The sequence below is a fragment of the Arenibacter algicola genome (genome assembly GCF_018860365.1).
In the GTDB taxonomy this organism is placed as follows: domain Bacteria; phylum Bacteroidota; class Bacteroidia; order Flavobacteriales; family Flavobacteriaceae; genus Arenibacter; species Arenibacter algicola_B.
In genome coordinates, this window is record NZ_JAHKPO010000023.1 from 115,343 (window position 1) to 173,013 (window position 57,671).

General features: G+C 40.8%; 45 protein-coding genes (2 of these 45 running past the window's edge). 38 read left to right on the forward strand and 7 right to left on the reverse strand.

The features are described 5' to 3' along the window. From KO529_RS18365 to KO529_RS18495, 27 genes are all read left to right on the forward strand, one after another. Positions 1–2,005: the 3' portion of a glycosyl hydrolase 2 galactose-binding domain-containing protein gene (locus KO529_RS18365; protein ID WP_215949325.1), read on the forward strand. The gene continues 566 nt to the left of window position 1, outside the view; 2,005 of the gene's 2,571 nt are visible here — the last part of the coding sequence; its start codon lies off the left edge, out of view; its stop codon occupies positions 2,003–2,005. 60 nt (positions 2,006–2,065) lie between these two features. Further along, positions 2,066–3,157: a sialidase family protein gene (locus KO529_RS18370; RefSeq protein WP_215949326.1), complete on the forward strand. Its 1,092-nt coding sequence runs from the start codon at positions 2,066–2,068 to the stop codon at positions 3,155–3,157. Positions 3,158–3,186: 29 nt separating this feature from the next. Continuing rightward, positions 3,187–4,470, forward strand: a complete 1,284-nt coding sequence (locus tag KO529_RS18375; RefSeq protein ID WP_215949327.1) for a DegT/DnrJ/EryC1/StrS family aminotransferase — start codon at positions 3,187–3,189, stop codon at positions 4,468–4,470. A gap of 57 nt (positions 4,471–4,527) precedes the next feature. Next, positions 4,528–5,346 carry a glycerophosphodiester phosphodiesterase gene (locus KO529_RS18380; protein WP_215949328.1) on the forward strand — a complete coding sequence of 273 codons (819 nt, stop codon included), beginning with the start codon at positions 4,528–4,530 and terminating at the stop codon, positions 5,344–5,346. A 71-nt stretch (positions 5,347–5,417) separates the two neighbouring features. Continuing rightward, on the forward strand, positions 5,418–7,193 hold the full coding sequence (locus tag KO529_RS18385) for a purple acid phosphatase family protein (protein ID WP_215949329.1): 1,776 nt from the start codon (positions 5,418–5,420) through the stop codon (positions 7,191–7,193). A 182-nt stretch (positions 7,194–7,375) separates the two neighbouring features. Next, on the forward strand, positions 7,376–8,380 hold the full coding sequence (locus KO529_RS18390) for a Gfo/Idh/MocA family protein (RefSeq protein WP_215949330.1): 1,005 nt from the start codon (positions 7,376–7,378) through the stop codon (positions 8,378–8,380). A 27-nt stretch (positions 8,381–8,407) separates the two neighbouring features. After that, the gene (locus tag KO529_RS18395) at positions 8,408–9,052 is read left to right on the forward strand and encodes an HAD family hydrolase (protein WP_215949331.1); all 645 of its coding nucleotides are present in this window, start codon (positions 8,408–8,410) and stop codon (positions 9,050–9,052) included. Positions 9,053–9,808: 756 nt separating this feature from the next. Further along, positions 9,809–12,784, forward strand: a complete 2,976-nt coding sequence (locus tag KO529_RS18400; protein ID WP_252734469.1) for a PSD1 and planctomycete cytochrome C domain-containing protein — start codon at positions 9,809–9,811, stop codon at positions 12,782–12,784. Then, complete coding sequence (locus KO529_RS18405; protein ID WP_247095171.1) at positions 12,784–14,235, forward strand: DUF1501 domain-containing protein; 1,452 nt, start codon at positions 12,784–12,786, stop codon at positions 14,233–14,235. Before KO529_RS18400 ends, KO529_RS18405 begins: the two co-directional genes overlap by 1 nt. Before the next feature lie 27 nt (positions 14,236–14,262). Then, the gene (locus KO529_RS18410) at positions 14,263–15,207 is read left to right on the forward strand and encodes a beta-propeller domain-containing protein (RefSeq protein ID WP_215949332.1); all 945 of its coding nucleotides are present in this window, start codon (positions 14,263–14,265) and stop codon (positions 15,205–15,207) included. 5 nt (positions 15,208–15,212) lie between these two features. After that, positions 15,213–16,619, forward strand: a complete 1,407-nt coding sequence (locus tag KO529_RS18415) for a c-type cytochrome domain-containing protein (protein WP_215949333.1) — start codon at positions 15,213–15,215, stop codon at positions 16,617–16,619. Positions 16,620–16,779: 160 nt separating this feature from the next. Further along, positions 16,780–17,787, forward strand: a complete 1,008-nt coding sequence (locus KO529_RS18420; RefSeq protein WP_215949334.1) for an LLM class flavin-dependent oxidoreductase — start codon at positions 16,780–16,782, stop codon at positions 17,785–17,787. A 78-nt stretch (positions 17,788–17,865) separates the two neighbouring features. Next, a complete protein-coding gene (locus KO529_RS18425) occupies positions 17,866–18,594 on the forward strand; it encodes a carbohydrate-binding family 9-like protein (protein WP_215949335.1) in 729 nt (242 codons plus the stop codon). 335 nt (positions 18,595–18,929) lie between these two features. Beyond that, positions 18,930–20,648, forward strand: a complete 1,719-nt coding sequence (locus tag KO529_RS18430) for a c-type cytochrome (RefSeq protein ID WP_215949336.1) — start codon at positions 18,930–18,932, stop codon at positions 20,646–20,648. Between the two features lie 52 nt (positions 20,649–20,700). Then, positions 20,701–21,945, forward strand: a complete 1,245-nt coding sequence (locus KO529_RS18435; RefSeq protein WP_215949337.1) for an amidohydrolase/deacetylase family metallohydrolase — start codon at positions 20,701–20,703, stop codon at positions 21,943–21,945. 72 nt (positions 21,946–22,017) lie between these two features. Then, positions 22,018–23,232, forward strand: a complete 1,215-nt coding sequence (locus tag KO529_RS18440; protein ID WP_215949338.1) for an aminotransferase class V-fold PLP-dependent enzyme — start codon at positions 22,018–22,020, stop codon at positions 23,230–23,232. 30 nt (positions 23,233–23,262) lie between these two features. Continuing rightward, the gene (locus KO529_RS18445; protein WP_215949339.1) at positions 23,263–23,844 is read left to right on the forward strand and encodes a RidA family protein; all 582 of its coding nucleotides are present in this window, start codon (positions 23,263–23,265) and stop codon (positions 23,842–23,844) included. Between the two features lie 256 nt (positions 23,845–24,100). After that, positions 24,101–24,664, forward strand: a complete 564-nt coding sequence (locus tag KO529_RS18450) for a helix-turn-helix domain-containing protein (RefSeq protein ID WP_215949340.1) — start codon at positions 24,101–24,103, stop codon at positions 24,662–24,664. 74 nt (positions 24,665–24,738) lie between these two features. Continuing rightward, the gene (locus KO529_RS18455; RefSeq protein WP_215949341.1) at positions 24,739–27,240 is read left to right on the forward strand and encodes a heavy metal translocating P-type ATPase; all 2,502 of its coding nucleotides are present in this window, start codon (positions 24,739–24,741) and stop codon (positions 27,238–27,240) included. 170 nt (positions 27,241–27,410) lie between these two features. Next, positions 27,411–28,700, forward strand: a complete 1,290-nt coding sequence (locus KO529_RS18460) for a DUF5690 family protein (protein WP_215949342.1) — start codon at positions 27,411–27,413, stop codon at positions 28,698–28,700. Positions 28,701–28,934: 234 nt separating this feature from the next. Then, positions 28,935–32,078: a SusC/RagA family TonB-linked outer membrane protein gene (locus tag KO529_RS18465; RefSeq protein WP_215949343.1), complete on the forward strand. Its 3,144-nt coding sequence runs from the start codon at positions 28,935–28,937 to the stop codon at positions 32,076–32,078. 13 nt (positions 32,079–32,091) lie between these two features. Further along, positions 32,092–33,573, forward strand: coding sequence for a SusD/RagB family nutrient-binding outer membrane lipoprotein (locus KO529_RS18470; protein ID WP_215949344.1), 1,482 nt, complete (start codon positions 32,092–32,094; stop codon positions 33,571–33,573). A gap of 303 nt (positions 33,574–33,876) precedes the next feature. Next, a complete protein-coding gene (locus tag KO529_RS18475) occupies positions 33,877–35,592 on the forward strand; it encodes an alkaline phosphatase family protein (RefSeq protein ID WP_215949345.1) in 1,716 nt (571 codons plus the stop codon). A 27-nt stretch (positions 35,593–35,619) separates the two neighbouring features. Continuing rightward, entirely contained in the window at positions 35,620–36,876 is a 1,257-nt protein-coding gene (locus KO529_RS18480; RefSeq protein ID WP_252734470.1) for a hypothetical protein, read from the forward strand. Next, positions 36,863–38,227, forward strand: a complete 1,365-nt coding sequence (gene pbfA, locus KO529_RS18485; RefSeq protein WP_215949347.1) for a (R)-1-hydroxy-2-aminoethylphosphonate ammonia-lyase — start codon at positions 36,863–36,865, stop codon at positions 38,225–38,227. Before KO529_RS18480 ends, pbfA begins: the two co-directional genes overlap by 14 nt. 22 nt (positions 38,228–38,249) lie before the next feature. Next, positions 38,250–39,836 carry a fibronectin type III domain-containing protein gene (locus KO529_RS18490; RefSeq protein ID WP_215949348.1) on the forward strand — a complete coding sequence of 529 codons (1,587 nt, stop codon included), beginning with the start codon at positions 38,250–38,252 and terminating at the stop codon, positions 39,834–39,836. Positions 39,837–39,983: 147 nt separating this feature from the next. Beyond that, the gene (locus tag KO529_RS18495; protein ID WP_215949349.1) at positions 39,984–40,226 is read left to right on the forward strand and encodes a hypothetical protein; all 243 of its coding nucleotides are present in this window, start codon (positions 39,984–39,986) and stop codon (positions 40,224–40,226) included. 338 nt (positions 40,227–40,564) lie between these two features. Here KO529_RS18495 and KO529_RS18500 read toward each other — a convergent pair whose 3' ends face one another. Both KO529_RS18500 and KO529_RS18505 read right to left on the reverse strand, forming a co-directional pair. Beyond that, a complete protein-coding gene (locus KO529_RS18500) occupies positions 40,565–42,361 on the reverse strand; it encodes a hypothetical protein (protein ID WP_215949350.1) in 1,797 nt (598 codons plus the stop codon). Positions 42,362–42,734: 373 nt separating this feature from the next. Further along, a complete protein-coding gene (locus KO529_RS18505; RefSeq protein ID WP_215949351.1) occupies positions 42,735–43,490 on the reverse strand; it encodes a sulfite exporter TauE/SafE family protein in 756 nt (251 codons plus the stop codon). Positions 43,491–43,573: 83 nt separating this feature from the next. On the opposite strand from KO529_RS18505, the gene KO529_RS18510 reads away from it, so the two are divergent. Then, the gene (locus KO529_RS18510) at positions 43,574–45,385 is read left to right on the forward strand and encodes a sodium:solute symporter family protein (RefSeq protein WP_215949352.1); all 1,812 of its coding nucleotides are present in this window, start codon (positions 43,574–43,576) and stop codon (positions 45,383–45,385) included. Positions 45,386–45,425: 40 nt separating this feature from the next. Then, positions 45,426–46,520, forward strand: coding sequence for an acyltransferase family protein (locus KO529_RS18515; RefSeq protein ID WP_215949353.1), 1,095 nt, complete (start codon positions 45,426–45,428; stop codon positions 46,518–46,520). A gap of 1 nt (position 46,521) precedes the next feature. Here the strand turns inward: KO529_RS18515 and KO529_RS18520 are convergent, their stop codons facing one another. The 3 genes from KO529_RS18520 to KO529_RS18530 form a co-directional block, all read right to left on the reverse strand. Next, positions 46,522–47,391, reverse strand: coding sequence for an alpha/beta hydrolase (locus KO529_RS18520; protein WP_215949354.1), 870 nt, complete (start codon positions 47,389–47,391; stop codon positions 46,522–46,524). A gap of 60 nt (positions 47,392–47,451) precedes the next feature. Beyond that, positions 47,452–48,180, reverse strand: a complete 729-nt coding sequence (locus tag KO529_RS18525) for a DUF3784 domain-containing protein (RefSeq protein WP_215949355.1) — start codon at positions 48,178–48,180, stop codon at positions 47,452–47,454. Positions 48,181–48,279: 99 nt separating this feature from the next. Continuing rightward, the gene (locus KO529_RS18530; protein ID WP_215949356.1) at positions 48,280–48,870 is read right to left on the reverse strand and encodes a riboflavin synthase; all 591 of its coding nucleotides are present in this window, start codon (positions 48,868–48,870) and stop codon (positions 48,280–48,282) included. 70 nt (positions 48,871–48,940) lie between these two features. Between KO529_RS18530 and pdxA the strand changes: the two genes are divergently transcribed. From pdxA to KO529_RS18575, 9 genes are all read left to right on the forward strand, one after another. Further along, on the forward strand, positions 48,941–49,993 hold the full coding sequence (gene pdxA, locus KO529_RS18535; RefSeq protein WP_215949357.1) for a 4-hydroxythreonine-4-phosphate dehydrogenase PdxA: 1,053 nt from the start codon (positions 48,941–48,943) through the stop codon (positions 49,991–49,993). A 160-nt stretch (positions 49,994–50,153) separates the two neighbouring features. After that, entirely contained in the window at positions 50,154–50,687 is a 534-nt protein-coding gene (locus KO529_RS18540; RefSeq protein WP_215949358.1) for a YceD family protein, read from the forward strand. Between the two features lie 8 nt (positions 50,688–50,695). Next, a complete protein-coding gene (gene rpmF / locus KO529_RS18545) occupies positions 50,696–50,893 on the forward strand; it encodes a 50S ribosomal protein L32 (RefSeq protein ID WP_031445940.1) in 198 nt (65 codons plus the stop codon). Positions 50,894–51,067: 174 nt separating this feature from the next. After that, the gene (locus KO529_RS18550; protein ID WP_215949359.1) at positions 51,068–52,063 is read left to right on the forward strand and encodes a beta-ketoacyl-ACP synthase III; all 996 of its coding nucleotides are present in this window, start codon (positions 51,068–51,070) and stop codon (positions 52,061–52,063) included. Positions 52,064–52,096: 33 nt separating this feature from the next. Next, on the forward strand, positions 52,097–52,582 hold the full coding sequence (accB, locus tag KO529_RS18555) for an acetyl-CoA carboxylase biotin carboxyl carrier protein (protein WP_215949360.1): 486 nt from the start codon (positions 52,097–52,099) through the stop codon (positions 52,580–52,582). Between the two features lie 91 nt (positions 52,583–52,673). Further along, positions 52,674–54,026 carry an acetyl-CoA carboxylase biotin carboxylase subunit gene (gene accC, locus KO529_RS18560; RefSeq protein WP_215949361.1) on the forward strand — a complete coding sequence of 451 codons (1,353 nt, stop codon included), beginning with the start codon at positions 52,674–52,676 and terminating at the stop codon, positions 54,024–54,026. A 187-nt stretch (positions 54,027–54,213) separates the two neighbouring features. Then, positions 54,214–55,332: an NAD(P)/FAD-dependent oxidoreductase gene (locus tag KO529_RS18565; RefSeq protein WP_215949362.1), complete on the forward strand. Its 1,119-nt coding sequence runs from the start codon at positions 54,214–54,216 to the stop codon at positions 55,330–55,332. A gap of 51 nt (positions 55,333–55,383) precedes the next feature. Continuing rightward, the gene (locus tag KO529_RS18570; protein WP_215949363.1) at positions 55,384–55,839 is read left to right on the forward strand and encodes a 3-oxoacyl-ACP synthase; all 456 of its coding nucleotides are present in this window, start codon (positions 55,384–55,386) and stop codon (positions 55,837–55,839) included. 53 nt (positions 55,840–55,892) lie between these two features. After that, the gene (locus KO529_RS18575; protein WP_215949364.1) at positions 55,893–56,600 is read left to right on the forward strand and encodes a cyclase family protein; all 708 of its coding nucleotides are present in this window, start codon (positions 55,893–55,895) and stop codon (positions 56,598–56,600) included. An 11-nt stretch (positions 56,601–56,611) separates the two neighbouring features. Here KO529_RS18575 and arfB read toward each other — a convergent pair whose 3' ends face one another. Together arfB and KO529_RS18585 are read right to left on the reverse strand one after the other, a co-directional pair. Beyond that, on the reverse strand, positions 56,612–57,016 hold the full coding sequence (gene arfB / locus KO529_RS18580; protein ID WP_215949365.1) for an alternative ribosome rescue aminoacyl-tRNA hydrolase ArfB: 405 nt from the start codon (positions 57,014–57,016) through the stop codon (positions 56,612–56,614). Between the two features lie 7 nt (positions 57,017–57,023). Further along, positions 57,024–57,671, reverse strand: partial view of a sulfate/molybdate ABC transporter ATP-binding protein gene (locus KO529_RS18585; protein ID WP_215949366.1) — the 3' portion only. It continues 327 nt past the right edge of the window; only the last 648 of its 975 coding nucleotides appear in the window; its start codon lies off the right edge, out of view; it ends in the stop codon at positions 57,024–57,026.

Below are 57,671 nucleotides of genomic sequence, written 5' to 3' on the forward strand. Positions count from 1 at the left end.
ACCCTTTGTGCAGACCAAGGTAAATCTTGAAACCTTGAAAGAGGCCGATATAACGGTTTCGGCAGAATTGACCAATTACTCCAATACTACAATTTCTGGAGAATTAGTGGGGACCATAGGTGCTGTGGTATTCAAGAAAAATATAAGCTTGGAACCAAAGAAGAAAGAGCTGATCACCTTTGATAGTAAGGAGTTTGTGGGTCTTAATTTTAAGGAACCAAAACTTTGGTGGCCCGTTAATTTGGGGAATCCGGATCTCTACGATCTGGATTTGAAATTTGTGGCCAAGGAGGAGGTTTTGGATGAAGCCCAGCTGAGATTTGGAATTCGCGATATACAGGATTATTGGTTAAATGAAATACACCGCGGTTATAAGGTAAATGGACAAAAGGTATTGATCAAAGGTGCCGGTTGGACGGATGATTTGCTTTTAATGGATACCGATGAAAGCATTGAAGCCCAAGTGAAGTATGTAAAACAAATGAATCTGAATTGTATTCGTTTGGAAGGTTTCTGGGGCAAGGACCACAAATTGTACGACCTCTGTGATGAACATGGAATATTGTTAATGGTAGGTTGGAGCTGTCATTGGGAACATGAGATCCATATGGGTGTACCGGTCAATGAGCGCTTTGGAGGCGTTTATAAGCCAGAGCATATTTCCCATGTGGCCCAAGCCTGGGAGGATCAGGTGATATGGTTGCGCAACCATCCCAGTATCTTTGTTTGGACCGTTGCCAGTGACAAGGTGCCGATTACGGAATTGGAACAAAAATATATAGACACTTTCGCCAAATATGACCCCACAAGGCCTTATTTAAATTCTACAGGTGGAGTGGGAAGCGATCAACATGTTATAGGCAGTGAGGATGTTATTAGCGAGATCAGTGGGTCTTCCGGCGTAAAAATGTTGGGTCCGTATGCCTATACTGCCCCAGTTTATTGGTTCACAGATACCAAATTTGGTGGTGCCTATGGATTTAATACGGAAACTGGTCCTGGAGCCCAAATACCACAATTGGAAAGTTTAAAAAAAATGATTCCTCAGGAGCAATTATGGCCCATGGGGGAAGCCTGGAACTACCATTGCGGACGGTATGAGTTTGCCGATCTCAGTAGATTTAACAAGGCTATTGAGGAAAAATATGGGGCCCCAAGTTCTTTGGAAGAGTTCGACAAAAAGGCCCAGGCCATGAATTATGAGCTTATGCGGCCTATGTTCGAAGCTTTTCAGGTCAATAAAAAGAAATCTACGGGTATTGTCCAATGGATGCTGAATGCGGCATGGCCAAAGATGTATTGGCAGTTGTACGACTATTACCTAAACCCAACAGCTGCTTTTTACGCTACCCAAAAGGCATGTTTGCCCTTGAGCCTTATTTACAATTATGGGGACAAACATATTTATGCCATAAATGACCACCTTAGGTCGGTAGAAAATTTAACTGCCCATATTAGGGTATATTCCATTGGTTCGAAAATTTTGTTTGAGGAAAAGATTGCCCTAACCGTGGATGCGGATTCATCTAAATCTATTTTGGCATTGGGAGAACTGAAAGGGCTCACAACTACTTATTTTGTAGATCTTCGTTTGTTGGATAAAAAAGGAGAAGAGATCAGCAATAATTTTTATTGGCTTTCTACCAAAGAAGAGGTGTTGGACTATGAGGCCGATTTGGGACCATTTGCTTTTCACACCCCCAGTAAGGTATATGCAGACTTCACTCAGTTGAATGAATTGCCTAAATCCCAGTTGGAGCAGTCACATTATTTTGAGCTGGACGGAGAACAACAAAATATCAAGGTAGAGCTTAAGAACAACAGTGATCATATAGCATTTTTGGTCAACTTAAAGGTGGTGGATAAAAATACCGGAGAACTTATTCTGCCCATATTCTGGGAAGATAATTTCATCAACTTACTACCAGGGGAAGAACGTATGGTCTGTGCCAATTTTAAAGGAACTTCCGAGGCTGCACTGAAGGTGGAGGGATGGAATTTGTAATAGTCCCAAGAAAGAGTTCCTTTTCTAGATTTGATTAGCAGACTTTTAATAACTGTCATTATGAGAATTTGGACAAAATATTTATTTGCTATACCCCTTCTAATATCGGCCGGGTCCTGTAAGGAAAAGCTGAAGGAAAATGGATCGGAAATATCTGGAAAGCATCCTGCCATAAGCCTTGAAGAGTATATATATCCCATAGGCCAAGGGCTAACTCCCCAATGTCACGCCCCAACTATTGATATTAGCAATGGTACACTGGTGGCTTCCTGGTTCGGGGGAACGGAAGAAAAAAACAATGACGTGGGTATTTGGGTTTCTAGAAAAATTGGGGACAAATGGACAACCCCGGTTGAAGTAGCCAATGGCGTGGAGGAAGATGGAATTCGATATCCTTGTTGGAATCCAGTTCTTTTTAAACCCCAAAATAAGCCTTTGATACTCTTTTATAAAGTGGGCCCAGATCCGTTATATTGGTGGGGAATGTATAAAACATCTGAGGATGACGGTCTTAATTGGTCTGCCCCTTTGAGACTTCCCGAAGGAATATTGGGACCTATTAAAAATAGACCCATTACACTGTCCAATGGGGATATTTTATCTCCTTCAAGTACCGAGAGCGAGACAGAGGGCCATAAAATTTACTTGGAAAGGAGTATGGATTTTGGCAAAACATGGACCAAAACGGCCCCTTTGAACGATGGCAAAAAATTTAAGGCCATCCAACCGGCTATCTTAGATCACGGTAAAGATACCATTCAATTGTTAAGTAGAACTTATCAGGGGGCAATAGGACAAAATTGGTCCTATGACGGGGGACTTAGCTGGACTGAAATGACTGCTACGGATCTTCCCAATCCTGACTCGGGGATTGATGCCCTTACCCTAAAAGATGGTCGGCATGTATTGATCTATAATCCTACCACCATTGAATCTGAGGATAGGGTTCCCTTGAGCCTAGGCCTATCCCAGGACGGTAAAACATGGAAGAGAGTGTTGGATTTGGAACCCTTAACGGCAACAACAGACAAAAAGGGAGAGGAATATTCGTACCCCACCCTGATTCAAAACCCTGACGGAATGATACATATAGTGTATACATGGAATAGAAAGACCGTGAAACACGTAGTATTGGACCCTGAAAAATTATAAAAGAAATCACTTTATAACAACCATTGACAATGAAAAAACTAGCAATAAATGGCGGCATACCTAGTCGAGATACTAATAAGAATCCGTGGCCTAAATGGCCGGTTTGGGGGAAAGAAGAGGAAGTTGCTCTGATAGAGGTCCTGAATAGTGGGGTTTGGTCCTATAATGGACCAAAGGAAATGGAGTTCAATAAACTATTTGCGGAATATACAGGGGTAAAACATTCTATATGTGTTGTAAACGGTACCATAACCATGCAAATTGCGCTGGAAGCCTTGGGTATAGGCGTTGGTGACGAGGTTATTGTCCCTGGCCTAACGTGGCAAGCTACTGCTGCCACCGTAATCGACGTAAATGCTACTCCCATATTGGTAGATATTTGTGAGGATACCTGGTGTATAGATCCAAAAGAAATTGAAAAGGCCATAACTCCAAGAACAAAGGCTATTATGCCAGTTCATTTGTACGGTGCTTTTGCGGATATGGATGCGATTATGGCCATTGCCAAAAAACATAATCTTTATGTAATTGAGGATTGCGCCCACAAGCACGGAGGGGAATGGAAAGGTAAAAAAGCAGGAAGTATCGGTAATGTAGGTAGTTTCAGTTTTCAATTATCAAAACATTTAACTGCTGGTGAAGGGGGGTCTATTACTACAAATGATACCGATTTAGCCGAGAAAATGGATGCCCTAAGAAATGTTGGTCGCAGACCTGAAGGAGATTCGCTTATTGGTGCGGACAAAGGGATAGGGGATTATGGTGATGACGGTAATTTTATTCAGTCCGGTAACTACAGGATTACCGAATTTCAAGCAGCTATACTGGTAGAGGGTTTAAAAAGATTGCCGGAACAAAATGCAAATAGAGATGCCAATGGGGTATATTTAAATACTCTTTTAACGGAAATAGAAGGGGTTACGCCATTAAAAAGAGATGATAGGGAAACCAAAAAGGCTTATTTCAATTTTGCCTTTCGATACGACTCGAACAAGTTTAAGAATTTGCCAATAGAGAAGTTCCGGTCTGCCCTGGAGGCGGAGTTGGGGATAATAGTAGATGCTTGTTATGAGCCTTTAAATAATTGCTCATTATACGTGCCGCACACAAAACCTTCCAGGCATAAATTGAACGATGCATATTGGAAGGCCATTGATCCCAAAAGGTTTTCATTACCGGTCTGCGAACGTATTTTTAAGGAAGAATCGGTCTGTGTTCACCACAAGGTGTTAATGGGAACAAGAGCGGATATGGATTTGGTTGCCGAGGCCATTAAGAAGGTTTATACCTATGCCGAGGAATTGATGGATTAAGGCAATAGGGCAGCCGTCCCAAAGACAATATCCCATAATAAGAAATATATTACACGGATGAAATTAGTGATAAGTCTTTTTATTCTTTGCTCTTGGAATAGCCTTGTTTATTCTCAAGATTCCATGGTTGTTCCAAAAGATCATAGCATGCCACAAAATGGCATTTGTGCCCATAGGGGAGCCAATGAAACCCACCCGGAGAATACTTTGGCGGCATTTGCGGAGGCCATTCGGTTAGGTGCACAGATGATCGAATTTGATGTCCAAATGACCAAGGACAATCAATTGGTGATTATGCACGATGAAAAGGTAAACAGGACTACCAATGGCCGCGGGCTGGTTGGGAATCTTAGCCTGAAAAAAATTAAAAAACTGGATGCGGGGAAATGGAAATCCAGAAGGTTTAAACGTGAACGGGTTCCCACCTTAAAGGAGGCACTGGATATTATGCCGAAAAATATCTGGCTTAATATCCATCTAAAAGGGGATGAGCAATTGGGGGCCGCAACTGCAGAGGCCGTGATTGCTGCCAATAGAATCCACCAGGCTGTTATTGCTTGTAATAATGAGGCCTCCAAAGGGGTAAGGCAGGTAAATCCCAATATTATGATGTGCAACATGGAACGATTATCCACTCGCGCTGAATATATTGATGAAACCATCAAAAAAGGCTTCGCATTTCTTCAAATAAAAAGCAGTAGGGACGATGAAAATATGTTGGCAGATTTGAAGAAGCTGAAGGAAAATGGGATTAAGGTTAATTATTTTCATTCCGAAGAAGAAGGTCGTGTGAAGGAATTATTGGACGCAGGGGTCAATTTTATTTTGACAGATCGATTGTCGGATATGCTGGATGCTTTTTCAAAAGCGAATTAGTTACTAAGTTATAAATATCATGAACATAGATCAATTAATATTGAAGAATCCAAATAAAGTATGGTAACCAAATGAGAAGATATTTAATTCTGTTCGCTGTTTTATTCATTTTTTCCTGTGCTGAAACCAAAAAGGAAGAACAACAGAACCAGACCTCTGTTAAAGATGTAATGGATAATGTAATCACCAGATTATATGAAAAAGTAGATTCCAAGGACTATGATTCCATTGACGATACTTTTATGCTCCAGTTTCTGACCGATAGCGAGAAAACAACACTGGCAACCCGTTACCAATATTTTAAGGTTAATGTACCAGTAACGGTTTCTTTGATGAGACATCTGGATCATGAAGTACCGTTTTGGCTTAAGGAAAGAGGTTTTGTAAAGACTAATGAACTCGTAAAAAATGAAGTCTATGAATATGAAGTATGGCAAAAGGATTTTGATGCGGGTTGGGTTAATCTCGGAATCCCGGGGTTCGACATGGATAGAGTCGTCTATTTTATTGCAGTAGGTCCAAAGAATAGCAATGAGGAACTTACAATTAGCGAACGCTATCCTGAGGAATATTCTTTGGAAGTGTTTAAAAAGGGGGCTTTTACATACCATGACTGGTCCGACCTTAAAATTACGGAACTGCCCAAAGAACTTGAAGGTCAGGTATTGTTCACAACGGTTAGGGGAAGGGCCAGGGAAGCACATGTAGAAGGCGCTTTTCGAAAAACAATATTCCCATCTTCCAGTCAACCCGATCAGATTATGCTTACCTGGAGTGCAGATCCTACAAATTCTATGGATGTACAATGGAGAACCAAAACTACCGTAAAAGATGGAACTGTTCAGTATTGGAAGAAAAATACATCCGACACTATTTCCTTAAATGCCTCGGTATCGGGCATGGAAGATAGAATGTTGTTCAATGATAGGTATATAAACCGATTTATAGCCAATCTGAACAATTTGGAGGCCGGAGGCAACTATGAGTATCGCGTAGGTTCAGCAGAAGCGCAGTCATGGTCTTCCGTTAGAAGCTTTAAGACCGAAGCCAAGGATGCCGATGAGTTCTCGTTTATTTGGTTTGGAGATACGCATAGGGATCCCAAATGGGCAGAAATGCTCAACGATGCTAACCTCCGACATCCTGAAACTGCATTTTATTCAATTGCAGGCGATATTGTAACCACAGGACTTTACCGTACCGAATGGGACATGTTTTTTGGATATTCGAAAGATGTGTTCTCCCATAAGCCCTTAATGCCCGTCCCTGGAAATCATGATCGGCAGGATGGTTTGGGCGCTTGGATGTATTATCAACTTTTTAGTTTGCCTAAAAATGGACCTGAAAGCGTGGATCCGGAAAGCACTTACGCTTTTGAATATGGCAACGCTTTATTTTTGATGATCGATTCAACCCAACCCAATGAAGCACAGACCCAATGGATAGAGAATCAATTGAAAAATTCCAATGCCACTTGGAAATTCGTCATGTTACATTTCCCACCGTATAATTTTGAAGAACCTTATTTGGATATTCAGCAAGAATGGGGCGGTCTTTTTGATACCTACCATGTTGATATGGTCATGGCTGGTCATATTCATTATTATATGCGTTCAAAGCCGATTAATAATGGCAAGGTTGTGGACTCGTTTAAAGACGGGACTGTATATGCAGTATCTATCGGGACCAATGGAAATCATGACGATATAGGCGAAGAACCCTATGCTGAAAAGAGGTTCAAAGAAGGTCAATTTTATCAATATATGACATTAACAGATAAAACTTTGAAATACACTACCTACAACAAAGTAGGAGAAATTGTGGATGAGTTTTTAATAAATAAATAACTATGAAATGAGCATAAACTTTTTTAAGCATACCATACTGATACGATTAAAATAAGTTTATGTGAAACCGAAAGGTTCACGAACACAAAAAATAATAAGGTCGTGAGTAAAACGAAGTGGTTACATCTGTTTGTAAATTTTGTAATTACTTCTTTTTTAATCAATTATAAAATTTTAAACATATGACAACCAGAATAGCCCTTATAGGCGCAGGATTTATATCGGATTATCATGCGCGTGGACTACAAACCCTAGCCGATGTCGAAATTGTGGCCGTGGTGTCCAAAAACCTTGAAAATGCCCAAAAATTTGCTCTTAAGTATAATATCAAAGAAGCGCTGAACGATATTTCGTCCCTTGTAAAAAGAGATGATTTGGATGCCGTAATTATAAGCACTCCCAATCAATTTCATGCTTCCTATGCCATAGAGTTTTTACAAAATGGCAAGGATGTTTTTCTTGAAAAACCTATGGGAATGAGCGGGGATGAAGGCAGACAAATAGCTGAGGTTGCCAAAAAACATAACCAATTGGTAATGGTTGGGCATATGTGGCGTTTTGATACCGATACCCGTTATATAAAGGACACCGTGGTCTCGGGAACAATAGGAAAAGTATTTAAGACCAAAGGTTATGGTATACATGAAAATTGGGGGCCCTCGGGCTGGTTTACCAAAAAGGAATTGGCAGGGGGCGGAGCCTTGGCAGACATGGGTGTCCATGCCATTGATGCTGTAAGGTATATTTTGGGAGACCCAAAACCCGCTAAGGTATATGCCAGAATTTCTACAGAATTTGGAGATTATGATGTGGACGATACAGGTATTTTGGTCATTACTTGGGACAATGGCACTGAAAGCATTATAGAAAGTGGATGGTGGCACCCCCATATGGACGGACCTGAAGCCAGTACCAGCCTGTTCGGGACCAAGGGTTATGCCAATCTGTTTCCTACATTTTTAAAAATGAAGGAAGGGGAAGGTTCGGTAACCACTGTACCCGAGCTTCCAAAAAGGGAAGATCACTGCGACCAAATAATCTATACCCGTCAAATGGAGTATTTTGTAGAATGTATCAAAACTAGACAACAACCAGTTCCCGGACTTGTGGAAGGACAAATGGTGTTGGATATTGTAGATGCGGCCTATAAATCCGCCAAAACGGGTGAGGTAGTGAATTTAATTTAGTACCCATAGTATTCAAAACTATTAAAAATGGCTCTCATTGACTTAAGGGATAATATTGAAAACATCATTTTTGATCTGGATGGTACCCTTTGGGATCCCATGCCCATGAGTATCAAGGCATGGCATACGGCACTGAATGGTTTCGACTGTATTAAAAATCCGATTTCCAAGGAAGATATACAGGGTATTCTGGGAATGCAGCACGACCTGGTAGGAAAGAAACTGTTTCCATATCTTTCCAAAGAACAGCAAGACGAGGTCATGAACAGTTGCTATGTACAGGAGGTAAATGACATTAAGGAGTTCGGAGGGGTTTTGTACCATGGATTGGAAGAAACCTTGAAGATACTGGGGAGTAAGTACGATCTGTATATAGTCAGTAATTGTCAGGCTGGTTATATCGAAGCCTTTTATGAATACCATGGTTTGGGTGCCTATTTTAAAGATTTTGAATGTTCAGGAAATACGGGTAAGTCCAAGGCCGAAAATGTAAAAATGGTCATTGAAAGAAATACACTTTCCAAACCCATCTATATTGGGGATACCTTAGGGGATTATACCGCTGCCGAAGGCAACCGAATACCATTTGTTTTTGCCAAATACGGATTTGGCGATGTGCCCAATCCGGAACATAATATCAATAAAATTACCGATTTAAGGGATTTGCTTTAATCCAAACATATCTGGTTGAAATGTTAGTGATTCCGCTTCGATCCTCCCTTGTTTAAGACATGGTCACTTCGATAGAATCCCCTATTGGCAGGAATCCCGCAGGCAACGGTTTTATAAAAGTTTCATCAGTTTTATTAATAGCTTGGAAATTATATACCCAATTAATGTTTTGGCTTAGTTAGTTGTGTGATTTCTCCCTATTGGTCGAAATGACTGTAGTAATCACTTCGACAGAGTCCCTTTTTGGGGACGACGAGAAGTCGTACAAGCTAGGTTTTCATTTTTGGAATCTCAATACTTTTTTTGAATAAAGAGGTTGCTTCATGGTAAGTTTTCAAAACTTCGTTGAGCTACTAGTGTGATTTGTTTCTATTTGGTACCGATGATGAAGTAGCTCAAAGGCACAAGGGGAAAGAGATAATCCAGTAGCCATAATGGGCACACAATGACGACAGCAGTGGCTCCTTCCCTTGGATAAGGGAAGGGTGGATCTTCCGCTGGGTGCGGAGGAGACGGAAGGGATTGATAGCCCAGGTCTTTGGGAGGGGACAATAGATAAGGTATGGGTTTACGGCTCGAGATTTCAAACTCCCCTTTTTGCCCCACCAAGGAGCGTGGCAATTCATTCCCCTCTTCGTTACATAAGGGGAGTTATTAGCCTTTTTAGGGTACAATTAATATCTACCCATGCAATTTAAATAGTTGATTCTAATGCTTTGGATCCGTATATTTGAATTTCCCTCTAAAATTTTGACAATGTTTTTTAGCAGAATAAAGGTTCTGATTTTAATTTGTACGCTGGGCGGTTTAGGTATTTCCTGTGACAGATCACAACAGTTCTCTGAACCTCTGCCTAAGGTGGTGGATTTTAATTTTCATGTAAAACCCATATTGGTACAGAATTGTTATTTGTGCCATGGCCCCGACCCAAGTAGTAGAAAAGCGGAATTACGATTGGATACCTACGAAGGTGCCACCGCTGCCCTAAAAGAAGGGGGGCATGCCATTGTGCCGGGGAAGGCTTCCAAAAGCCATATGGTACAGCGGGTTTATAATGAAGACCCTGGTATGGTAATGCCTCCACCGGAGACCAATCTAAAACTTACCGAGAGGGAGAAGGCCTTATTGAACAAGTGGATAGATCAGGGAGCCGAATGGAAAGATCACTGGTCCTTTATTAAGCCGGAGACGAAAATTGCGTTATCGGACCCCAAGGCCATCGATTTTATAATAGAAAAGAAACTGGATGAAAAAGGGTTGGAGAAAGTACCTCTTGCCAATAAAAACTCACTTATCCGAAGAGTATCCTATTTACTTACCGGCTTACCCCCAAACCCTAAAGAGGTTCAAGAATTTATTTCTGACACCAGTAGTGTGGCTTACGAAAAGCTGGTAGATCGTTATCTAAATTCACCGGCCTATGGAGAAAGATGGGCAAGACATTGGATGGATTTGGTGCGGTATGCGGAAACAAAGGGGCACGAGTTTGATTATGCCATAACGGGTGCCTGGAAATATAGGGACTACTTGATCAGGGCGTTTAACGAAGATGTGCCCTATGATCAATTCCTAAAGGAGCACATTGCAGGGGATTTATTGCCAACTACTAGGGAAAATAAGGAAACTGGAGTTTCGGAATCTAGGCTGGGCACTACTTTCTATGTTATGGGTGAAGGTACCCATAGCCCAGTGGATGTGCGGCAGGACGAGGCAGATCGCATTGATAACATGATAGACGTTACCACCAAGACTTTTCAGGGGTTAACGGTTTCCTGTGCAAAATGTCACGACCATAAATTTGACCCCATAACTGCGGCGGATTATTACGCCCTGTATGGGGTAATGGAGAGCACAAGGTTTTCTCCCGTTCCTGCCGATCTAAGTAAGGATAAGAAATTGGCGGCCAAGGAAATAGAAAATCTTAATTCCTATATGCGGAAGTTGGTGGCCGGAAAATGGGACACTGTCAAAAACAGTTATGAAAATACTGATCAGGCCCAGAATACAGCGATAAACACAAATGAAGAAGCCTATTCCGTCATCGGCGATTTTAGAGGCCGCGATTTTGATGGTTGGACAAGTGATGGATTTGCTTTTGGGCAGAAGACAACCCTGGGGAATCCCATAGTGGATCCGGCCACAGGAAAATTGCTTGGCTTGGATGAAGGAAAAGCTTCTAGCAGGGCAATGGGGATGGGCATTTTTGGGGCATTACGGTCCCCCAATATTATCTTGGACAAAGATTTTGTTGGTGTTAGGGCACTTGGTAAAAACAGTAGCATCAGAATTATAATAGACAATTTTCAATTGATTCAAAACCCAATTTATGGCGGAATAGACCAAAAGGTGAATACAGGGGAATGGAATAATTTAGTTTTTAATGTAGCGGCCTGGAAGGGTAGAAAGGCATATATTGAAATCTTGCCGGGAACTTATGAACGCCACAAGTATAGCCTACAGGAGGATGCTTTTATTGAAGTTCAATACGCCGTGACTTACGATGGGGAATGGCCTTCGGATTTGGAAGAGAATTTTACCACACAACAACCACAGGAAAATTGGGCATCCCTGGATATATCTCCAACAAAGGTTACAAGGCTTAATAATGATCTGAAGAAGGGTAAATTACCTTCACATTTCCCTGAATTGAAATCGGTTTTGGATAGTAGCCAACAGCTGGCCAAAAGTCTAAAAACCGAATCCTTTGTTAATGGGATATACGATGGTTACGGAATTGATAGCCCCGTTTTCAATAGAGGTAATTATAAGGAGCCCTCGGAAGAACATATTCCTAGGAGATTTTTATCGGTATTGTCATTGGGCGATTCCATATTTAAATCTGAAGGAAGTGGACGTATGGAGTTGGCAGAGGTAATGTTGAATGAAGATAATCCCTTGACTTCTCGCGTAATGGTAAACCGGATTTGGCACCATTTGTTCGGCAAGGGAATTGTGGAGACTGTTGATAATTTTGGTCTTCAAGGAAAATTACCATCCCACCCGGAACTGTTGGATTACCTGGCGGTTAAGTTTCAGAAGGAGGGTTGGTCCGTTAAAAAATTGATCAAGGCAATTGTTACCTCAGAAACTTTTAAAAGAAGTACTATGAGAAGTGATGCTCTAGCAAATACGGATCCCAACAATATTTATTTGGCTTCTTTTCCCGTAAGAAGATTGGAGGCAGAAGCTATCCGAGATGGAATATTGGCTGTTTCCGAAAGTTTGGATTCCACCATGTACGGAACACCTGTGGCCACCCATTTAACGACGTTTATGCAGGGACGCGGTAGGCCGGGGAAATCGGGACCTCTAGATGGGGAAGGGCGAAGGAGTATTTATTTGGAGGTAAGGAGAAATTTCTTGGAGCCTATGATGACGACCTTTGATCGTCCTATTCCCTTTAGTACTTTCGGTAGTAGGAACGTTACTAATGTGCCTTCACAATCCTTGATTTTAATGAACGACCCATTGGTTGCACAACAGGCCGAAATTATGGCCGGGAAATTGATGGAAAAGGAACTGGTAGGTTTTGAGGAAAAAGTACAGTGGATCTATATGCAGACTTTTTCACGTTTGGCAAGTTCAGATGAACTAAAAAAAGCTTCTGATTTTTTCGAGATGCTCCGGACTATGGAAGAGAAAGAGGCAAGTAAGGAGAATCAGGAAATGGAACTCTGGAAAGAGTATTGTCATAGTATTTTTAATTTAAAAGAATTTATATACCTTATCTAATGGGCCATCATCACAATACTAAACCAAGAGTTATTTCCCGTCGGGAAATGTTGGGGCTATCGGCTGGGGGCTTCGGTTCATTGGCATTAATGAGTCTGTTTGGCACTATGCCCTTGGCCTGCAAAAGGCCCGGATCTTTTGATTCAGCTTCCAATCTTTATTTGGGACCACATTATTTGCCCAAGGCGAAAAATGTCATCTTCCTCTATATGGATGGGGGTGTATCACAAGTAGACTCCTTTGACCCCAAACCCCGCCTAGCCAAGGAGAACGGAGAGGATCCCAGAAAGAAATTTAAGGTAGATGCGACCCAGTTCGACAATGTGGGCAAGATATTAAAAAGCCCTTGGGATTTTAAACAATATGGGGAATGTGGTATGCCAGTAAGTGATCTGTTTCCACATATTGCCACCTGCGTAGACGACATTGCTTTAATTCGATCCATGGTTTCCAATTTTCCGGAACATACCAATGCCAATTATTTTTTACATACGGGTAGTGGTTTGCAGGGTCGCCCAAGTATGGGTGCTTGGATGAATTATGGATTAGGGAGCGAGAATAAAAATATACCTGGCTATGTTGTTTTGGACGGAGGGCTGGTTCCTCCGGGTGGATTGGATAATTTTAAAAATGGGTTTTTGCCGGCATCCTACCAGGCTTCTGTTTTTAAGGCTGGTCCAGAACCTGTAGCCAATATCAATCCAAGGGAAGGCGTTAAAAATCTTCAGGAGGAAAAACTCCAATTTATTAAACAATTGGATCATAGTTTAATTGGGAAAATTGGAGAGGCCGATGCCGTGGAATCTGCTATTTCCAATTATGAACTTGCCTATAAAATGCAATCCTCCATCCCGGAACTTACCGAGTTTAAGGAGGAAACCGAGGCCACTAAAAAATTGTACGGTATGGATTCGGATGACCCTAATTTGAGGGGATATGCCTCTCAATGTATCTTGGCCAGAAGGCTGATAGAGCGGGGCGTTAGATTTGTAGAACTTACTTGTCCCAACGTTGGTCCAGGTGTTGACAGGTGGGACCAGCACAGTAATTTAAAAAAAGGTCATGAAAAAAATGCCCATGCCGTAGATCAACCCATAGCTGGACTCCTTAAGGATCTTAAATCGCGAGGTTTGTTGGAGGAAACATTGGTGGTCTGGACCGGAGAGTTTGGCCGTACCCCTTTTGCACAGGGATCTGACGGGCGTGACCATAATCCGTCCGCCTTTAGTATGTGGATGGCCGGAGCAGGAGTAAAGGGAGGAACTATTTTTGGCAAGACCGATGAATATGGCTATCGGGTAATAGAAAACGAAGTAACCGTGCATGACCTACATGCCACGATTATGCATTTGCTGGGAATAGATCACAAGCAACTGACCTTCCGTTTTGGAGGTCGTGATATGAGATTGACAGATGTTCATGGTAATGTGGTAAAGGATATTTTAACCTAAATAAAATTTTAATTGGAATACACGCATATGAATATTTTTAGCAAAGGACTACTGTTTTTAATGATGTCGCCCCTGTTTTTGGTAGGTCAAGCTACTGCCTTATCACCCCAAAATCAGTCGATAAATAAAAATGAAATTAAACATTCATTCTTTGTAGGGGGACCTAATTTTACTGGGATTATTGGGGAAAATGGAGAGGAACTCTGGGATTCCGGGAAAAAAAGTGCCAGGGATGGCTATGTCTTAAAGAATGGCAATATCCTTATTTGTTGGGGAGATGAAGTGCGAGAGTATAACAAGAAAAAAAAGGTAATTTTCACCTATACTAGAGCTGAGAAATCCATGGAATTGGGAACCGCAGTTCGTTTATCCAATGGCAACACCATGATTACCGAATCCGGATCGGATCCAAGAATAGTTGAGGTTAATAAAAAGGGAAAAGTGGTAAGCAGCATACCACTTAAACCTGATACGGACAATGTACATATGCAGACTAGGATGGCCAGAAAATTATCCAATGGCAATTATTTAGTACCACATTTATTGGCCTTTGCGGTTAAGGAATACCAACCGGATGGGAAAGTGGTAAATGTTTTTCATACGGATTTGGAAGATTTGGGAGGAAGGGAAGCTGAAAATTGGCCTTTTACCGCTATTCGTTTGGATAATGGAAATACCCTGGTTACTTTAACTCATGGGAATAAGGCGGTAGAATTTGATTCCAATGGCAAGGTAGTCTGGAAAGTATCCAATTCTGATTTGCAAGAAGCACCTTTTGTTGATCCCTGCGGGGCACAAAGGTTACCCAACGGCAATACGGTGATTGCCAGTTACGGGGCTCAAAAGGGAATTAAATTGTTTGAGTTGACACCTGATAAATCTATGGTTTGGAATTATGAAGGGCATAGGGTGCACCACTTTCAAATTCTGACCACCAATGGAAAACCCATAAAAGGCACTCCACTTAAATAGTATAAATGGGATTTATCTTCTTGATGAATGGTGGTATTTTGGATAACCCGCCAGATGTAGTATTGTTTTTTGGGCGGTTTCATCCTGTAGTTGTGCATCTTCCCATTGGCTTCCTAATTATGGCCATTTTGGCACAGCTGGCTACGCGTTGGCCCAAATTCAAGCCTTTGGAGATGTATCTACCGCTGATGTGGCTTATGGGAGCATTTAGTGCACTATTGGCTGTGGTTTTTGGTTATTTCCTTTCCCTAAGTGGTGGTTACGATCAGGATACCCTCTTCTGGCATCAGTGGGGTGGAATTGCCGTAATGCTATTGTCTTTTGGGTGTTACTTTATCAATAAGAAATGGAGTAATTCACTCTCCATTCCCAAATGGATATTGGTTTTTATAGTCGGACTTTTACTTATGTTTACTGGGCACATGGGTGGTAACCTGACCCATGGTTCTACTTATTTACTGGAATACGCACCAAATCCCGTAAGGAATATGGCAGGATTGCCTTCCAAGGTGGAGCCGCGTGAAAAAGTCACGGTATTGGATTCCGCAGATGTCTTTCTGGATTTGGTGCTGCCAATGATGCAAACAAAATGTGTTAGCTGTCATAACGAGGGGAAAAAGAAGGGCGGTCTTTTGCTTACCTCCTATGCGAATATGATACTTGGAGGAGAAAGTGAAAATACCATTATCCCAGGGGATGCCTTAAAGAGCGAATTGGTTCGAAGGATTACCCTGCCAACAGAACATGACGATTTTATGCCATCTGAAGGAAAGTTGCCGCTTACGGATCAAGAAGTGTTGCTGATTAAATGGTGGATTAAAATTGGAGCCCCACCGAATGGTTTTGTAACTGAATTGGATACGGAAAAGGCAGTAAGTTCTTTGGTCAGTAATTATTTAGGATTGGATAAGAACAATCTTTTTAATAAAAAGATTCCACCTCCCAATCGGTCCATCGTTGATTCTTTGATTCGACATGGTTTTGTAATCAATCCTTTAATGAAGGACAATTATTTTTTGGAGGCCAATTTTAGTTTAAGTGAATATGACCTTAAAGCTTCGGATTTGGACGCCCTTTTGGAATTAAAGGAGCAATTGGTTTGGCTTAACCTAGGAAATTCTCACCTCAAGGATGCATATCTTGAAAAAATTGGATTATTGCAAAACCTGGTAAAGTTGGACCTTAGGGGAAATGAAATTACCGATGACGGGATAAAACACTTATCTAAATTGGAGAATTTGGAATCGCTTAACCTTTATGGAACAAAAGTTTCAAAAGGTGTCCTGGACCTTGTGCCTAAATTAACTAGGTTAAAGAAAATCTATCTCTGGCAGTCCGATGTATCTAAAGAAACCATAACTCAATTGAAGGAACAGAACCCGGGTCTCACCGTAATTTTTGAACGGGATTAAGTTTTTCACTTTAGTCAAATAAGAAGGGGTTAGTTATTGTGTAGATCCATTTATTTAAAGTATGTTTCATTTACTGATTCTAGACTTCCTAAATTTGTTTTAAGTATTTGTATCATTTTTCGACTAAGCCTTACTATTACATCAAGTAAATACCGGAAAAATGGAGGATAACATCAATAATAATTTAAGGAACACAAAATTCTCAGTTTTGGATTTGGTCCCTGTAGCGCAGGGTTCAACGCCATTACAGTCTATACAAAAAAGCTTGGAACTGGCACAACATGTAGAAACTTTGGGCTTTGAAAGATTTTGGATTTCCGAACACCACAATATGGAAAGTTTGGTTAGTTCGGCCACGCCAATTTTAATAGGAAATATTGCCCAAGGAACCAAAACCATCAGAGTAGGCTCCGGAGGAATTATGTTGCCCAATCACGCTCCCTTAATTGTAGCGGAACAATTTGGTACCCTAGAGACACTTTATCCAGGGAGAATTGACCTAGGCTTGGGAAGGGCGCCAGGAACAGATCAACTAACGGCTAAGGCATTAAGAAGAAATCGAACGGAAACCGTACACGATTTTCCAAATGACATAACGGAATTACAGACGTATTTTTCCAAGGAGAATAGAAATGCTGCCGTAAGGGCCATTCCTGGGGAGGGATTAAACATTCCCTTGTATTTATTGGGCTCCAGTACCTTTAGCGCTCAATTGGCGGGATCAAAAGGATTGCCATATGCTTTTGCCAGTCATTTTGCCCCTGCCCACTTGCATGAAGCCCTTAGATTATACCATCAGAATTTTGAGCCTTCAGAACAATGCAATGCTCCCTATACTATTGCCTGTGTTAACGTCATTGTCGCAGAAACCGATGAAAAGGCTAGGCATTTGGAGACAAGCCTTCAGCAATTAGCTTTGGGAATTATTAGAAATACTAGAAAACCGTTGCCGCCTCCGGTGAAGAGTATGGATGGTATATGGCATGAGATGGAAAAAGCTCAAATACAAAATATGATGCACTATAGTTTTGTTGGGTCTAAAGAAACCATAAAAGCACAACTTTCGGATTTTGTGGCAAATACCCGGGTCAACGAAATAATGGCGGTATCCCATATCTATGACCATAATGACCGCTTAAGATCTTATGAAATTTTGAGTAGCCTTTAAAATAGGACTAAATTGCTGATCACATTATGTCTGGATGATAAATTTTAGCTAATTTGTAGTTTATTAGATATGTCATAAATGTGGAAGAGGATACATTTAGTAATATTATTCATCGGGCTAATGTTGGCCTGCAAATCTGAAATACATAGTCAGGACAAAGTGCTTAAGGTCAAGGAAATTAAATATAACGGACAAGTTGGTTTGGAGCAGGTGTCCCAACTTTTGGAAAAGCATGTAGAATTAGAGCATGTGGATTTAATTAATTGGGATAAGTTTTCTTACCGCCCCGATGTTGCCTTTAGGATTGCACACAGCAATAATGCTATTTGGCTAAAATATTATGTCAAGGAAAAAAACATTCTGGCCAGTGTAGGGGACACCAATGGACCTGTGGCACGGGACAGTTGTGTGGAATTTTTCATGGATCCCCTAGGGAACGGGAATTATTATAATTTTGAATTCAATTGTATTGGCACCGTTCATTTGGCTTATGGACCTGGAAGAGGGCAGCGTCAATTTGTGGATCCAAATACTATAAGGAATTTGATCGAGGTACAAAGCTCTTTGGGTGCACAAACTTTCACCGAAAGAACGGGTGATTTCACTTGGGAAATGACCATAATAATACCTGCTGAGGTTTTAACCCATAATCCTGAAATTAAATTAAAGGGTTTACAAAGCACTGCAAATTTTTATAAGTGTGGCGACGCTACTTCCCAACGCCATTATTTAACTTGGAATCCGGTAGGAACCGAAAAGCCGGATTATCACAGGCCCGAATTTTTTGGCAAACTTATTTTTCAATAAACAATAACTGGGTGATTCTATGTCACCTTGGGAACAAGATATTTAAGAGGATATTTTTTGTAATCTTTCAATAGAAATTACGCTTTTCTTTCAATTGGGCAATATAATTGTTAAATATTGGAAATAAAATGGGTACTTTCTCTAAAGTATTATTAAATTTAAGATGTGTTCGAACACATATTATAGAGTTAACGGCAGGATCTACATGCAGGCTGAGGATATTATTATCGGGTAAAAAAACAATTTCAATCCATATAATATTTGGGAATTAAAAGAGATTGGTGAAAATTACCCACGATGGAGAGTCAATCAGAGGTTTATTAAATATATAGTCAATGCCCATTTCCACGCGTATCAAAAAATTACTTTTTTGTGTTGTGCCTATTTTGACTCTAGTGCAATGTGAGTTACAACAAGCTAACGGAGGTCTTTTTTTACCTGAAGGTTTTAAGGCGGTCGTGGTCGTGGATAGTATAGAGGAAAGGGTTCGGCATATGGCGGTGACAGATGAAGGCATACTATATGGCAAACTTAGAAATTCCAATGACAAAGGAGGTATAGTTGTACTTCAAGATAAAAATAATGATGGCAGGGCAGATGTGATAGAAAAATTTGGGGCGTACCGTACGCTTCAAAAATGGAGTTATTCTACGGCCATGAGGATATATAATGGCTATCTATATTTTAGTTCTGAATTGGTCATTTATCGCTATAAATTAAAACCGGGAACTTTAATACCTGAAGGGGAAATGGAAATAGTCATGACCGATGACCATGAGCATGGTAAGCACGAACATATAGGAAAGCCCATTGCTTTTGATAACAAGGGTCATATGTATGTTCCTTTTGGTGCCCCTTCCAATGCTTGTCAAAACCCTAAAAGAACCCCTGGGGCTCCAGGCATGGACCCATGTCCACAATTGGTGGACCATGGAGGTGTTTGGCGTTTTGATGCCAACAAGCTGGGTCAGACCCAAAAGGATGGGTACAAATATGCTTCGGGGATACGCAGTGTTGTTGCTATGGATTGGAATTCGGAGGACGAAAATTTATATATCGTTATGCACGGTCGGGACGATTTGCTGAGACTATTTCCAAATATCTATTCCGGTTGGGAAAGTGCCTTGCTCCCTTCCGAGGAATTTATAAAGGTAACTGAAGGTTCAAATTTTGGTTGGCCTTATTGTTATTATGATCAAATTCAGGAAAAAAAGGTGCTGGCACCGGAATATGGAGGTGATGGTAAAATTATTGGGAGATGTAAGGATTTCGATGATCCTATAATGGGATTCCCCGGGCACTGGGCACCAAATGATTTGGTTTTTTATGATGGGGATAAGTTGCCAAAAAGATATAAAAACGGGGCTTTTATAGCCTTCCATGGGTCAACTAATAGAGCTCCTTATCCGCAATCCGGATACTTTGTAGGATTTGTTCCCTTTAAGGGCGGAAAACCTTCAGGCGATTGGGAAATTTTTGCGGATGGTTTTGCAGGGGTAGATCCCATTGTTAGTGTTAAAGATGCTGAATACAGGCCTATGGGTATTGCCTTTGGTGCAGACGATAGTATGTACATTTCAGATTCGGTAAAGGGAAGGATATGGAAGATAGTTTTTGAGGGTGATAAAGATAATTTTGGCCGGGAACAATTAGCGGAAATGGAAAAAAGAAAACTATTGTCCCACCTTAGAACACCAGATGAAATCAAGGATAATCTTATAGCGGGGAAATATACAGGTGGTGAAAAGATTTATTACACCTATTGCAGTACCTGTCATCAACAGGATGGTAGAGGGGCAACGGGTAGATTTCCACCTTTGACAGGAACGGAATGGGTAACCGGCGATAAGGAAAGACTAATAAATATTGTTTTAAAAGGAATGGAAGGTTCTATGGAGGTGAACGGGGAGGTGTACAATGGGGTAATGCCGCAGCACAGTTTTTTAAGTGATGAGGAAGTGGCCGATGTCCTGACCTATATCAGGACCAATTTTGGGAACGATGCGGGGGAGGTAAAAGCAGAAGAAGTGAAGAAGCTAAGAAGCAGTTTATAGAATTTATATACTAGGTGTTTAGATCAACTAATACTTTTTAAAAATGAAAAATATGCTAAAAAAACGGATTTGGGTTATTATTTTAACGCTAGCGGCAACTACGACCTTGACCGCTCAGAGTTACGACATCTTGGTTAAAGGTGGGCATGTGGTAGACACAAAAAATAATTTGGACCAAGTGATGGACGTAGCCATAAAAGATGGAAAAATTGCAAAAGTCGATTCCAAAATTCCAGAAAACCAGGCCAAAACGGTGATTGATGCAAAAGGGCTAATAGTGGCTCCCGGGCTCCTTGATATTCATGGGCACAATTTTTTTGGGACCGAGGAAGATGCGTATTTAAGTAATAGTTTTACAGCCTTGCCGCCAGACGGGTTTACCTTTAGAAGTGGCGTTACCACTATTGTTGATGTAGGTGGCGCTGGGTGGAAGAATTTTAGAACGTTTAAGGCACAGACGATCGATCATTCAAAAACAAGGGTATTGTCTTTTCTAAATATTATTGGATCGGGGATGAAAGGAGGCGCTATTGAACAAAATATAGAGGATATGAACCCTAAAATGACCGCTTATGTTGCCATGCAGCACAAGGGGACCATAGTGGGGGTAAAATTGGCCCATTATAGCGGTTTTGATTGGGAGCCGGTAAATAGGGTGGTTGCAGCGGGTACCATGGCAGATATTCCGGTAATGATCGATTTTGGTGGTAGTGAACCCGAGTTGTCCTTGGAAACATTGCTCATGGAAAAATTGCGTCCTGGTGACATCTTTACCCATGCCTATGCCCATGTAAAAGGGAGAACTCCTGTGGTCGACGAAAATGGCAAGGTAAGGAAGTATGTCTTTGAGGCTCAAAATCGAGGGATTATTTTTGATGTTGGCCACGGTGGTGGCAGCTTTGTGTTTGAGCAAGCTATTCCGGCCATAAAACAAGGTTTTTTACCTAATTCCATAAGTACGGATCTGCATACGGGAAGTATGAACGGGGGAATGAAGGATATCCTCAATATTATGTCTAAATTTATCAATATGGGTATGCCGGTAAAGCAGGTAATTGAATGTGCAACCTGGAATCCGGCGCAATATATTAAACGCACGGATCTGGGGCACCTGACTGTTGGGGCCGTGGCGGACCTAACAATTCTAAACCTAAGAAAAGGGAACTTTGGGTTTATTGATACACAGGGGAAAAAAATGATGGGCGATAAAAAATTGGAATGTGAGCTAACCCTAAGGGAGGGGGATGTGGTTTGGGACCTTAATGGTATTTCCAGACCAATATGGAATGCCAAGTAAACCGGCCTACCGGAAATTGGCCAGAGAAATTGCATTATTGTTGACTTGGATTAATCTAAAAAAAAATGAATTATGCTAAGTAGGAGAAAATTATTAAAAACCTTATCCAGTGTGCCAGTGGTGGGCGGATTGGTAGGTACGGGACTATTAGCGCCACAATTGCTGAGTGCCGCAGTAACCAAACCGGCAACTCGGAATTTTTTCAAGGAGTTGGGGCTCCGTACATTTATAAATGCTGCGGGAACCTATACTTCTATGACCGGGTCATTAATGTCCGAAGAGGTTACCTCGGCTATTGTATTCGGAGCTACGGAATATGTGGATTTGGATGAGCTTCAGGACAAGGTTGGGGAAAGGATAGCGGAATTGTTGGAATGTGAATATGCCACGGTTTCCTCTGGTGCTTTCGGGGCCATGTCCATAGGGCTTGCTGGGGTCATATCTGGAATGGATTCCGATATAGCTGCCCAACTTCCAGATACTACTGGATTAAAAAATGAGGTAATAATACAGGAAGGCCATAATATTGGTTATACTCATGCCCTTTTAAACGTAGGCGCTAAATTGGTCGTAGTAAAAACAAAGAAGGAAATGGAAAAGGCCATTAATAAAAATACGGCCATGCTTTGGTTTTTAAATGCCAATACGGATAATGGGGAAGTGAAGTATGACGAGTTTATTGCCTTGGGTAAAAAGCATAAAATCCCAACTTTTATAGATTGTGCCGCGGATGTGCCGCCTGTTGAGAATCTCTTTAAGTTTACCAAAATGGGGTTCGATTTAGTGGCATTTTCAGGTGGAAAAGGAATTAGAGGGCCTCAGAGTGCGGGATTATTGCTGGGCAAAAGAGATCTCATTAAAGCGGCAAGAATACATACCCCTCCCCGCGGAAGTACTATTGGTAGGGGGATGAAAGTAAACAAGGAAGAAGTTCTGGGAATGTTGGTGGCCTTGGAAATGTATTTGGCCAAAGATCATGAAAAAGAATGGGAGCTTTGGGAAAATCAAATCAAATTAATTAGCGACAGTGCCTTATCCGTAAAAGGAGTGCAGACAGAGATACATGTACCACCTTATGCCAACCATGTCCCTTCCCTACGTATTAAATGGGATAGCAATTTGGTTAAGATAAGTCCAGAGGAAGCCAGGAAAAAGTTAATGGAAGGTCACCCTGCCATAGCTACGGTGGGCGACAAGGAAACTATAGGTATAACTACCTGGATGATGGATCCGGGACAAGAGAGAATAGTAGCCAAACGCCTTAAGGAAGTGTTGGAGAATGTATAATAACCATAAATTAGATTTAAAAGCAAGCGTATGAATTTCAAGTATTTTTTAGTCCCTTTAATGATCATAATGACCATTTCCTGCAACACAAAAAAGGAAGATGTAGCGCCATCTGTTGAAAAGGAAACACCAGTAATTCCAGCGGACTATGACCCAGAGAAAAAACTTAAGGAACTGGGTATAACTTTAATGGAAGCCAGTGCTCCGGTAGCCAATTATGTAAATGCCGTTCGTTCTGGAAATCTAATTTTTCTTTCGGGAAAAGGGCCACTCCAGAGTAATGGGGAAAATATTGAGGGCAAGGTCGGGACAGATTTAACCATAGAGGAGGGTTATGAGGCCGCCCGAATTACTGGGATTAATCAATTATCTGTCTTAAAATCGGAATTGGGAAATTTAAATAAGGTAGTAAGGGTGGTCAAGGTCTTAGGTATGGTAAATGCAGGGCCGGATTTTCCCGATCATCCCAAAGTGATCAATGGATATTCAGATCTAATGGTGGCCGTATTTGGAGAAAGGGGAAAACATGCCCGTGCTGCTGTAGGTATGGGATCACTTCCAGGAAATATCGCCGTAGAGATCGAAATGATCGTAGAAGTAATGCCAGATTGAATTTGATGTCGAATATTCTGTATTACCTCTTTTCTACCTTCAAAAAGTAAACCGCCGTGGACGCTGGTCAACAACTGCTGGATTTGCATGTAGGAGCCGGAAGTGATTTCCTTTTGTAGCCAACGCTCTATGGATGCTTATGAATTCCCCTTCCCAGCTTTGGAAGGGGAATATTGTTATGTTTATTTATGATAGTTTTGTGGTAAGGTCCGCAACCAAAAGGTTGGGCTAAACCCAAATTTCAAATCTTTAACAGATGAAAAAACTCCTAATCAAAAATATGGTTTGTGATAGATGTAAAACCCTTTTGGCACAGGAGTTTTCCAAGCTTGGGATTGCCATAGTATCTATAAAATTAGGAGAGATCGTTTATGAGGAAAATGCGGATAATGAGGAAGAAATAATAGAAAGCATATTGAAAAATAACGGCTTCGAATTGGTTAAGGATACATCAGATATGATCATTGAAAACATTAAAATCGAATTAATTAATACGATCAATAATGGAGAAAATGATATAGCAGGGAACATGTCCACCTACTTGTCCAAAAAATTAAATAAAGATTACTCCATCCTAAGTAAAATGTTCAGTAAAAAGGAAGGTGTAACCATTGAGAAATACTACATCGATCTTAAAATTGAAAGGGCAAAGGAACTCATCCAGATGAACGAACTCAATTTTTCTGAAATTGGGTATACCTTAAATTATAGGAACAGTAGCCATTTGGCCTCGCAGTTTAAGTCGGTCACAGGCATGTCTATGGGAGAGTATAAAAAGTTACAACAATGGGATAGAAAACCGCTGGACAAAATTATGTAAGGATTCTCCATAATTGTAAAAAGTGTTCCGTGTCAATATGACTATTTTTACTTACGAATTAAAAATGCTTGGATATGAGACACACCTATAAGATACACGGTATGACCTGCAATGGATGTAGGTCGCATGTAGAGAACACCTTAAATGCAGTGGAAGGCGTTACCCAGGCAACGGTAAATTTGGAAAAAGCCGAAGCTGTAATTGACATGGACGGGCATATACCTCTATCTACTTTCAAAAAGGCCCTTGAAGATGATGGCGGCGCCTATGGCATTTCTATGCCAGGGGAGGAACACGAGCATCATCTACCTAAGAAACAAAAGCCCAATGGTAAGGGTACAGGGACCTTTTATTGCCCTATGCATTGTGAGGGGGATAAGACCTATGATCAACCGGGGGATTGTCCGGTTTGTGGAATGGATCTGGTGGAAGAGGTAAAGGCGAATATTGGGGGTGATACCCAATATACCTGTCCCATGCACCCTGAGATTATCCAGGATGAACCAGGTTCCTGTCCGATCTGTGGAATGGACCTGGTGCCATTAAAGGCAGATATTTCGGCAGAGGAAAAAAACTATAATAAATTATTGAAGAAATTTTGGATAGCCCTTGCCTTTACGCTCCCCATTTTTCTTATTGCTATGTCCGAGATGGTACCCAATAACCCGTTGTATACTCTTTTGGAAATGAAATATTGGAATTGGATCCAGTTTGGACTTTCCCTTCCTGTGGTATTTTATGCTACTTGGATGTTTTTTGAAAGGGCATATCGCTCAATAAAGACATGGAATTTAAATATGTTTACCCTTATTGGTATCGGATCTGGGGTTGCTTGGCTATTTAGTGTGTTCGGGATGCTTTTTCCCGATATTTTCCCTTCCCAATTTAAAACCCATCACGGTACTGTACACGTTTATTTTGAAGCCGCTACAGTAATATTGACCCTGGTTTTGTTGGGACAGCTTTTAGAGGCCCGGGCCCATAGTAAGACCAACAATGCGGTGAAAGAGCTGTTAAAATTGGCGCCCAATAAGGCTATCAAACTGGTAGATGGGAAGGAAGAGGTCATTGCCATCGATAAAATTAAAATAGGGGATTTACTCAGGGTTAAGCCGGGGGATAAAATTCCTGTTGATGGGGTCATCCATGAGGGCATGAGCTCAGTGGACGAGTCCATGATTACCGGAGAACCCATTCCAGTAGACAAAAAAGAAGGTGACCATGTTAGTTCCGGAACTATAAATGGAAACCAATCCTTTGTGATGAAGGCAGAAAAAGTGGGTTCGGACACTTTGTTGGCACAAATTATAGACATGGTCAATAAGGCCAGTCGAAGTCAGGCTCCAATTCAGAAATTGGCGGATAGGATTTCAGGATATTTTGTTCCCGTTGTGGTATTGGTTTCAGTTATTACTTTCATCGTTTGGGCTATTTTTGGTCCAGAACCCAAATATGTCTATGCCTTGGTAAATGCTATTGCCGTATTGATCATAGCATGTCCTTGTGCCTTGGGCTTGGCCACACCAATGTCTGTTATGGTAGGAATAGGGAAAGGGGCGCAATCCGGGGTATTGGTCAAAAATGCGGAGGCCTTAGAGAAAATGAATAAAATTGACACTCTAATTATTGATAAGACCGGAACAATTACAGCAGGAAAACCATCTGTGGAAAAAGTAGTGGTTACCTCGGGTGAATACCCTGAGGAAAAAGTGTTGCAATATATTGTATCGCTCAATCAAATGAGCAAACATCCGTTGGCGGAGGCGACGGTTGCATACGGGAAGGAACAAGGAGCGGAAATATTGAAGGTGTCAGAATTTAATTCGGTCACAGGGAAAGGCGTAACAGGAATTGTCAATGGGAAAAAGTTGGCATTGGGGAATGATAGCATGATGGAGGAAGTCAAAGCCACAATGTCGGAAGAGTTAATCAATAAGGTAAAAATGCAACAGCAACTTGGTAAAACGGTTTCCATGATTTCTGTAGATAGTACTGCGGTTGGATTTGTTGTAATTACAGATAAAATAAAAGAAACCAGCAAAAAGGCCATTTCAGCACTGCAATCCTTGGGAATATCGGTAATGATGTTGACAGGGGATAACTATGATACAGCAAAGGCTGTGGCGGATGAACTTGATCTTACCGATTTTAAAGCGGGGATGCTTCCTCAGGATAAGTTAAATGTAGTGGAAAGCTTACAAAAACAGGGCAAAAAAGTTGCGGTTGCAGGAGATGGCATCAATGATGCACCTGCCTTGGCAAAGAGTGAGGTTGGTATTGCCATGGGAACAGGCACCGATGTGGCTATTGAAAGTGCTTCCATCACTTTGGTAAAAGGAGATTTACAAGGAATTGTAAAAGCTAGGAACCTAAGTGTTAAAGTGATGGGAAATATTAAACAAAACTTATTTTTTGCACTTGTATATAATACACTTGGCGTACCTATTGCTGCTGGTGTTCTATACCCATTTTTTGGGCTACTATTATCACCCATGATTGCCGCATTGGCCATGAGTTTTAGTTCTGTTTCCGTAATCGCCAATGCCCTTAGATTGAGAAATGCCGATATTTCATGACCCGAGGCCGAGCCTTTCCTGAAAATTGACAAAATATGCCGTGGTTTATTATTTTAATCTTTACATAATGCTCTAATAACTTTAAAAAATTCATTTCAACTTAAAAAGGGGCGAATATTGTCTTTTAATATTTATCTTTTGAGAAATTTTAGACCAAACTACCAACACTTTTGAAGTTAGTAAAAAAAGATATTTCGTTTTTGCTATATGGGGCATTTGCCTCCTTTGGCACTTATTTCTGCATGTATGCTTTTCGCAAGCCCTTTACTGTAGCTACATTTGAAGACCTTTCGTTTGCGGGGGTAGATTACAAGATAATTCTGATAATTGCGCAGGTACTTGGGTATATGCTATCTAAATTTATAGGGATTAAAGTAATTTCAGAGCTTCAGCCCAACAAGAGAATATATTATCTCCTGGGACTAATTCTTGCTGCCGAGGCAAGTCTACTATTGTTCGCCATAACTCCGTCTCCTTATAATATAGTATTCATGTTCTTAAATGGCCTTCCTTTAGGGATGGTATGGGGAATTGTTTTTTCATATTTGGAAGGTAGAAAGTTTACTGAATTTTTAGGTGTGGCTTTATGTTCCAGCTTTATAGTATCCAGTGGCGCGGTAAAATCGGTTGGTCTTTTGGTTATGGAAAATTGGCAGGTATCCCAATTTTGGATGCCTTCCGTTACCGGTGGGGTTTTTTTAGCCCCTTTTGTATTTTTTGCTTGGTTGTTGAATAAAATGCCCCAACCTACGGAGGAGGATAAGGAACTTAGAACAGAACGGAAACCAATGACAGGAAAGGATAGAAAAAGGGTTTTTCTTGCCTTCCTGTTTCCAATTATAATTTTGGTTTTTTTCTACACTTTCTTAACGGCATTGCGCGATTTCAGGGATAATTTTTCTAGGGAAATTTGGGATGCCTTAGGTTTCCAGGGAGATGCTGCCATATATACCATATCCGAACTGCCTATAGCTATACTGGTATTGGTGATCATAGGTTTTTTAGGAGTGATCAAAAATAATTATAAGGCCTTTGTTTCCTATCACTACCTATTGCTTTTTGGTACTATTGCCATTGGTCTTTCTACCCTGTTGTTTCAAATGGCCTTAATTTCACCTATTCTTTGGATGATCAGTGTAGGCTTTGGGCTCTATATATGTTATGTACCTTTTAACTGTATTTTTTTCGATCGTATGATTGCCACTTTTCGGATAAAGGGAAATGCTGGTTACCTTATATATATTGCAGATGCCTTTGGTTATTTAGGTAGCATGGGAGTACTTCTTTATAAGAATTTTGGTCATAGCAAGCTTTCTTGGCTCAATTTCTTTATGGCCAGCACTTATTTAATCGCTGTTTTGGGGACTATTATTACTCTAGTTTCACTTTTCTACTTCAAAAGGAAATACAGAAAGAATTTATTAGTGGAAAAGTCGGAAATACAATTGGCCGAAGTGTAATTTTTCTCCAGTTTATTCCGCATCACTCTTCACATTTCTTCTAGAGGTGCACTTTTCTTAGGCGGGTCTTAAGTACTATTTTGTTGGTTTCTTGTCCAATTTTCGCTGTTAACGTTGTTTTAACAATTAAGCCCATTTCATTGCAATCTTTTAATATTAATTGAGGGTTTAGTTAACCTATGCCTAGGATATTTGCGCTCACTAAATAATTAAAAAAATCACAAACTAAACAGAATGAACAAAACAAGTATTGTTATGGTATTTGCCTTTTTTGCATGTATCATGGGCCATTCCCAGGGAATATTTACGGGAAAGGTTTTGGATGAAAACAATGCGCCTTTACCAGGGGCGTCAGTAGTCATTAAAGGTAGTTCCAAGGGTGTGGCTACGGATTTTGACGGAAATTTTCAAATTGAGTTGAATTCGGTAAGCGATATTCTCCTCGTTTCCTATATAGGATATATACCAACTGAACTTGCCACCTCTGGTAAAACATCAGCGGAAATAGTACTTCTTCCCGATTCGGAAAAATTAAATGAGGTGGTTGTAACGGCTTTGGGTATTACCAGGGCGGAGAAGAAGATCGGTTATGCCACCCAGAAAATGGATGTGGAGATCATAGAGGAAATAAATGCCCCCAATGTGGGGAATCTATTTACCGGTCAGGTAGCGGGACTCAGCGTAAGCAATCCCACTGGACTATTTCAAAAGCCCTCGTTTTCCCTAAGGGGCAAATCGCCCCTGATCGTAATTGACGGGATACCTGTCGAGACCGATTTTTATGATGTTTCCGCCAACAACATAGCCAATGTAAACGTCCTGAAAGGAACAACGGCTTCTGCACTTTATGGGTCCAGGGGAAGGAACGGTGCCATATTGATCACGACCAAGAACGCCAATGTAGACGGTTTGGAAATTTCGGTTTCCCATAATACAATGGTATCCGCAGGCTTCACTGTTTTTCCGGAAACCCAAACGGAATATGGTAACGGATCCAATGGAAAATATGAATTCTGGGACGGTAAGGACGGAGGTATTTCCGATGGGGATATGATCTGGGGTCCCAAGTTTGAGCCTGGGGTTATGGTCTCCCAATGGAACAGCCCGATATTGGATAACGTTACCGGGGAAACCATTCCTTGGTGGGGGGATGTCTATGGCACCCAATATGACGATAAATCCCGTTATTCCAGGGTGCCGACGCCTTGGGAATATCACAATAACCTAAAGGATTTCATGGGGACCGGGTATATTTCCAGTACGGATTTTTCCATATCGAGCAAATCCGAAAAAGGGTCGTTCCGTTTGTCGGGAAATTATTCCGACCAAAAGGATAGGGTCCCCAATTCGGGCCTTAAGACAGGGGGCCTGACTTTTAAATCTACCACCAACCTTTCCAAATCACTTACCTTGGACAGTAAATTATCCTATAACAAGGTGTATTCCCCCAACTACCCAAGGCATGGTTACGGACCAAAGAACCACATGTATACCATTCTAATTTGGATGGGGGACGATGTCAATGGCAAGGAACTTCAGGAACATATGTACGTTCCCGGACAGGAAGGCTATAGGCAGGCCAATTTTAACTATGCCTGGTACAACAACGTTTATTTTGCGGCCAATGAACTGAACCAGAAATACGATGCCGATCTGATCAATGCCCAGATGGTACTTAAGTACAATATAGCCGAAGGCCTTAACCTTCAGGGAAGGGGCTCGGCCGTGGTGCAGGATATTTTTGAGGACAGACAGAGCCCCAAGACCTATTTGAATTACGGCGATGCCAGGGAAGGGGACTATAAGACGTGGAACTCCAAAAGGTTGACCGTAGACTACGATATTTTGGCCTCCTATACCAGATCTTTGACCGAGGATATCTCCTTCGACGTGAACGCCGGTGCCTCTACCTTTTATAGAAAATACCAGCAGGAGTACAACTCCACTGACGGACTAGTGGTCCCTTTTGTGTACAGCCTTAACAATACCAGTGGCAATGTGGCCGCAACTACTTATGTCGAGGAAAGGGCGACCAATAGTGTCTATGCCACTTTGGGAGTGGATCTTTACGATGCGGTGTTTTTGACCGCTGCTGCCAGGAACGACTGGTCCTCTACATTGCCCAAGGAAAACCGTTCTTACTTCTACCCATCGGTTTCCTTGAGTACGGTGGTGTCCAATTTTGTAACCATGCCGGAGGCCGTGGACTATTTAAAGCTCTATGGGTCATGGGCACAGGTTTCCAGTGACCTGAACCCTTATAGCACGGAATCCTATTACACCAATAGCGGTGTTTTTGGAGGGAATATAAAATTGCAGTACCCCAATGGCCTTGTAAATTCCAATATAGAGCCCGAAAGTTCCGATTCGTTCGAGCTTGGTCTAAGTTCTGCCTTTTTAAAGAACAGGGTTGCCCTGGACCTTACCTATTACAATGTGGTGGACAGCAACCAGATCATTGATCTGCCAATCTCGAACACATCGGGATTTGAGAACAGAAAGGTAAATGGCAACGAATATACTACCAATGGTCTGGAAGTGGTGCTCAATGCCAAACCGATCCTTACGGAGGACTTTAGTTGGAACGTTACCGCGAACTGGAGCAGAAAGGTCCAGAAAATCACGGAAATATATGGGGACAATACCACTTATAACAATCTAAGGCTGAACGATAGGGCGGACAGCTACTATGCAACGGTGTGGCAGAAGTCTGCGGACGGGGATCTGATCCTGGGTACCAATGGATTGCCTATCAGGGATAATTTCCCACAACTTTTGGGACATAACGATCAGGATTGGACCCTAGGGCTTCAGAATAGTTTTAAGTATAAGAACCTGACCGTGAATGTTGGTATAGACGGCGGATGGGGCGGTCTGATCCGTTCCCTGACCGTTGAGAAGATGTGGTGGGGCGGTAAGCACCCCAATTCTACCGAATATAGGGATGCGGAATACGCGGCCGGAGTACCGGTATATGTACCGGACGGGGTACAGGTTACGGGCGGCGACCTGGTGCAGGACGTAAATGGGGATGTTATTTCCGATACCAGGACCTACACCCAGAATACCACTGCGGTGAGCTGGCAGACCTGGTCACAGAACTACCCGTACAGGGCTGCCGTGACCTACAAGGAAAACGAGAAGTTTGCCAATATTTTCGATCGGAGCTTCTTTAAGTTAAGGACCCTTTCCTTTAAATATGATCTCACCGAACTGACCAATATCAACGGCGTTAAGAATCTTGATGTAACCCTTAGCGGCTATAACCTATTGGTATGGAAGAAGGCAGATATCATTGATCCGGATTTTGGGAACGACAATAATTTACAGGATCCTTCCACTAGGTACATCGGTATAGGCGTTAATGTTAAATTTTAGTAAAAGACACACAATGAAAAAAATAGGAATTTTATTCGGATTAACAGTATTGATGGCTCTTACTGGCTGTCAAGATCTGACAGAATTGAACGACAACCCTAATAATGTCAGTGAAACGCACCCGCAATTGTTATTGACCAATATAGCAAGCAATGCCTTTGAGGTGGATGGTACCGGGGCCTTGTACGCATCCCGTATTTTGGTGCAGACCGATGGGGAGAACAGTGGCCAATATTACAACTGGGACCGTGCCAGCTTTGACGACTATAATATGTTGGGGGAGGTCACCAAAATGATGGAGGAGGCAGAGCGTATAGAAAGCGATGAATATATGGCCTTGGCCAAATTTTTCAGGGCATACTACTTCTATAACCTGACCCTTACATTTGGCGATATTCCCTATAGCGAAGCCCTTAAAGGGGAGACCGGGGAGCAGTATCTGCCCAAGTATGATACCCAAAAAGAAGTTTTTGTCGGGATATTAAAGGAACTGTCGGAAGCCAATGATCTTTTGGAGGGGAATACCAATATTATTGCCGGGGATATTATTTTTGGCGGGAATACCACCAAATGGCAAAAATTGGTCAATTCCTTTAGGCTAAAGGTCCTTATGACCCTTTCCAAAAAGGTGGGCGACGCGGATTTGAACCTAATAAGTTCCTTTGCCGGTATATACAATAATGGGCCCATAATGGAATCTAACGAGGACAATGGCCAGTTGGTCTTTTTGGACGAGGAAGGGAGTAGGTATACGGAATTCAACTCCAGTGGTTATGGATCGGGAATGTACATGTCCTCTACCTTTATCGAAATGCTCCAGGACAGACAGGACCCTAGGCTGTTCATTTATTGCGGACAGACCAAAAATGCCAAGGAGGCAGGATTGGCCATTGATGATTTTATGGCCTACGAGGGAGGGGATCCCTTGGCACCTTATGCAGAGGTAAACGACAAGGCGGCCGCAGGCGATGTCTCCAAGGTAAACCTGAGATATACCACGGACCCTACTACCGAGCCGCACAACTTAATGGGATATTGGGAACTGGAGTTTATATTGGCCGAAGCATCCGTTCGTGGGTGGATCGCTACCGATGCCAAGGAACATTATGAAAATGCGGTAAAATCATCTTTCGAATTTTATAATACCTATGCCAAGAATTTTGAAACCTATGTAGAGCCTTCGGATGCCGACAACTATCTTTTGGGGGCAGAGGTGGTGTTTGATAACAGCTTGGCCACTGAGGAGAAAATGGAGCTCATTCTGACCCAGAAATATTTTACTTCCTTTTTGCAAACGGGCTGGAGGGCATATTTTGATCACTTAAGGACAGGTTACCCTGCATTCGCACAATTACCGGGAGCCACCCCTCCAACCCGATGGATCTACCCTAATTCCGAGTACAACAACAATACTGCAAATGTAGCTACAGCCATTGAAAGTCAGTTTGGAGCTGGGAACGATAAGATTCGTGAAATAACCTGGTGGTTGGAATAATTTTCGGCACCAAATAGGTTTTGGGGGCATATTGCCGATATTGATTGGCAAAACAAAACCCAAGCCCATATATATTTTGTCCAAGGCCATAGTGGAAAACCGCTATGGCCTTGCCTTTTTAGTTAACTAAGCAGCTGTAAGTGTATAGGGAGGGAGTATACTTTCTATGGCATTGGCAATTATAAATTTTTAAATAGAAATTGTAGTTATAGTTACAAAAATTTAATATTATTAACTATTTAACTTAACTTAGTCACATGATATTTACACTTCTTCATTAATCAAAAATTAAAACCAATCTAAATGAGCAAAGCCAATTTTGTACTTAAAAGCACCTTGTTTTCGGCTATTTCGGGCATCTTGCAAAAAGTTTTCGCTAAAGAATTATTGCTTAAAATAATTGCATTGATAATTATTTTCGGTTCATTTTGGTCCTGTGCCAAAAAAAATCATGAAAATTCTCCCATAGTAAAGCATGTGGTGGTTATTGGTTTTGATGGATTAAGTCCCAATGGATTAAAAAATGCAACAACCCCAACCTTTGATAAGATTATAAGTGAAGGGGCTGCCAGTATGCATGCCAGGGCGGTTCTGCCTACAAGTTCCAGTACCAACTGGGCTTCCATGATTATGGGTGCCGGTCCTGAGCAACATGGTATTACTTCCAACAGCTGGGAGAAAAACAATTTTGTATTGCCCACGATTACGCAAAGTGAGGATTTTCTTTTTCCAAGCATCTTTCAATTGATAGATGACCAAAAGGAAAGTGCGGAAATAGGAGCAATTTATCATTGGTCGGGATTTGGAAGACTGTTTGAAAAAGGGGCCGTGGACTATGATATAAATCCAGAGTCCGAAGACCAAACGGCAGCCTTGGCCAGTGCTTATATAAAAGAAAAAAAGCCCACCTTCACTTTTATCCATTTTGACCATGTAGATCATGGTGGACACGAATACGGTCACGGGAGCCCTGAATACTATAAATCCGTGGAAAAGGCGGACGCCATGCTGGCAGAAGTAATGGCAGCTATCAAGGCATCTGGAATGGCCGATGAAACATTGGTTATCATAAGCGCAGATCATGGTGGACTGGGAAAAGGTCATGGAGGTGAATCTTTACAGGAAATAGAAATTCCTTTTATCCTTTGGGGAAAATCGGTCAAGAAGAACCATGTGCTTAAATATCCAGTTTATCAATATGACAATGCGGCAACGGTCGCTTTTGCTTTGGGAATAAAAACACCTATGGCCTGGATTGGCAAACCAGTAAAAAATGCTTTTGAAGGCTTTGATCTTAACGATGATTATCCCACTACGATAAGGGTTGAGCAACCGGCTATTCTACCTGTTGCCAAACTCAATAAAAAGGCTGGGGGCCTATTTGATGACACCGCGACCATTATTATGGAAAACACAAACGGTACTGGTGAGATAAGGTATACCTTGGATGGTTCCATGCCCACTGCAAATTCCACTTTATATACCGACCCGGTCGAGACAACAGAAAATGTTGTTGTTAAAAGTGCTATTTTTAGAAATGGAAAAATTGCCAGTACGGTATCGGAGGCCTTTTTTAGAATAAAAAACAAGACAATGGCCCCTCCCATTTCTTATGAGGTTTTTTATTTGGAAAACTTGACCAGCATTCCCAGTCTGGAAAATAGAAAACCGGATGCCAAGGGAACTTGTTTTGAAATTACTTCTGACGAGGTAAAGGAAGAAATTAGAAGCAACACAGTGGTAAGATTCAGCACCACCATTCAGGTCGAAAAGGAGGATAGATTTACCTTTTATACCAATTCTGACGATGGTAGTAAATTGTGGGTAAATAATGAATTGGTAGTGGATAATGATGGAGATCATGGGGTGATTGAAAAGAATGGCAGTATTTCCTTAAAGCCGGGAACCTACCCTTTGCAAGTGGTATGGTTTAATGGAGGTGGTAGTGGTTGGTTGAACGTGGATTATCAAACTAAGACCATTCCTAAACAAGTGCTATCTACATCAATATTAAAGTAATTGGAAATAACGGTAAAAGGTTTATCAATGAAGTTCATATTTCTTCTTTTGTCCATGATGCTGGTAACGGCCCAAGACAAAGGAGGGCAATTACCCGCGTGGGAAGAGGGGATGTTGGATATTCATCATATAAATACAGGTAGGGGGGATGCCGCTTTTTTTGTTTTTCCAGATGCGACCACGCTCTTGGTGGATGCAGGTGACATGTCCGAAACCCATCCTAGAACTTTATCTGCCAGAAATGCAGTACAAAAACCCGATAATTCCAAAACTGCGCCCCAATGGATTGTGGATTATATTCATCAGTTTTTTCCAAAAAATAAAACCTTGCAACTGGATTACGGACTAATTACACATTACCATGACGATCATTTCGGGGAGATGGATGTTAAAAGGAAACGACACCCAAAAGGAAAGTATGGCTTAACAGGAATGATGGAAGTAGGGAGTTTATTGCCTATTAAAACCCATTTGGACCGCGGAAGTAATTATCCAATCGATTTAAAGAATACAGCAGTACAAAAGAAAATAAAAGCGAACGATTCTTATAGTATTATAGAAACATTGCAGGAGTATTGGAATTATATGGATTATCACATCAAGGAAGATGGGATGATTTACGAAGCCTTAAAGCCTGGGGCTATAAATCAAATCCATCTAAAACAATCCCCCAATAAATATCCCCATTTTGAAATTCGTAATATTGCTGTTAATGGCGATATATGGACTGGTGAAAACGAGGATTATTATTCTTTCTTTACCAAAGGGGATTATCCCGGTGAAAATCCTTTAAGCACATGTCTAAAAATTACCTATGGCCGGTTCGATTATTTTACCGGAGGAGATATTAGTGGTATCGATACCTTGGGACAAATGGACTTAAATTCCTTGGAATCGCACGTGGCACCAGTGATTGGTCCTGTGGATGTTGCCACCTTGAACCATCATGGCAACAGGGATTCCCAAAATGTATTCTTTGTAAGAACACTTAGACCAAGGGTATGGATACAACAAAATTGGTCATCGGACCACCCAGGGGAGGAAGTGCTAAGAAGAATAACTTCCAAGTCCTTATATCCTGGAGAGCGGGATTTGTTTTCAACGGTTATGTTACAACCTCTTAAAGATGTGATAGGCGATAGGTTGGATCAATATAAAAGTCAGAACGGTCATATTGTGGTCCGGGTGTATAACCAAGGAAGTCAATATGATATCTATATCCTGAACGACAACACAAAAGAACGAGAAATAATAGCAAAATACGGACCTTATGAAGCAAGATAATTCAGGTATTGGTGCCCAGAACAAAAAGACCGAAGGAGATATTAATTTTACTCCGGCACGTGCTGCTTGGATGGACTCTGAGATTAGCGAGGAAACCAAACAAATTTTGGAACGGGATGCCAGATATTTCCTTCATCAATCCATGTCCACTCCTTGTCTGGATGTTTTACAAAGTTGTGAGGGACCCTATATTGAGAACATATCAGGAAAAAAATACCTGGATTTCCATGGCAATAATGTGCACCAAGTTGGCTACGCCAATCCAAATCTAATTGAAAAAATTATTGAGCAATTAAAAGTTTTGCCTTTTTCCCCAAGACGTTATACCAACATTCCTGCCATTGATTTTGCTGAAAAATTGGCCTCTTTGATGCCATCCGATCTTAACAGGGTGCTCTTGACTCCTAATGGAAGTTCTTCCATAGGAATTGCCCTAAAATTATCGAGGGCCGTCACGGGCAGATTTAAGGTGGTTTCTTTTTGGGATTCTTTTCACGGGGCTTCCTTGGATGCCATCAGCGTGGGTGGGGAAGCCGTTTTTAGGGAGTCCATGGGGCCATTAATGCCAGGAGTGGAGCGTATTCCACCACCTGTTACCTACCGTGGAATTTTTGAAGACAATGAGGATAAATGTTTGGAATATTTGGAATATGTGTTTTCCAAGGAAGGCGATATTGGGGCTTTTATTGCCGAAACTATTAGGAATACGGATGTTCAATTGCCCTCCAAAGCATTTTGGAAGAAGGCCAGGGAGCTTTGCACCAAATATGGGGTATTACTTATTTTGGATGAAATTCCAATAGCTCTTGGCAGAACAGGTAAGATGTTTGTTTTTGAACATTATGGAATAGAACCGGATATATTGTGTATTGGAAAGGGATTGGGGGGTGGAATATTTCCTCAGGCTGCAATTATCACTAGGGACGAATACAACAAGTTCGGGGATATCTCGCTGGGACACTATACCCATGAAAAAAGTCCGTTAGGTGCCGTAGCAGGACTTGGTACCATTGCCTTTTTGGAAAATGAAAAAATATTGGACAAGGTCAAGGCAGATGAAAAATACCTAAAAACGTCACTGGGCGCATTACAGTTAAAATATCCCCTTATTGGTGATGTCAGGGGTATGGGATTGTTGTGGGGTGTAGAATTGGTGAAGGACAAGAAAACCAAGGAAAAGGCGATAGATGAGGCGGAGGTGGTCATGTACGAATGTTTAAAACGAGGCCTTAGCTTTAAGGTTTCTGCGGGTAACGTTCTGCAATTGTCACCCGCACTTACCATAAGTAGAAAAGAACTGGATTCGGCCTTAAATATTCTGGATGAAAGTTTGGCCATTGTACATTCGTAATTAAAAATACATAGATCTAGACATGAAGATTAAAGTAATATTGTTTTTTGCCATGGCATTCCATGTATTGGGAGGTGCCCAAAATGCAAAGAAAGAATTTTTAATTCAACCCTATCTTCAGGATGCAGAGCCCAATTCCATTAAAATTATGTGGGAAACATCGGTGGGTGAGGAAAGCATGGTTGAATGGGGATCAACGCCAAAACTAGGCAAAAAGACCAAGGGTATTGCTTTTGACATCAATTTTAGTGAATCTAGAATTCACGAAGTTAAATTGGAAGGATTAAAGCGCTTTACCGAATATTACTATCGCGTGAAAACAGGAAAAATAGTGTCGGACATTTTTCAATTTAAAACCCCTCCCTTTGCCAGTGACCATGAGTCCTTTAAAATTGTGGCTATGAGCGATATGCAAATAGACCACAATAATCCTAATAAGTTTTCGGAAGTAGTCAATGATGGCATATTGCAATATTTGGAAAAAGAGTTCGGGGGCAAACTTCCCAATAATTTGGCCATGGTGATGATACCTGGTGATTTGGTGGAGAATGGTACCAAATATTATCAATGGAAAGATCATTTTTTTAATCCCGCTGAAAGATTATTTGCGGAGGTGCCGGTCTACCCAGTATTGGGGAACCACGAAAAAAATTCGGTATTTTATTTTAAGTATTTCAGTCTGCCGGAAAACGGCACGCCGGCCTATGCGGAACACTGGTGGTTCAAGGACTATGGCAATACCAGGATTATAGGGCTCAATTCCAACGATGGCTATAATAACAGTAGGGATCAGTATGAGTGGTTGCAAAAGCTATTGGATGAAACTGCACAGAACGATGAGGTAGATTTTGTTTTTGCTCAATTGCACCATCCCCACAAATCGGAACTTTGGATTCCCGGAGAAGAGGATTTTACGGGAAAGGTGGTAGCTCTTTTGGAAGCCTTTACCACTAAGACAGGGAAGCCCAGTATCCACTTTTTTGGACATACCCACGGTTATTCCAGAGGTCAGTCCAAAGATCATAAGCACTTATGGATCAATGTTGCCTCTGCAGGAGGGGCCATTGACAATTGGGGGGAATTTGAAGGCAGGGATTACGATGAATTTACGGTAACCCAGGACGAGTATGGTTTTGTGATGGTGGAAGTTGATGCCAGTCCGGAAGACCCTAAGTTTACCATTAAGAGAATTAGTCAGGGGAACGAAGAGTTGGAGCGAAAAAATGAACTTAGGGACAGTCTGGTCATTTATAAAAACGAAAGAAAGCCTGGAGCGCCCAGTGTTATCTCACCCAATAACAAAACGGTTGATTTTACAGGTACTACACTAAAAGCCGGGGATTTTAATAGCAGCTTCAGCAATGCATTCCATGCGGCTTCCCATTGGCAGATTGCAGAGAGCAACGACTTTGAAAAGCCAATTTTTGACAGCTGGAAACAATTCGAAAATTGGTACTACAAGGAAAATAGGCAAAAGGATGATGACCTTACCGATGAAAAAACCAATAGGTTAAAACCCAACACTACCTATTACTGGAGGGTCCGTTACCGGGATCAAAATTTAAATTGGAGCGACTGGTCAACTACCGCTACATTTGAGACTAATTAATGTTAAAAATGGGTATTATAGGACTATCTTTTTAGATCAAATTTCAAATTAAGGATAAATTAGGTCACAAACGCGGAGAAAAAAATATTGGTATTTGAATTAATTCATAATTGCATAGTTTTTGTAACTTTATTATAAAATGATTATATGGGCACGGCAGAATTAAACAAAACCAAAAAAGAGCTTGTAGGATGGATTCAAGCGTTGACCGATGATTCTATTTTAAGTCTCCTTAATTCTGTTAAATTGTCTAGTGAGGACAAATCTGCAGACTGGTGGGAAGAACTTACAGAAACGGATAGGATTAATATCCTAAGGGGCATCAAGGATTATCAGCAAGGTGAAAGTGTGGAATCCAGTGAATTCTGGGAAGGTTTAAACAATGGATAAACCTTATAGGGTTGAATGGACAAAAAGGTCATTGCACAATGCCATTTCCATTAAACATTGCCTGATTCAAAAGTTCGCTGTAAAGGAGGTCGCCAAATTTGAAGGTTTACTTCGGCAATTTGAATTAACGGTTTCGAATTTCCCTACATTATATCCTGAATCAAAAAGTTAAAAACTTTTAAGGCGAGCAGTTATTCATAAAAATACAACTGTTTATTATATTTTCAACAAAGACCAAGTAACGGTTATAGCTATGAAGGACAATCGGCAAAGGAAGGCCCTTTGATATTCCGATTAAAATTCACGACTCTGCCGGATTGATCTTTAAAAGAGTAAGATTACACCTCCGATAAAGAAAGCGTTTCTATCTCCATTTTAAAACCTTCCAATGTTTTTAAACCTTGTGTCAATTCTGTTAGAACAGAGTCCTTTACGTTTTCAAATTGTCCTTTAAGGCTGCCAAATAATTGTTGGTAATAGGTGATACCCTCATTTAAATTATGGGTAAAGGTCAACAGGTATTTTTCCTGTTTTTTATTCATGGATTCCCTGGACTCCTCAATCTTATTTTTAAGATAATCAAGGTAAATCCCCAATTCCTTAACAAACATATGGGGTCTATCGGTTCTCTCAATAACATTGCCACGTCCGTATATATGGTCCACCATTTCCTTTAATGTCATTATTTTGGAATAATAAGCCATATTGGGTCCGGGGCAGATAGATACGCCTGATCCTTCTGTTTTAGTATCCAGGCCATAGGCCAATAAGGCAGAGGTACCTAAACCTACACAGGTACATGATTTCTCTGTTATTTTATTCAATCTTCCGGTATATTCTTTTTCGGATAGATCCAGATCATCCAGTTCCTTAATTTTTAAATTTTGGTATTGCCTTGAGGCAGTACATAGCCCTTTGTCAGAGTAATCCTTGTTTAAGGCTACAAATTTCTTTGGACAGGAGCTTCCTGGCCGATCCTTATCTATGTTTTTTTGTTTTTCCATATCCTTGGTGTTTCCACGAAGGTTGTGGAATGGTACTCCCAATGGGGATATATCGCTCAGGTACAAATCCTCTTCTTTTGCGGCGACCAATTTCTCCAAGGTGGACTTGTCTACGGTAGTGGCCTCCGGAACCAATAAAAATGGGGTCCCCCAACCTACAGAATCCACTTTGTAATGATCCATAAGAAATTGGTGTTCCTCAGCAGTACCAACACCACCCTGGGCGGTGATTTTTAAGGATAGATTCTGTTTGGGTACTTGTCGGCCTTTGTTGGCCAGTGCCGGAATTAAAATGCCGTGGATTTCATCTATGTAAGCTTGTCTGTTGTCCCTGAACTCGGCCATAATAGGGCCCATTAAATAACCATCTGTAGCAAAGGCATGCCCACCACAATTTAACCCGGATTCTATCCTATACTCTGATACCCAAATTCCTTTCTTTGCCAAAAATTTGCCTTGGATCAAAGCAGATCTATAATCACTGACTTTTAAGACTATCTTCTTTTTAATATTTCCGTTTTCATCAGGGAAAAAATCATCGAAATTTTCCAGGTAACTATAAAGTCGGGGGTTCATCCCAGCAGAAAGAATAACGGAGGAATATAGTTCGCTCATAGCATATCCACGCAAGGCTGCATGAGCATCATTAAATTCAGTGGGCAGCTTGTCATTTTTTGTATAATTGTCCTTGTCCACCTTGGTCATAATATTGACATCGATGCTGCCCATGGACAAATTCTCCTTTAACCATTTTTTAATTTCAGCAGATTTGAAATCGTTTGAAGTAAGTTTTTCAAATTCTTCCTTTAGATGGGAAGCATTTGGCAGGAGGCCTAAATATTCCTTTATTTCATGCGCAGAATTTTTTAGGTCCTCAAATTTTTTGTGTGCTGCATCATTGATCAAGTTGAGATAACTGGTAATTCTTTTGGCCCTAAAATCTTCCAATTTATCTGAAATTTCCTGGTATGGTAGTTCAAATTTTTCACAGTACATTTTCCTTAATTTTTCAATCAGGATATCATCTACCAAAGAAATAACAGAATCTATGCCAAGGTGGGAAACTTTTAGGGGGGTATCTATGGTAAATCCGATTCCCATTACCGGAATATGAAAGCTATGTTTTTTCATACGTTTAAATATTTTTATTTGTTGGACCCTTAGGGTGTTACTTCTAAAATATAAATCAGAGCTATCTATTTATGGGATAACTACTTATCATGGTAAAGTCCAAATATGAATCGACAAATTTTAGGAGAAATGCGTTCTTAGAATATGATAATTATCAGGAAATGCATAAAATATTTACGGGACAATTAGGGTGTTGGGAAATACGCTTATCCTTTGGAGGTAGAGGCTTTTATTTTTGGTAATGTTAGCTTGAAGTTTAGTTAACTTCTAGACGGGTTTTTAATACGATTTTTGTTTCGAAAAGTTTGAGTTAGTATTAGTTTGAGTTAGTCTAGTTGAAGAGCTGGTGCATTGCACCAGCTTTTTTTGCTTATTATCTGAAAAGAATTAGGAAGGCCCCAATAGCGGTTAGGATCAAAATCATCTTACGATAGAATTGTTCTTTTATGATTTTTACCAAGCGCACGCCAACAATAATTCCCAAAATAATTCCGGGAACCAATTTTAGATTAATTATTAGGGTTTCAGGAGTAATGGTCTTCCATATAAAAATATGAAAGGGCAGTTTAAATATGTTCACTATAAAAAAGAGCCAGGCCGCGGTTCCAATAAATTCGTTCTTTGGCAGCCTCATGGCCAAAAAATAAATGTTGGAAAAGGCTCCGGCCAAATTGCCTATCATGGTGGTAATACCCGCCATGGTTCCTATAAAACCGGCAAATGCCCAATGGGTAGGAACGTTTTTGGATTTTTTTCTGTCCCACCAGTACATCATTATAACCGTTCCCAAAATTATAACGGACATGCTGATCTTAAAGGTGGTTTCCGGCAAATCTTTTCCTACGGCCGTGCCAATAAGTATGCCAAGGATCATCCAAGGTAAAAAGGCAACTATATACTTCCACTGCGCATGTCTATTGTAATAAATTACGGCAAAGGCATCACCTACAACAAGCAGGGGTACGATTAATCCAGTTGACTCTTTGGCCCCAAAGGCCAATGCCATTAAAGTAACATTAATGATGGCTATTCCTTTTATTCCAGCTTTGGAAATTCCTATTACAAATGCGGCGGTTAAGGCAAGTGCCCAGGCCGTTGTGGATATATCCAGTGTTGTTGAGAGAATCATATGTGACATTTGGCGAACAAAGGGCAAAAGTATCCCAAAAAAATTTATCTTTAGATCTTAATTCTCAAACCAAAGCCAAACTGATGGAATTAAGTACCCTGGATTACAGTTTTATTGTCGTTTTTTTCTCAATCGTTTTATTTATCGGAATTTATGTCTCCAAGAAGTCCGGGGCCAGTTCATCGGAATATTTTCTTTCCGGTAGAACCATGCCATGGTGGTTGTTAGGTCTCTCTATGGTGGCCACAACCTTTTCTACCGATACACCCAATTTGGTGACCGATATTGTTCGTACCAACGGAGTTTCCGGAAACTGGGTTTGGTGGGCTTTTCTATTGACAGGTTTATTGACTGTCTTTGTTTACGCCAAACTTTGGAGGAAATCCAATGTAAATACAGATCTTGAATTTTATGAACTGCGCTATGGCGGTAAACCGGCAAGCTTTTTAAGAAAATTCAGGGCGGTTTACTTGGGGGTAATATTTAATGTGATTACAATGTCTGCTGTTACTTTGGCAGCAATTAAGATAGGAGGTATTATGTTGGGCTTGGAACCATGGGTAACCGTGGTGAGTGCAGGATTAATTACCGTGACTTTTAGTGCCTTGGGTGGGTTCAAAGGAGTGGTTTATACAGATTTCCTGCTTTTCTTTGTAGCTATGGGCGGTGCTATTGGAGCAGCCTACTACTTAGTGAATATTCCAGAAGTAGGAGGTATAACTGCATTAATGGCCAATGAACATGTTGCGGATAAACTTGCTATTGTGCCCGACTTTAGCAATACAAATGCTTTGATCACCTTATTTATAATTCCTCTGGCAGTACAATGGTGGAGTTCTTGGTATCCTGGTGCGGAACCAGGGGGTGGAGGTTACATAGCCCAACGTATGTTGGCTGCTAAAAATGAAAACCATGCCATAGGTGCTACTTTCTTCTTCAATATTATGCATTATGCCTTACGTCCATGGCCATGGATTTTGGTAGCCTTGGCGTCCCTTGTAGTATATCCGGACATTGCTAGTATCCATGAGGCTTTCCCCAATGTTGCGGTAGATAAATTAGGTCATGATTTGGCTTATTCCGCTATGTTGACCAAATTGCCAAGTGGATTGTTGGGATTGGTATTGGCTTCCCTTATTGCAGCTTATATGAGTACAATTTCTACCCAATTAAATTGGGGATCGTCCTATATTGTTTATGACTTTTACAAACAACAAATAAATCCCAATGCCTCCGAAAAAAGATTGGTTGCCGTTGGTAGAATATCCACAGTTATATTAATGGTCTTCAGTGCAGCATTGGCTTTGCTTTTACAGAATGCCTTACAATTGTTTGAAGTACTCTTGGTATTTGGTGCGGGAACTGGGCTGATCTTTATATTGAGATGGTTCTGGTGGAGGATCAACGCATGGAGCGAGATTACGGCAATGTTTGCCTCGGGAATCATCTCCATAATATTAAAATTAACGGCTGTGGGACCTTTCTTATTTGCAGCGGAAACGGGTGTTTTCCCAGATTGGGCAGAATATCCTTTTGTAGTAGTGGTTACTACGGTTATTTGGTTGGCAGCAACATATATGACCCAACCAGAATCTAAACAGGTATTGCAGGATTTTTACAAAAAAATTCAACCTGGTGGGCCGGGTTGGTCCAAAGTGATCAAGGAGGCAAAAGATGAAAACGTAGAGATTGTGAACACCAAAGAAAAATGGAGTGTACCTGCAGGTATCACTGCCATGTTACTGGGTTGTGTATTAATCTACTCCTGCATGTTTGCCACTGGGTATTGGATATATGGAAAAACTACCAATGCACTTATTTTGACCGGTGTGGCCTTGGTGTCCGGATTGTTGTTGGCAAGGGCTTGGAATAAGATGAAAGATCATATTCTGTAGGTGAAGGTCGTATAAAAAGAAAGTAGGCACAAAACTAGGAATGAATATACAGAATAGAATAGTTTCCGTGGATATCTTTAGGGGACTTACCATTGTCCTTATGATTTTGGTAAATAATCCCGGAACCTGGTCCCATGTGTACGCTCCTTTCTTGCATGCTCCATGGCACGGATATACCCCTACAGATCTTGTATTTCCCTTTTTCTTGTTCATTGTGGGCTGTTCCATTGTTTTTGCGTATCAACACAAACCGGTAGATTCCAGCACCTATAAAAAAATTACCATAAGAGCCTTGAAATTAATAGGCCTGGGTCTATTCTTGGGGGCGTTTACCATTCACTTTCCCTTCTTTAAGGATTTCGAAAACATTCGATTTCCAGGGGTGCTACAGCGCATTGGTGTGGTGTTTTTCTTCGCCTCAATTTTATTCATCAATTTCAATTGGAAAACACTGGTTGGTATTTGCGCTTTTCTTTTGATAGGGTATTGGTTGCTTATGGGCTTTGTACCTGTAAATGGAATGGCACCTACCTTTGAACGTGCTCCTAACAATTTGGCCAATTATTTGGATGTTCTTGTTTTTGGATCTCATAGCTATAAGGCTGATTATGATCCCGAAGGCTTGTTAAGTACTCTGCCATCAATAGCTACCACATTAATGGGAATTTTTACAGGTCTAATTTTACGCTCCAAAAGAGCTAAAAAGGAAATGGTGCTTTTTGGTATTGGAACTGTAATGTTGCTTGTAGGTTATGTGTGGGATATGTTTTTCCCAATAAACAAGGCCCTGTGGAGTAGTAGTTTTGTAATGGTAACAGCTGGTTGGGCCAATATAATTTTAGCAATAATATATTATATCTCCGATGTAAAGGGAATTAAGTTTGGCAGTATATTTAAATATGCCGGAGCAAATGCCATTGTCCTGTATTTTCTTTCCAGTTTTACCAGTAAAATTATGGGTTTGGTAAAAGTAGATGGGGACACCTCCCTAAAAAGCTGGCTTTTTAATACCGTTTATGTACAGGATTTTCTGGCAATGGAAACCTCTTCATTGTTGTACGGACTCTCATTGGTCTCTTTGTATGTGTTACTGGGATATATTCTTTACAGAAAAAAGATATTTATAAGGGTATAATTCAGTCCTTTTGAAAAGCCCATTTAATAAATTGCGGCAGTGCCGAGCCCCAGGTGTATAAATCGTGCTTTCCTCCTTCAATCTCTTTATAGCAAATGTCCCCGGGATAGGAATACCCTTTTAACTGCAATTCGTTTATTACATCCAAGGTGTCATCTATTACATCTATAACACCATTGTTGTTTCGGTCATCGGTTTCTTCCTCTGTACCGCACTGAAAAAAGTATTGTAAAGGCGCCAGATTTTTTGAGTGCTTGATCATATCCAAAGTAATCCTGCTTCTATCCTCCATATCGTGTTTTTGGTATGCTTTCCTGCGCCACCAAAAGGAACCACTAAAAACGCCGACTTTAGCAAATAACTGGGAATTGTTGAATGCAATATCAAAAGCGGAAAGACCTCCCAGGGAAAAACCACAATAGACCCAGTTTTGTTCAGGAGGGGAAACTTTGAATTCCTGGCCTAGGAAGGGAATGAATTCATCTACAATAAATTTGGAGTATTGCAGCGCCTTGTTGCCCCTACCTTTAAAATCTGCAGAAACAGAAGTGCCATACTCATAAAGTCTATTTTGATCTGCTTCTATACCCACAAAAATAAAAGGGATAGTTTTCTTGTCCTTATAGGCGCCGGACAAGGTTTTTTCTAAATTCAATCCCACATAGTCTTGGCCATCGTTCATTAACAGCACAGGAAATGGTGACTGGGATTCCCTGTAGTTTGGAGGAGCAACCAATCTAAAGGCCACGTTTCGGTCTAAATTGAAAGAAAAAACACTTCCTTTTAAACTAATGTAATCACTCGTGAACTGCATAAATAAAACTTCAAATCTTGCAAGTATAACGATTCTTGAAAATAATATTGTATTCAAATTGGGTATTTAACCTCTCTAACAATGGTTGTAACCCTCTTGAGGGAAAGTAACCCAATACTATTCAATCTGCTCCGGGAAGAATTTTTTTAATTCATTGTAAAGTTCAATGCTTGTATTTTCCTTTGCAGAAAAGTAAATTTTCTCTCCATTTGTTTTTGTAAAAAGCAGGTATGCTTTGTTATCCGCGTTCAATATCAATTTTACTTTCTCCCCTTCCTTGGTCTTAAAATATCCCTTCCTGATGCTTCCCAGGGCAAATCCATTGGTTTTTGATGTAATGGTAGGTAAATGGTCCACAAGGATTACGGATTCTATATCCGACGCACCTAGTGTTTCCCCATAACTGCCCTGAAATTGGACAGAATCCGGTGCAATGACTATTTGATTTTCCTTAAAACCCATGGCTAGGAGCCCAACTACTAGAATCAAGGTTGCCACAAGCACATAAAGACCAATTTTATTCCATTTACTGCTAGATCCTTTCCAGTATTTATTGCTTTCCCTCATGAAATAGATATAGGCAAGAATAGGATAAACACCTATAAATATTCCGCTTGCGCTTTCCCCAATGGCAAAGTGCAATAAGAGGCCAATAGCAATAAAGCTAACTCCCAAAAACAGGTGGAACTTTTTAAAATAGGGGATGTACGATTTTATATCCACCTTTGTTCTTTCTGCCTCACTCATGGTGTTATAGCCGGAAAGAAGATATTTCGAATTGTTTTCCGTTACAAGGAACGCCATGGATATAAAAAGCAGGCCAGTTCCAATTATTATATAAAGCATAAGTTATAAACCCTATAGTGTTCTAGGTGTTTAAATTAGCACAATTTTTATAATAATCTGTCTTGGTACCTGGAAATTCCAAAAACGACAACTACATAATTAACCTCGGAGTTCCAATAGCCTGGAAACATACTTTCCTATTACGTCAAACTCCAGATTAACCCTTGTCCCTATGGTGTAACTTCTAAATCGTGTGTGTTCATAAGTGTAGGGGATTATGGCTACACTAAAACTGTTTTTTTGGGAATCCACTACCGTTAAACTGGTTCCGTCTATGGTTATGGATCCTTTTTCTATGGTAACGTTATTTTGTGTTGGATCATAACTAAAGGTAAAAAACCAGCTGCCATCCTTTTCTTTAATATCGATACATTCCCCGGTTTGGTCCACATGGCCCTGTACAATATGTCCGTCCAACCTGGCTCCTAGCACCATGGCACGTTCCAAGTTTACAAGATCTCCTTCATTAAGGTCGTTCAAGTTGGTTTTTTCCAAGGTTTCCTCAATGGCGGTTACGGTATACTGATCAGCAGCAATTTTTACGACTGTAAGACACACTCCATTATGCGCAACACTTTGGTCTATTTTTAGTTCTTGGGTAATCTTAGATCTTATGGTAATATGAAGATTACCTCCCTCTTTCTCCAATTTTTTTACTTCTCCCAAAGTTTCAATAATCCCAGTAAACATGTGTCGTTTTAATTAAGTAGTTTTGTGTTGTAAATTTAAGGGTTTATTTCATATTAAACGAAAAGACAAAATGCAGGGAACTGGAAATATAAAATTGGGGATATCCATTGGGGATTTAAATGGAATTGGGTGCGAAGTGGTGCTTAAGACATTTGAAGATTCCCGGATGTTGGATTTCTGCACACCGGTTATTTTTGCATCCAATAAAACTATCTCCCACCAAAAATCGGAGTTGGGATTGGAAATAAACTATAATGGCATCCACGAAGCCTCCAAAGCAATTGACGGAAAGATAAATGTGGTGAATGTATGGAAGGAAACTCCTGTTGTTAATTTTGGGGAGCCAACCCCTGAGAGCGGAAAATATGCCATTCAGTCTTTAAAGGCGGCAGTAGCGGCCCTAAAGAATAACGAGATAGACGTTTTGGTTACGGCACCGATTAATAAGAACAACATACAGGCCGAGGATTTTAAATTTCCAGGGCATACGGACTATTTGGCCAAGGAATTGGAAGGAGAAAGTCTAATGTTTATGGTGACAGATGGTTTAAGGGTGGGCTTGCTTACAGATCATGTTGCTGTAAAGGATGTTGCGGCTAGCATTACACCACAATTGATACGCTCTAAAATTGCCACTATTTCCAACTCCTTAAAGATGGATTTTGGTATTAGGAAACCTAAAATCGCGCTTTTGGGAATTAATCCCCATAGTGGTGATAATGGTGTAATAGGAAAAGAAGATGACGAGGTTTTAAGGCCAGTTATCAAGGAAATGGCGGAAAAGGGACATTTGGTATTTGGGCCTTATTCGGCAGATAGCTTTTTTGGGTCTGACAATTACAAGAATTTCGATGCTATTTTGGCGGCCTATCATGACCAGGGACTTATACCTTTTAAAACCTTGTCCTTTGGTAAAGGGGTAAACTTTACCGCAGGCCTTAATAAAGTGCGTACTTCCCCGGACCACGGAACAGCCTATGAAATTGCAGGGAAAGGGGTTGCGGACAATAGTTCCTTTAAGGAGGCTGTATTTATGGCCCTCCATATATTTAAAAATAGACAGGAATATAAGGAATTAACAGGGAATCCTTTAAGAAAACATAAGCTAAAAAGGCAGGGATAGTTTTGCCATATTATTGGGAAGCTATTCGGCATTGGATCATTGAATTAGGTAAATTTAATAGGAATATATTTATTTCGTTCTATTTGTTGGCTTTTTACAAAATAATAGTATCTTTGCACCCGCCTTTATTGCGGCGGGTACGTTAAAACCAGTGTGGATCATGATGCAGCATAAGGAGTTTATTATTCCTTTTTCGGGACTGAAACAGGGAAAACACGAGTTTGAGTACACAATTGAGAATAAGTTCTTTGAGTCTTTTGAGTATGATGAGTTCAACGGTGCGAATATTAAATTAGACGTTACCCTGAATAAAATGAGTACCATGATGGAGTTGGAAATGAAGGCACGGGGAACAGTAAATGTTAATTGTGACCTCACCAGCGAACCTTATGATCAAAAAATCAAAGCCGATTTGGAATTGGTTGTTAAGTTTGGTGATGAGTACAACAACGACAATGATGAAATATTGATTATTCCACACAGTGAATACCAAATCAATATTGCACAGTACGTTTATGAAATGTTGGTATTGTCGGTACCGCTTAAAAAGGTTCACCCTGGGGTGTTGGACGGCACTTTACAATCAGAGGTGTTGGACAAGCTGGAAGAACTCCAACCAAAAGATACAAAGGAAAACAAAGAAGATATCGATCCCCGGTGGGACGCTTTAAAAAAATTATTAACGGATAAATAAGTTTCATAATGGCACATCCTAAAAGAAAAATTTCCAAAACCAGAAGAGACAAGAGAAGAACGCATTATAAGGCGGTAGCTCCTACTGTAGCACAAGATCCAACTACTGGAGAAATGCATTTGTTTCACAGAGCTCATTGGCATGAAGGTAAATTATACTACCGTGGAGAGGTTTTGATTGACAAAACTGAAGAAGCAGTAGCATAATTTAGGCTAGAACAATATAATTTGGACTCCCACTTCTTAAGAGTGGGAGTTTTTTTATGAAGGCGATGTAAATTTCAAAAACAAGGTTTTTTTGGACTTAAAGTCATATAAAATCACTAATTTTCACAAATTTTCAATTGTTTTTGGAGGTTTATTGATAAAAATCAAATTTAGATGAGCAAAACAACAGCTGCAATTACTGCTGTAGGGTCTTATGTGCCAGACTTTGTAATGACGAATAAGATTTTGGAAACTTTGGTAGATACTAATGATGAATGGATTACGACCAGGACAGGTATCAAGGAAAGGAGAATCTTAAAGGGTGAGGGTCTAGGAACATCCTATCTTGCCATAAAAGCTGCGGAGCAACTTCTGGAAAAACGAAAATTAGATCCCAAGGAGATCGAACTGATTATTGTTGCAACTGCAACTCCGGATATGCTGGTTGCTGCAACTGCAGCCTATGTGGCTTCGGAAATTGGAGCCACCAACGCCTTCGCGTATGATTTGCAAGCTGCATGTTCCAGTTTTTTATATGGAATGTCCACGGCTGCCAGTTATATAGAATCCGGGCGATATAAAAAGGTATTGCTTATCGGGGCCGATAAAATGTCCTCTATTATAGACTATACCGATAGAACCACTTGTATTATTTTTGGGGATGGTGCCGGCGCGGCGCTTTTTGAACCAAATAACGAAGGTCTAGGTCTTCAGGACGAATATTTAAGGTCGGATGGCGTAGGAAGAAATTTCCTTAAAATGGATGCCGGGGGCTCCTTGCTTCCTGCTTCTGAGGAAACTGTTAAAAACCGTCAACATTTTATTTACCAGGATGGGAAGTCGGTCTTTAAATTTGCGGTTACCAATATGGCCGATTCCGCCGCCAAGATTATGGAGAGAAATAATTTGACGCACGAGGATGTTGATTGGTTAATACCACATCAGGCCAACAAAAGAATTATCGATGCCACTTCCAATAGAATGGGGCTGGACGATTCCAAGGTGATGATGAATATACAGAGGTACGGAAATACCACTTCCGCAACGCTGCCACTTTTATTGAGCGACTATGAAAGCCAGCTTAAGAAAGGTGACAATTTGGTTTTTGCAGCCTTTGGTGGTGGTTTCACCTGGGGCTCCATATATTTAAAATGGGCATACAATTCATAAATTTGTCGCAACCTATAAACTAATACGAACTCTATGGATATTAAAGAAATTCAAAGCTTAATTAAATTTGTCGCCAAATCTGGGGCTAGTGAAGTGAAATTGGAGATGGAAGATATAAAGATCACCATCCGAACCGGTGCAGCTGGTCATACTGCAGAACCAACTTATGTACAGCAAATTCCTATGGGAGGCCATATGCCACAACAAATGGCTGCAGCCCCTGCAAGCGCTCCTTCTGTTGAAGTGGAGATGAAAAAGGAAGCTGATGAAAATTCAAAATATATAACCATAAAATCGCCTATAATTGGTACTTTTTATAGAAAACCCTCACCTGATAAACCGTCTTTTGTTGAGGTAGGGGATACTATTGGTAAAGGTGATGTGCTTTGTGTCATAGAAGCAATGAAATTGTTTAATGATATTGAATCCGAAGTTTCCGGTACAATCGTGAAAGTTCTTGTAGATGATAGTTCACCTGTAGAATTTGATCAGCCTTTATTTTTGGTAGATCCATCATAAGAAGTTTTAAATGCTAAATGTCGGATGATGATTTTATATGGTCATTTCGAATCATTTAAAATTTAGAATACAAAATTTAAAATTTCAAAAGATGTTTAAGAAAATACTTATTGCAAATAGGGGAGAAATAGCGCTACGTATTATTAGGACCTGTAAGGAAATGGGTATAAAAACGGTAGCGGTATATTCTAAAGCGGATGAGGAAAGCCTACATGTACGTTTTGCGGACGAAGCCGTTTGCATAGGTCCTGCCCCAAGTAGCGAATCTTATCTAAAAATACCGAATATTATTGCAGCGGCCGAAATTACCAACGCCGATGCCATTCACCCAGGATATGGTTTTCTTTCCGAAAACTCCAAATTTTCTAGAATATGTGCTGAGCACGATATCAAATTTATTGGGGCTACGGGAGACCACATAGACAAGATGGGGGATAAGGCCACGGCGAAGGAGACTATGAAAAAGGCCGGAGTACCTTGTGTTCCCGGTTCAGAGGGTTTGCTTAAGGATGTGGCCGATGCTAAAAAAGTGGCCAAAAAGATGGGTTATCCCGTTATGATCAAAGCTACCGCAGGGGGTGGCGGTAAAGGAATGCGTGCCGTAATGTCCGAGGAAAAGATGGAGGATCTTTTTGACAGTGCTGTAAAAGAGGCCACGGCAGCTTTTGGCAATGGAGGCATGTATATGGAAAAGTTGATCGAGGAACCTCGTCATATAGAAATCCAGATCGTAGGGGACCAATATGGTAAAGCCTGTCACCTTTCGGAAAGGGATTGCTCTATTCAACGTCGCCACCAAAAATTAACAGAAGAGACGCCTTCACCGTTCATGACAGATAAGTTGAGGGATGATATGGGGAAAGCGGCAGTAAAAGCGGCAGAATATATTAAATATGAAGGAGCTGGTACAATAGAATTCCTAGTGGACAAACACCGGAATTTCTATTTTATGGAAATGAATACAAGGATCCAGGTAGAACATCCCATAACAGAACAGGTAATAGATTATGACCTTATAAGGGAGCAAATTCTAGTTGCCGGTGGGGTGCCGATCTCAGGGAAAAATTATCTTCCAAAGCTGCATTCTATTGAATGTAGAATAAATGCGGAGGATCCCTACAACGGATTTAGACCTTCTCCTGGCAAGATAACCACCTTACATACCCCAGGAGGGCATGGGATACGTTTGGATACCCATGTTTATAGTGGTTATACCATTCCGCCCAATTATGATTCCATGATTGCAAAGTTGATTACAACGGCCCAAACAAGGGAAGAGGCCATTAATAAAATGAAACGGGCATTGGATGAATTCGTTATTGAAGGTATTAAAACAACCATTCCCTTTCATAGACAGCTAATGGATCACCCCGATTATTTAGCGGGGAACTATACCACAAAGTTTATGGAAGACTTTGTAATGGCACCACAACCAGCGGAATAATCGGATTTTAATAATATAATTATTTCATGGATGAGGCGGATTAAACTGGTGGTCAACCAACAGTTTAATCCGCTTTTTTAGTTTATAGGATTATTGAATGAACCCTTCACCATTAATTATTCATATCTAAATTAATAATACCTTTAGTCCTCTTTTGTTACTTTGATCATAAAAGCACCTGCCCTGTATGAACCTAAGTTATTGGGAATATAAAACCTGGTTATCCAACATCGATTTTACCATTGTTGGCAGTGGAATTGTAGGCTTAAATTGCGCCTTACATTTAAAGAAACAATATCCCAAAGCAAAGATATTGGTCTTGGAAAGAGGTCAATTCCCACAAGGGGCCAGTACTAAAAATGCAGGATTCGCATGTTTTGGCAGTGTTTCAGAGGTTTTGTCCGACTTAAAAAATCACCCCGAAGAGGAAGTCCGCCAATTGGTTCTAAAACGCTGGGAGGGAATACAATTGCTAAGGGAAAATCTTGGCGATAAACCAATGGAATATCAAAACCACTGTGGGGGGCATGAGGTTTTTTTAAAGGAGCAGGCGGATCTATATGAAGATTGTTTGGACAATTTGGATAGGGTAAATACTTTATTGAGGCCAGTATTTGGCACAGACGCTTTTCTAGTGCATCCCAATACCTTTAATTTTAATGGGGTTCAGAAAAATTATGTTACAAATCCGTTCGAAGGGCAGATCAATACGGGTAAAATGATGAAAAGCTTGCTGGCCAAGGTGCAGAACAGTGGGGTGACCATCCTGAATGCCATTGGCGTGGATAGTTACCAAGAAAATATAGATCATGTTGTTGTTAAAACCGAGCAATTCGAATTTAAGACCAACAAACTGTTCGTTGCCACCAATGGTTTTGCTTCCCAATTAATAGGGGAAACGGTGAAACCCGCCCGAGCTCAGGTGTTGATTACCAAGCCCATTGAAAATCTTTCCATAAAAGGTACTTTTCATTTGGATGAAGGCTACTATTATTTTAGGAACATAGATAATCGAATCCTATTGGGAGGAGGGAGAAATCTCGATTTTAAAGGGGAGGAAACCACCTCCTTTGGCGAGACCTCTTTGATCCAGAACAGGCTGGAGAATATATTGCAAACAGTAATTTTACCCAACACACCCTTTGAAATAGACCTAAGATGGAGCGGTATTATGGGGATAGGAAATCATAAGAAACCTATTGTAAAACAACTTGCCAATAATGTGTTCTGTGGGGTAAGAATGGGCGGTATGGGAATTGCTATTGGTAGTTTGGTAGGTAGGGAATTGGCTAATTTGCTAAATTAGATTTAAAGTTATCATGGCCCAATGCCGTAAAAATTTAATAACACATTCTGAATGGATTCTTCGGTAAAACAACGGTTATACGAGTTTTGTAAATCATTTATAGAGAATAGGTTGGTGCGCATTACCAGCAACATCGATTCCCTACAAGAAGCTTTGACCTCCGAGACCAAAAGTAGTGCTGGCGACAAACATGAAACTGGAAGGGCCATGATTCAATTGGAGCGCGAAAAATTGGGCAATCAGTTAGCGGAAGCACAGTTGTTACAGGAGTTGTTTAAAAAGATACCTCCACACACGAGGTCTTCTACGGTGGGATTGGGTAGTTTGGTAATTACCGACCAACAAAATTATTATATGGGGATCAGCGCAGGGGAATTGAAGTTGGACGGGGTATCATATTATGCCATTGCGCCCAATACACCTATAGGGAAATTGCTATTGGGCAAAGTAGTGGGTGATGTGGTTGTTTTTAATTCTAGGAAAATTGTAATACAGCAAATTGAGTAGTTGCTAAAGCTGCAGAGGGAAGTATTAGGTTTAAAAGGTATAATCTTCTTATTATGGTGGAAATTATTGATCTAAGCCAAGAAATATTTTCAGGGATGCCCGTATATAAAAGCCTTCCTGAAGTAGGAATGGAAATGTATGCCTCCCACGAAGAATGGGACGGAATTACCGATGCCAACACGGTATCCCCAAGTGTCTACAAATTGGAGATGAGCGAACATACTGGGACACACGTGGATTCCCTAAGTCATATGGCACGTGAATTTAGGGGTCAGTCCATAGACACTATGCCGCTTTCTATGTTCTATACAGAGGGAATTTGTTTGGATTTGTCTCACAAAGGGCCAATGGAATTAATAGAACCGGCAGATTTGGTATTGGCTTGTACCAACGGCAATATGGCTATTAAGAAAGGAGACACGGTCTTGATCTACACAGATCACTATAGAAGAACCTACGGTAGTGCCAACTGGGGACGTGGACCAGGACTAAGTGCTGCTGCGGCGCGTTGGTTGGGAGAACAGGAGATTTCTGCCTTTGGGGTAGAGATGATGTCACCAGGAATTCCTGGGGTATCCAATAAGGAAGTACATCATATTTGTGGGGAGATGGGTTTTACCCACTATGAAAATATGATTAATTTACAACTTTTAATTGGTCGCGGACGCTTTAGATTTATTGGATTGCCTTTGAGGATCCGGGGAGGTACAGGATCTCCTGTCCGTGCCGTAGCCATTTTCGGGGAAGAGAAGTTTAGGTAATTGCAGGCGGATTAATCCAACTTGGGTTTGCCTCTATTTAATTTTTTGAGGGCAGCCCTTTTTTTGACCTTTAATCTTTTTTCAATGGCCGATCTAGTGGGTTTGGTTTTTCTTCTTCTTTTTGGGACCACCAAATTGGCTTCGAGGGTTTCAAGGAATTTTTTAATGACCAGTTCTTTGTTTTTGTGCTGACTGCGGGTTTCCTCGCATTGCATTAGAAGCATGTTTTCCTTGCTTAACTTGGGCGACAGTTTTTTGAGAAGTCGGTTTTTTTCAAAATCGGTCAAAGCCATGGAGTTTTCCAGATCAAAGGTCAGTTCCACTTTGGAGGAAACTTTATTTACATGTTGTCCCCCGGCACCACTGCTCCGCACTGCTTTGAATTTTAGCTCTTGTATGATGCCTTCCCTATTCAATGGTTTGTTATGGTTTTAGACGTTGGCTTATGGTTTCCAAGGCAATATTTAGAAATACCTTTTTGCCAGGGGTTAGAGTTTCCTCGGAATTGAACCGTATTCTTTGATCCCCTGATATTGCTTCAACCAAAAAATGACTGCCCATAAAATAGCATTTTTCTACCGTTACCGGAATTCCTTTTTTGTTTGAAACTCTAAATTCATGGGCATAAACAATAATTTCCCGCTCCAAATCTCCATAAGATTTTATAATATTTATGGGTATTAGGTTGGCTTCCCCGAACAAGCTGGCTGTATAAATATTTTTCGGGTTGTTATACAGATCTCTGGTATTGGCATTGGCCTTTATTGCCTGATCCTTTAGAACTATGATCCTATTGGCATAGGGTAAAATATCTTGGTGGTCATGGGTAGCGGTGATACAGCTAATTCCCTCTTTCTTTAAATAGTCAAAGAGATTTCTTCTCAGTTGATTCTTTCTAAAATTGTCTATATGTCCGAAGGGCTCATCCAACAAAAGCAATTCTGGTTTTTGTGCCAAAACCCTGGCCAAAGCAACCCTCTGCTGTTGCCCTCCGCTTAGGTTTTTAACCTTTACCTTGGCAAAAGATAACATATCTATCATTTCCAATAACTCGGTGGTTCTCGCCTTTAA

Bases quoted from the DNA above. Each gene is read 5' to 3' on its own strand.
- KO529_RS18465 (WP_215949343.1), top strand. From the start codon at position 28,935: ATGAACAAAACAAGTATTGTTATGGTATTTGCCTTTTTTGCATGTATC.
- KO529_RS18420 (WP_215949334.1), top strand. From the start codon at position 16,780: ATGGAGGATAACATCAATAATAATTTAAGGAACACAAAATTCTCAGTT.
- KO529_RS18450 (WP_215949340.1), top strand. From the start codon at position 24,101: ATGAAAAAACTCCTAATCAAAAATATGGTTTGTGATAGATGTAAAACC.
- KO529_RS18385 (WP_215949329.1), top strand. From the start codon at position 5,418: ATGAGAAGATATTTAATTCTGTTCGCTGTTTTATTCATTTTTTCCTGT.
- KO529_RS18515 (WP_215949353.1), top strand. From the start codon at position 45,426: ATGAATATACAGAATAGAATAGTTTCCGTGGATATCTTTAGGGGACTT.
- KO529_RS18425 (WP_215949335.1), top strand. From the start codon at position 17,866: ATGTGGAAGAGGATACATTTAGTAATATTATTCATCGGGCTAATGTTG.
- KO529_RS18470 (WP_215949344.1), top strand. From the start codon at position 32,092: ATGAAAAAAATAGGAATTTTATTCGGATTAACAGTATTGATGGCTCTT.
- KO529_RS18480 (WP_252734470.1), top strand. From the start codon at position 35,620: ATGAAGTTCATATTTCTTCTTTTGTCCATGATGCTGGTAACGGCCCAA.
- KO529_RS18490 (WP_215949348.1), top strand. From the start codon at position 38,250: ATGAAGATTAAAGTAATATTGTTTTTTGCCATGGCATTCCATGTATTG.
- KO529_RS18540 (WP_215949358.1), top strand. From the start codon at position 50,154: ATGATGCAGCATAAGGAGTTTATTATTCCTTTTTCGGGACTGAAACAG.
- KO529_RS18375 (WP_215949327.1), top strand. From the start codon at position 3,187: ATGAAAAAACTAGCAATAAATGGCGGCATACCTAGTCGAGATACTAAT.
- KO529_RS18415 (WP_215949333.1), top strand. From the start codon at position 15,213: ATGGGATTTATCTTCTTGATGAATGGTGGTATTTTGGATAACCCGCCA.
- KO529_RS18550 (WP_215949359.1), top strand. From the start codon at position 51,068: ATGAGCAAAACAACAGCTGCAATTACTGCTGTAGGGTCTTATGTGCCA.
- KO529_RS18575 (WP_215949364.1), top strand. From the start codon at position 55,893: ATGGTGGAAATTATTGATCTAAGCCAAGAAATATTTTCAGGGATGCCC.
- KO529_RS18475 (WP_215949345.1), top strand. From the start codon at position 33,877: ATGAGCAAAGCCAATTTTGTACTTAAAAGCACCTTGTTTTCGGCTATT.
- KO529_RS18445 (WP_215949339.1), top strand. From the start codon at position 23,263: ATGAATTTCAAGTATTTTTTAGTCCCTTTAATGATCATAATGACCATT.
- KO529_RS18505 (WP_215949351.1), bottom strand. From the start codon at position 43,490: ATGATTCTCTCAACAACACTGGATATATCCACAACGGCCTGGGCACTT.
- pbfA (WP_215949347.1), top strand. From the start codon at position 36,863: ATGAAGCAAGATAATTCAGGTATTGGTGCCCAGAACAAAAAGACCGAA.
- accB (WP_215949360.1), top strand. From the start codon at position 52,097: ATGGATATTAAAGAAATTCAAAGCTTAATTAAATTTGTCGCCAAATCT.
- KO529_RS18400 (WP_252734469.1), top strand. From the start codon at position 9,809: ATGTTTTTTAGCAGAATAAAGGTTCTGATTTTAATTTGTACGCTGGGC.
- KO529_RS18430 (WP_215949336.1), top strand. From the start codon at position 18,930: ATGCCCATTTCCACGCGTATCAAAAAATTACTTTTTTGTGTTGTGCCT.
- KO529_RS18525 (WP_215949355.1), bottom strand. From the start codon at position 48,180: ATGCTTTATATAATAATTGGAACTGGCCTGCTTTTTATATCCATGGCG.
- accC (WP_215949361.1), top strand. From the start codon at position 52,674: ATGTTTAAGAAAATACTTATTGCAAATAGGGGAGAAATAGCGCTACGT.
- KO529_RS18395 (WP_215949331.1), top strand. From the start codon at position 8,408: ATGGCTCTCATTGACTTAAGGGATAATATTGAAAACATCATTTTTGAT.
- KO529_RS18435 (WP_215949337.1), top strand. From the start codon at position 20,701: ATGCTAAAAAAACGGATTTGGGTTATTATTTTAACGCTAGCGGCAACT.
- pdxA (WP_215949357.1), top strand. From the start codon at position 48,941: ATGCAGGGAACTGGAAATATAAAATTGGGGATATCCATTGGGGATTTA.
- KO529_RS18410 (WP_215949332.1), top strand. From the start codon at position 14,263: ATGAATATTTTTAGCAAAGGACTACTGTTTTTAATGATGTCGCCCCTG.
- KO529_RS18380 (WP_215949328.1), top strand. From the start codon at position 4,528: ATGAAATTAGTGATAAGTCTTTTTATTCTTTGCTCTTGGAATAGCCTT.
- rpmF (WP_031445940.1), top strand. From the start codon at position 50,696: ATGGCACATCCTAAAAGAAAAATTTCCAAAACCAGAAGAGACAAGAGA.
- KO529_RS18530 (WP_215949356.1), bottom strand. From the start codon at position 48,870: ATGTTTACTGGGATTATTGAAACTTTGGGAGAAGTAAAAAAATTGGAG.
- KO529_RS18455 (WP_215949341.1), top strand. From the start codon at position 24,739: ATGAGACACACCTATAAGATACACGGTATGACCTGCAATGGATGTAGG.
- KO529_RS18495 (WP_215949349.1), top strand. From the start codon at position 39,984: ATGGGCACGGCAGAATTAAACAAAACCAAAAAAGAGCTTGTAGGATGG.
- KO529_RS18570 (WP_215949363.1), top strand. From the start codon at position 55,384: ATGGATTCTTCGGTAAAACAACGGTTATACGAGTTTTGTAAATCATTT.
- KO529_RS18390 (WP_215949330.1), top strand. From the start codon at position 7,376: ATGACAACCAGAATAGCCCTTATAGGCGCAGGATTTATATCGGATTAT.
- KO529_RS18370 (WP_215949326.1), top strand. From the start codon at position 2,066: ATGAGAATTTGGACAAAATATTTATTTGCTATACCCCTTCTAATATCG.
- KO529_RS18510 (WP_215949352.1), top strand. From the start codon at position 43,574: ATGGAATTAAGTACCCTGGATTACAGTTTTATTGTCGTTTTTTTCTCA.
- KO529_RS18500 (WP_215949350.1), bottom strand. From the start codon at position 42,361: ATGAAAAAACATAGCTTTCATATTCCGGTAATGGGAATCGGATTTACC.
- KO529_RS18405 (WP_247095171.1), top strand. From the start codon at position 12,784: ATGGGCCATCATCACAATACTAAACCAAGAGTTATTTCCCGTCGGGAA.
- KO529_RS18440 (WP_215949338.1), top strand. From the start codon at position 22,018: ATGCTAAGTAGGAGAAAATTATTAAAAACCTTATCCAGTGTGCCAGTG.
- KO529_RS18565 (WP_215949362.1), top strand. From the start codon at position 54,214: ATGAACCTAAGTTATTGGGAATATAAAACCTGGTTATCCAACATCGAT.